The 57016-nt window shown below is 68.8% G+C and carries 52 protein-coding genes and 1 tRNA gene (1 of these 53 running past the window's edge); 31 read left to right on the top strand and 22 right to left on the bottom strand.

Annotated elements, in window-relative coordinates:
• Positions 1-356, bottom strand: partial view of a TetR/AcrR family transcriptional regulator gene (locus tag ACXC9Q_RS31045; RefSeq protein ID WP_405070195.1) — the 5' portion only. The gene continues 196 nt to the left of window position 1, outside the view; 356 of the gene's 552 nt are visible here — the first part of the coding sequence; its start codon is at positions 354-356; its stop codon lies beyond the left edge, outside the window.
• 92 nt (positions 357-448) lie between these two features.
• Between ACXC9Q_RS31045 and ACXC9Q_RS31040 the strand changes: the two genes are divergently transcribed.
• Entirely contained in the window at positions 449-1594 is a 1146-nt protein-coding gene (locus ACXC9Q_RS31040) for an FAD-dependent oxidoreductase (RefSeq protein WP_457060176.1), read from the top strand.
• A gap of 508 nt (positions 1595-2102) precedes the next feature.
• On the opposite strand, the gene ACXC9Q_RS31035 is transcribed toward ACXC9Q_RS31040, so the two are convergent.
• A complete protein-coding gene (locus ACXC9Q_RS31035; RefSeq protein ID WP_457060175.1) occupies positions 2103-3101 on the bottom strand; it encodes a LacI family DNA-binding transcriptional regulator in 999 nt (332 codons plus the stop codon).
• 126 nt (positions 3102-3227) lie between these two features.
• On the opposite strand from ACXC9Q_RS31035, the gene arfA reads away from it, so the two are divergent.
• The 4 genes from arfA to ACXC9Q_RS31015 all read left to right on the top strand — a co-directional run bounded on the left by arfA (position 3228) and on the right by ACXC9Q_RS31015 (position 8772).
• Positions 3228-4715, top strand: a complete 1488-nt coding sequence (gene arfA / locus ACXC9Q_RS31030; protein WP_457060174.1) for an arabinosylfuranosidase ArfA — start codon at positions 3228-3230, stop codon at positions 4713-4715.
• A gap of 18 nt (positions 4716-4733) precedes the next feature.
• The gene (locus tag ACXC9Q_RS31025; RefSeq protein ID WP_457060173.1) at positions 4734-7865 is read left to right on the top strand and encodes a family 43 glycosylhydrolase; all 3132 of its coding nucleotides are present in this window, start codon (positions 4734-4736) and stop codon (positions 7863-7865) included.
• 131 nt (positions 7866-7996) lie between these two features.
• Entirely contained in the window at positions 7997-8401 is a 405-nt protein-coding gene (locus tag ACXC9Q_RS31020; protein ID WP_457060172.1) for a hypothetical protein, read from the top strand.
• Positions 8368-8772: a helix-turn-helix domain-containing protein gene (locus tag ACXC9Q_RS31015; RefSeq protein WP_457060171.1), complete on the top strand. Its 405-nt coding sequence runs from the start codon at positions 8368-8370 to the stop codon at positions 8770-8772. Before ACXC9Q_RS31020 ends, ACXC9Q_RS31015 begins: the two co-directional genes overlap by 34 nt.
• A gap of 147 nt (positions 8773-8919) precedes the next feature.
• On the opposite strand, the gene pdxR is transcribed toward ACXC9Q_RS31015, so the two are convergent.
• On the bottom strand, positions 8920-10305 hold the full coding sequence (gene pdxR, locus ACXC9Q_RS31010) for a MocR-like pyridoxine biosynthesis transcription factor PdxR (RefSeq protein WP_457060170.1): 1386 nt from the start codon (positions 10303-10305) through the stop codon (positions 8920-8922).
• 78 nt (positions 10306-10383) lie between these two features.
• Between pdxR and ACXC9Q_RS31005 the strand changes: the two genes are divergently transcribed.
• The 3 genes from ACXC9Q_RS31005 to ACXC9Q_RS30995 all read left to right on the top strand — a co-directional run bounded on the left by ACXC9Q_RS31005 (position 10384) and on the right by ACXC9Q_RS30995 (position 13269).
• The gene (locus ACXC9Q_RS31005) at positions 10384-11268 is read left to right on the top strand and encodes a sigma-70 family RNA polymerase sigma factor (protein WP_457060209.1); all 885 of its coding nucleotides are present in this window, start codon (positions 10384-10386) and stop codon (positions 11266-11268) included.
• A gap of 93 nt (positions 11269-11361) precedes the next feature.
• A complete protein-coding gene (locus ACXC9Q_RS31000) occupies positions 11362-12534 on the top strand; it encodes an NAD(P)/FAD-dependent oxidoreductase (protein WP_457060169.1) in 1173 nt (390 codons plus the stop codon).
• 54 nt (positions 12535-12588) lie between these two features.
• Positions 12589-13269: a pyridoxamine 5'-phosphate oxidase family protein gene (locus ACXC9Q_RS30995; protein WP_457060168.1), complete on the top strand. Its 681-nt coding sequence runs from the start codon at positions 12589-12591 to the stop codon at positions 13267-13269.
• Here the strand turns inward: ACXC9Q_RS30995 and ACXC9Q_RS30990 are convergent.
• From ACXC9Q_RS30990 to ACXC9Q_RS30970, 5 genes are all read right to left on the bottom strand, one after another.
• A complete protein-coding gene (locus ACXC9Q_RS30990) occupies positions 13266-14057 on the bottom strand; it encodes an ABC transporter permease (RefSeq protein WP_457060167.1) in 792 nt (263 codons plus the stop codon). The genes ACXC9Q_RS30995 and ACXC9Q_RS30990 overlap by 4 nt on opposite strands.
• The gene (locus ACXC9Q_RS30985; protein WP_457060166.1) at positions 14054-15013 is read right to left on the bottom strand and encodes an ATP-binding cassette domain-containing protein; all 960 of its coding nucleotides are present in this window, start codon (positions 15011-15013) and stop codon (positions 14054-14056) included. Before ACXC9Q_RS30985 ends, ACXC9Q_RS30990 begins: the two co-directional genes overlap by 4 nt.
• Before the next feature lie 137 nt (positions 15014-15150).
• Complete coding sequence (locus ACXC9Q_RS30980; RefSeq protein WP_405070207.1) at positions 15151-15675, bottom strand: EXLDI protein; 525 nt, start codon at positions 15673-15675, stop codon at positions 15151-15153.
• A 75-nt stretch (positions 15676-15750) separates the two neighbouring features.
• Positions 15751-16359: a hypothetical protein gene (locus ACXC9Q_RS30975; RefSeq protein ID WP_457060165.1), complete on the bottom strand. Its 609-nt coding sequence runs from the start codon at positions 16357-16359 to the stop codon at positions 15751-15753.
• A 299-nt stretch (positions 16360-16658) separates the two neighbouring features.
• Positions 16659-16919, bottom strand: coding sequence for a cell division protein CrgA (locus ACXC9Q_RS30970; RefSeq protein WP_457060164.1), 261 nt, complete (start codon positions 16917-16919; stop codon positions 16659-16661).
• Between the two features lie 99 nt (positions 16920-17018).
• Here ACXC9Q_RS30970 and ACXC9Q_RS30965 point away from each other — a divergent pair, with 99 nt between their 5' ends.
• A complete protein-coding gene (locus ACXC9Q_RS30965; protein WP_328524917.1) occupies positions 17019-17789 on the top strand; it encodes a DUF881 domain-containing protein in 771 nt (256 codons plus the stop codon).
• Positions 17790-17819: 30 nt separating this feature from the next.
• Positions 17820-18437, top strand: a complete 618-nt coding sequence (locus ACXC9Q_RS30960; protein ID WP_457060163.1) for an aminodeoxychorismate/anthranilate synthase component II — start codon at positions 17820-17822, stop codon at positions 18435-18437.
• Between the two features lie 59 nt (positions 18438-18496).
• Here the strand turns inward: ACXC9Q_RS30960 and pknB are convergent, their stop codons facing one another.
• The 6 genes from pknB to ACXC9Q_RS30930 form a co-directional block, all read right to left on the bottom strand.
• The gene (gene pknB, locus ACXC9Q_RS30955; protein WP_457060162.1) at positions 18497-20344 is read right to left on the bottom strand and encodes a Stk1 family PASTA domain-containing Ser/Thr kinase; all 1848 of its coding nucleotides are present in this window, start codon (positions 20342-20344) and stop codon (positions 18497-18499) included.
• A gap of 114 nt (positions 20345-20458) precedes the next feature.
• The gene (locus tag ACXC9Q_RS30950) at positions 20459-21913 is read right to left on the bottom strand and encodes a peptidoglycan D,D-transpeptidase FtsI family protein (protein ID WP_457060161.1); all 1455 of its coding nucleotides are present in this window, start codon (positions 21911-21913) and stop codon (positions 20459-20461) included.
• Positions 21910-23307 (bottom strand): FtsW/RodA/SpoVE family cell cycle protein, encoded by a 1398-nt coding sequence (locus ACXC9Q_RS30945; RefSeq protein WP_329483202.1) that lies wholly within the window; start codon positions 23305-23307, stop codon positions 21910-21912. The genes ACXC9Q_RS30950 and ACXC9Q_RS30945 overlap by 4 nt, the downstream gene beginning before the upstream one ends.
• The gene (locus ACXC9Q_RS30940; protein WP_457060160.1) at positions 23304-24704 is read right to left on the bottom strand and encodes a PP2C family protein-serine/threonine phosphatase; all 1401 of its coding nucleotides are present in this window, start codon (positions 24702-24704) and stop codon (positions 23304-23306) included. Before ACXC9Q_RS30940 ends, ACXC9Q_RS30945 begins: the two co-directional genes overlap by 4 nt.
• A 10-nt stretch (positions 24705-24714) precedes the next feature.
• A complete protein-coding gene (locus ACXC9Q_RS30935; protein ID WP_328524923.1) occupies positions 24715-25197 on the bottom strand; it encodes an FHA domain-containing protein FhaB/FipA in 483 nt (160 codons plus the stop codon).
• A 10-nt stretch (positions 25198-25207) separates the two neighbouring features.
• A complete protein-coding gene (locus tag ACXC9Q_RS30930) occupies positions 25208-26038 on the bottom strand; it encodes an FhaA domain-containing protein (protein ID WP_457060159.1) in 831 nt (276 codons plus the stop codon).
• A gap of 167 nt (positions 26039-26205) precedes the next feature.
• Here ACXC9Q_RS30930 and ACXC9Q_RS30925 point away from each other — a divergent pair.
• The 4 genes from ACXC9Q_RS30925 (at position 26206) to ACXC9Q_RS30910 (ending at position 30769) form a co-directional block, all read left to right on the top strand.
• Positions 26206-26292: transfer RNA gene (locus ACXC9Q_RS30925), tRNA-Leu, on the top strand.
• Positions 26293-26448: 156 nt separating this feature from the next.
• Complete coding sequence (locus ACXC9Q_RS30920) at positions 26449-27288, top strand: hypothetical protein (protein WP_457060158.1); 840 nt, start codon at positions 26449-26451, stop codon at positions 27286-27288.
• Positions 27289-30027, top strand: a complete 2739-nt coding sequence (locus tag ACXC9Q_RS30915) for a CHAT domain-containing protein (protein ID WP_457060157.1) — start codon at positions 27289-27291, stop codon at positions 30025-30027.
• On the top strand, positions 30020-30769 hold the full coding sequence (locus tag ACXC9Q_RS30910) for a hypothetical protein (protein ID WP_457060156.1): 750 nt from the start codon (positions 30020-30022) through the stop codon (positions 30767-30769). Before ACXC9Q_RS30915 ends, ACXC9Q_RS30910 begins: the two co-directional genes overlap by 8 nt.
• Here ACXC9Q_RS30910 and ACXC9Q_RS30905 read toward each other — a convergent pair.
• Positions 30755-31189, bottom strand: coding sequence for a carbon-nitrogen hydrolase family protein (locus tag ACXC9Q_RS30905; RefSeq protein WP_457060155.1), 435 nt, complete (start codon positions 31187-31189; stop codon positions 30755-30757). The genes ACXC9Q_RS30910 and ACXC9Q_RS30905 overlap by 15 nt on opposite strands.
• 90 nt (positions 31190-31279) lie before the next feature.
• Here ACXC9Q_RS30905 and ACXC9Q_RS30900 point away from each other — a divergent pair, with 90 nt between their 5' ends.
• The 6 genes from ACXC9Q_RS30900 (at position 31280) to ACXC9Q_RS30875 (ending at position 37528) form a co-directional block, all read left to right on the top strand.
• Positions 31280-32035, top strand: a complete 756-nt coding sequence (locus ACXC9Q_RS30900) for an ABC transporter ATP-binding protein (protein WP_405070219.1) — start codon at positions 31280-31282, stop codon at positions 32033-32035.
• Positions 32020-33852: a hypothetical protein gene (locus ACXC9Q_RS30895; RefSeq protein WP_457060154.1), complete on the top strand. Its 1833-nt coding sequence runs from the start codon at positions 32020-32022 to the stop codon at positions 33850-33852. Before ACXC9Q_RS30900 ends, ACXC9Q_RS30895 begins: the two co-directional genes overlap by 16 nt.
• Positions 33853-34091: 239 nt before the next feature.
• The gene (locus ACXC9Q_RS30890) at positions 34092-34898 is read left to right on the top strand and encodes a PrsW family intramembrane metalloprotease (protein ID WP_457060153.1); all 807 of its coding nucleotides are present in this window, start codon (positions 34092-34094) and stop codon (positions 34896-34898) included.
• Positions 34895-35518: a helix-turn-helix transcriptional regulator gene (locus ACXC9Q_RS30885; RefSeq protein ID WP_457060152.1), complete on the top strand. Its 624-nt coding sequence runs from the start codon at positions 34895-34897 to the stop codon at positions 35516-35518. Before ACXC9Q_RS30890 ends, ACXC9Q_RS30885 begins: the two co-directional genes overlap by 4 nt.
• Positions 35502-36632 carry an aminotransferase class I/II-fold pyridoxal phosphate-dependent enzyme gene (locus ACXC9Q_RS30880; RefSeq protein ID WP_457060151.1) on the top strand — a complete coding sequence of 377 codons (1131 nt, stop codon included), beginning with the start codon at positions 35502-35504 and terminating at the stop codon, positions 36630-36632. Before ACXC9Q_RS30885 ends, ACXC9Q_RS30880 begins: the two co-directional genes overlap by 17 nt.
• Positions 36629-37528: an ornithine cyclodeaminase family protein gene (locus tag ACXC9Q_RS30875; protein WP_457060150.1), complete on the top strand. Its 900-nt coding sequence runs from the start codon at positions 36629-36631 to the stop codon at positions 37526-37528. The genes ACXC9Q_RS30880 and ACXC9Q_RS30875 overlap by 4 nt, the downstream gene beginning before the upstream one ends.
• 19 nt (positions 37529-37547) lie before the next feature.
• Here ACXC9Q_RS30875 and cysS read toward each other — a convergent pair whose 3' ends face one another.
• A complete protein-coding gene (gene cysS / locus ACXC9Q_RS30870) occupies positions 37548-39011 on the bottom strand; it encodes a cysteine--tRNA ligase (RefSeq protein ID WP_457060149.1) in 1464 nt (487 codons plus the stop codon).
• 451 nt (positions 39012-39462) lie between these two features.
• Here cysS and ACXC9Q_RS30865 point away from each other — a divergent pair, with 451 nt between their 5' ends.
• Positions 39463-40749, top strand: coding sequence for an endonuclease (locus ACXC9Q_RS30865; protein WP_457060148.1), 1287 nt, complete (start codon positions 39463-39465; stop codon positions 40747-40749).
• A gap of 94 nt (positions 40750-40843) precedes the next feature.
• Positions 40844-41059, top strand: a complete 216-nt coding sequence (locus tag ACXC9Q_RS30860) for a type II toxin-antitoxin system Phd/YefM family antitoxin (RefSeq protein WP_457060147.1) — start codon at positions 40844-40846, stop codon at positions 41057-41059.
• On the opposite strand, the gene ACXC9Q_RS30855 is transcribed toward ACXC9Q_RS30860, so the two are convergent.
• The gene (locus ACXC9Q_RS30855) at positions 41056-43671 is read right to left on the bottom strand and encodes a hypothetical protein (protein ID WP_457060146.1); all 2616 of its coding nucleotides are present in this window, start codon (positions 43669-43671) and stop codon (positions 41056-41058) included. The two genes, ACXC9Q_RS30860 and ACXC9Q_RS30855, sit on opposite strands and share 4 nt — an antisense overlap.
• A 182-nt stretch (positions 43672-43853) precedes the next feature.
• Between ACXC9Q_RS30855 and ACXC9Q_RS30850 the strand changes: the two genes are divergently transcribed.
• Both ACXC9Q_RS30850 and ACXC9Q_RS30845 read left to right on the top strand, forming a co-directional pair.
• Positions 43854-44687 carry a siderophore-interacting protein gene (locus ACXC9Q_RS30850; RefSeq protein ID WP_457060145.1) on the top strand — a complete coding sequence of 278 codons (834 nt, stop codon included), beginning with the start codon at positions 43854-43856 and terminating at the stop codon, positions 44685-44687.
• A 137-nt stretch (positions 44688-44824) separates the two neighbouring features.
• Positions 44825-45520 (top strand): class I SAM-dependent methyltransferase, encoded by a 696-nt coding sequence (locus ACXC9Q_RS30845; RefSeq protein ID WP_457060144.1) that lies wholly within the window; start codon positions 44825-44827, stop codon positions 45518-45520.
• Here ACXC9Q_RS30845 and ACXC9Q_RS30840 read toward each other — a convergent pair.
• Positions 45498-46214, bottom strand: coding sequence for a hypothetical protein (locus tag ACXC9Q_RS30840; protein ID WP_457060143.1), 717 nt, complete (start codon positions 46212-46214; stop codon positions 45498-45500). The genes ACXC9Q_RS30845 and ACXC9Q_RS30840 overlap by 23 nt on opposite strands.
• A gap of 37 nt (positions 46215-46251) precedes the next feature.
• On the opposite strand from ACXC9Q_RS30840, the gene ACXC9Q_RS30835 reads away from it, so the two are divergent.
• From ACXC9Q_RS30835 to ACXC9Q_RS30810, 6 genes are all read left to right on the top strand, one after another.
• The gene (locus tag ACXC9Q_RS30835) at positions 46252-47151 is read left to right on the top strand and encodes an aminoglycoside phosphotransferase family protein (RefSeq protein ID WP_457060142.1); all 900 of its coding nucleotides are present in this window, start codon (positions 46252-46254) and stop codon (positions 47149-47151) included.
• A gap of 12 nt (positions 47152-47163) precedes the next feature.
• Positions 47164-47622 (top strand): group II truncated hemoglobin, encoded by a 459-nt coding sequence (locus tag ACXC9Q_RS30830; protein ID WP_328524946.1) that lies wholly within the window; start codon positions 47164-47166, stop codon positions 47620-47622.
• Between the two features lie 99 nt (positions 47623-47721).
• Positions 47722-48777 (top strand): quaternary amine ABC transporter ATP-binding protein, encoded by a 1056-nt coding sequence (locus ACXC9Q_RS30825; RefSeq protein ID WP_457060140.1) that lies wholly within the window; start codon positions 47722-47724, stop codon positions 48775-48777.
• Entirely contained in the window at positions 48777-50747 is a 1971-nt protein-coding gene (locus ACXC9Q_RS30820; RefSeq protein ID WP_457060139.1) for an ABC transporter permease subunit, read from the top strand. Before ACXC9Q_RS30825 ends, ACXC9Q_RS30820 begins: the two co-directional genes overlap by 1 nt.
• Positions 50744-51700, top strand: coding sequence for an ABC transporter substrate-binding protein (locus ACXC9Q_RS30815; protein WP_457060138.1), 957 nt, complete (start codon positions 50744-50746; stop codon positions 51698-51700). The genes ACXC9Q_RS30820 and ACXC9Q_RS30815 overlap by 4 nt, the downstream gene beginning before the upstream one ends.
• Before the next feature lie 112 nt (positions 51701-51812).
• Complete coding sequence (locus tag ACXC9Q_RS30810; RefSeq protein WP_457060137.1) at positions 51813-52409, top strand: ParA family protein; 597 nt, start codon at positions 51813-51815, stop codon at positions 52407-52409.
• Positions 52410-52469: 60 nt separating this feature from the next.
• On the opposite strand, the gene ACXC9Q_RS30805 is transcribed toward ACXC9Q_RS30810, so the two are convergent.
• The 4 genes from ACXC9Q_RS30805 to ACXC9Q_RS30790 are packed head-to-tail and all read right to left on the bottom strand — an operon-like array spanning position 52470 to position 56477.
• On the bottom strand, positions 52470-53672 hold the full coding sequence (locus tag ACXC9Q_RS30805) for an ROK family transcriptional regulator (protein ID WP_457060136.1): 1203 nt from the start codon (positions 53670-53672) through the stop codon (positions 52470-52472).
• A 27-nt stretch (positions 53673-53699) separates the two neighbouring features.
• Positions 53700-54584, bottom strand: a complete 885-nt coding sequence (locus ACXC9Q_RS30800; RefSeq protein WP_457060135.1) for an oxygenase MpaB family protein — start codon at positions 54582-54584, stop codon at positions 53700-53702.
• Positions 54585-54611: 27 nt separating this feature from the next.
• Positions 54612-55172 (bottom strand): GNAT family N-acetyltransferase, encoded by a 561-nt coding sequence (locus tag ACXC9Q_RS30795; RefSeq protein ID WP_457060134.1) that lies wholly within the window; start codon positions 55170-55172, stop codon positions 54612-54614.
• A 9-nt stretch (positions 55173-55181) separates the two neighbouring features.
• Complete coding sequence (locus ACXC9Q_RS30790) at positions 55182-56477, bottom strand: XRE family transcriptional regulator (RefSeq protein WP_457060133.1); 1296 nt, start codon at positions 56475-56477, stop codon at positions 55182-55184.
• Between the two features lie 229 nt (positions 56478-56706).
• Here ACXC9Q_RS30790 and ACXC9Q_RS30785 point away from each other — a divergent pair, with 229 nt between their 5' ends.
• On the top strand, positions 56707-56880 hold the full coding sequence (locus ACXC9Q_RS30785) for a hypothetical protein (protein WP_328524955.1): 174 nt from the start codon (positions 56707-56709) through the stop codon (positions 56878-56880).
• Positions 56881-57016: the final 136 nt, after the last annotated feature.

Below are 57016 nucleotides of genomic sequence, written 5' to 3'. Positions count from 1 at the left end.
TGGGCGGCGAACAGTTCACGCATCCGGTCGGCCGCCGCCTCGTTGGTGACCGACGACCGCAGTAACGCCCGGAGGGTGTCGTCGCCCTCCCATCGCGTCACGAAGTGCCGCACGACAGCCTCGCCCAGCTGGTCCGGCGGGACGTCGCGGAAGTCGGGCAGCCGGAGGTCGAACTCGGCCGCCGCGGCGAACAGCTTCTCCTTGTTGCCGAAGTACCGCATCACCATCGCCGGGTCGATTGCCGCATCGGCCGCGATCGCCCGGATCGTGGCCCGCTCGTACCCGTCCGCGCCGAAGCGCTCCCGGGCCGCCGTCAGGATCGCCGCCCGGGTCCGGTCCGACTTCTTCTCCGCCATCCCCCCAGCATATGCCAACGGTTGTTGACTTTTCCCGGAAGCGCTCCTACAGTAAAAGTCAACAAGCGTTGATAAATGCGAAGGGGAAGAACATGATTCCGGAGAGTGCTGATGTCGTCGTGGTGGGTGCCGGTCCGGTGGGGCTCGCGGTCGCAGCCGGGCTCCGCCTGCACGGTCACTCGGTGGCCGTGGTCGACCGGCAGGCCGCGGGTGCGAACACGTCGCGGGCCTGCGTGATCCACCCGCGGACCCTGGAGATGCTGGACCAGATCGGCGTCACCAACCGGCTCGTCGACGAAGGCCTGGAGCTGGAGGAGTTCGCGGTCCGCGACGCCGACCGCCGCCTGATCCCGGTCGGCTTCGCCGAGTTGCCGACCAAGTACCCGTTCATCGTGATGATCCCGCAGTCGGACACCGAGCGGATCCTGCTCGAGCGGCTCGAGGAGCTCGGTGGCTCGGTGCTGCGTCCGTACGCCGCTACCGCCGTGACCCAGACCGTGGACGGCGCCGAGGTGACCCTGGACAGCGGAGACGTGATCAAGGCGAAGTACGTCGTCGCCGCCGACGGGATGAACAGCACGGTCCGCGAGCTGGCCGGTCTGCGGATGCCCGGCAACACCCTGCAGCTGTCCTGCAGCCTGATCGACGTCCGCGTCGACGGCGGTCTGCCGTTGGACGAGGTAGCCCTGTACTTCTCCAACGAGGGCCTGCTCGTGGTTGCACCGTTGCCGGACGGGTCGTTCCGGCTGGTCGCGGAGGTGCACGACGCCCCGGAGCACCCGGACGCCGCGTACGCACAGCAGTTGCTGATCGACCGCGGTCCGCGCAAGACCTCGCCGAAGGTCACCGAGGTGGTCTGGGGCTCGCGGTTCCGGATCCACGAGCGGGTCGCCGACGAGTACCGGGCCGGCCGGATCCTGCTGGCCGGTGACGCGGCGCACACCCACAGCCCGGCCGGCGGCCAGGGGATGAACCTGGGACTGCGGGACGCGGTGACGCTGGCCGACGCACTCTCCCTAGCGCTGACCCGCGGCGACGACGCGGACCTCGACGCCTACGCCACCAACAGCCGCGCCGAGGCGGTCCGGGTGATCGGGCTGGCGCACCGGCTGACCCGGCTCGCGAACCTCCCCCGGCCGCTGCGCCAGGTGCGCAACACGATCGTCGGCCTGGCGGGCCGGCAGCAGAAGGTCCAGGTCAAGTTCGCCAAGCAGTTGGCAGGCTTCCCAGAGCGCTGACCGGCCGCTACCCTCCAGTTGCCACAAGCAACCATTCGACGACTGGAGGTCATGGTGTTCCGCCCCACCCGATGGACCCGCATCATTCCGCTCGCGCTCGCGGCCGCCCTCGCCTTCCGCGCCGCGAGCCACGTGCGGGCGACACCGTCACCGGCCCGGAGGCCGAGCAGGCCGACGAACTGATCCACCTGCTCCGGGTCAACACGCCGACGCAGGCTGACCGCAAGCGACTGGCCGGCCTCGATCTCGACCTGGCCCGGACCCGGCGGCCAGGTGCGGGGTTCACCCCTGATCTGGCCCGTCCACCCCACGTGTGCGGTGGGCAGAAGGGTCCAGCTGCGAGGTTCTCCCTTGAAATTGACCCGAGCGGAAGCCAGATTTGGCAACGACCTCAACGCTGCTTGGCGAGGCACTCGCAGCCGAGTCGACCATCAGTCCAGCCCGGCAGTCGATCAAAGCCGATGATCACCGTCGCCCGGGGTGCGAGAGTGACCGCGAACCTCACCTGCTAGCCGGCGGTCGACTCCCGGATCTCCAACGTGTACGGGACAGTGAGGTCGCGGCGCGCGGCCTCACCGTTCCCGGCGATCCGCTCGAGCAGGAGACCGACCGCGTTGTCGGCCAGCCATTCCTTGTCCGGCGAGATCGTGGTCAGCGACGGCGCGTGGAAGCGGCCGTCCTCGATATCGTCGAAGCCCACGACCGCGACATCGCCCGGGACTTTGAGGCCGGCGTCGGCCAGGGTCCGCAGCGCACCAAGTGCCAGCAGGTCGTTGAAGCAGAACACCGCGTCCGGCGGCTCCGGCAGAGCGAGCAACTCGCGCATCGACGCTGCGCCGTCCGGGCGGTGGTAGCCGGTCCCGGCCAGCTCGAGCGCGGGATCGTGCGGCAGGCCGGCCGCCTTGAGTGCTTTCCGGTAGCCCTTCCGCCGGACCGCTCCGGTGCTCGTCCCGCCGACGCCGATGGCCGCGATCCGCCGCCGTCCCAGCGTGATCAGATGCGTCGTGGCGTCGTACGACGCCTTGACCGAGTCGACCGCGACCCGGTCGAACTGGCCGCCGGCCGGTCGCTCGCCGAGCAGGACCAGCGGCTTCCCGGTGTAGGCGACGGTCAGTTTGGCTGGGACGGTGGTGATCGGGGAGAAGATGATGCCGTCGATCAACTGCCCGCGCATGCCGTCGAGGACCACCTTCTCGGCGGGGGCCTCGCCTTCGGTCTGGTCGATCAGCACGGTGATGCCGCGACGCTTCGCGGCCCGGCTGATCGCTGCGCCGAGCTCGGCGAAGTACGGCGAGGCCATCTCGGGGATGGCCAGGGCGATGAAGTCGGACCGGCCCTTGCGCAGCGAGCGGGCGCTGACGTTGGGCCGGTAGTCGAGCGCGGCGATCGCGGCCTCGACCTTGGCCCGGGTCTGCGCGGTGATGTGCGGGTAGTCGTTGATGACGTTGGAGACGGTCTTCACCGACACCCCGGCCTGCGCGGCCACATCGCTCAGCCTGGTCGTCATCGCCAACCTCCTGTCACCGGCTTGAGCCTGAGTGTGCCACGGGCGCCCGGCACGAACCCTTTACACCGGTTGTCAATCGTTGTAGACATCCACGTTAAACGTTGTAAAGACCCTCCGGGAGATCCTGTGGCGCGGCTCGTGGTGGACCCGGCGTTCGTGGTCGGCGCGCTCGACCGGCGGCTGTTCGGCTCGTTCGTCGAGCACATGGGCCGCTGCGTCTACACGGGTATCTACGAACCCGGCCACGCCACCGCGGACTCGGACGGCTTCCGCCAGGACGTGCTCGACCTGGTCCGCAAGCTCGGCGTCACCACGATCCGCTACCCCGGCGGGAACTTCGTCTCCAACTACGACTGGGAGGACGGCGTCGGGCCGAAGGACCGGCGGCCGCGGCGGCTCGACCTGGCCTGGCGGGCGATCGAGCCGAACCAGTTCGGCACCGACGAGTTCGTCGCCTGGTCCCGGAAGGCGGAGATCGAGCCGATCTGGGCGGTCAACCTCGGCACCCGCGGGATCAAGGCAGCCGTCGAACTGCTCGAGTACTGCAACCTTCCGGCCGGCACCGAACTGCCCGACCGCCGGGTCGCGAACGGCAACCCGGAACCGCACGGCATCAAAGTGTGGTGCCTGGGCAACGAAATGGACGGCCCCTGGCAGATCGGTCACAAGACCGCCGAGGAGTACGCGCGGCTGGCCGAGGAGACCGCGAACGCGTTGCGGCGGGTCGAGCCCGGGCTCGAACTCGTCGCGTGCGGCTCGAGCAACGCCGGCATGCCGACGTTCGGCGAATGGGAGCGCGTCGTACTGGAACGCACGTACGACCTCGTCGATCACATCAGCCTGCACGCGTACTACGAACCGCACGACGGTGACCAGGCGAGCTTCCTGGCCGCGTCGGAGGAGATGGACCGGATGATCACCGAGGTGGTCGCGACCGCGGACCACGTGAAGGCGCTGAAGCGCAGCGACAAGGAGATCACCCTGTCGTTCGACGAGTGGAATGTCTGGTACCAGCAGCACTTCCCCGGTGAGCTCGGCCCCGACATCCGCGAGGCCGGTCCGCTGATCGAGGACAGCTACACCGTCGACGCCGCGGTGGTGGTCGGCAGTCTGCTGATCACCCTGCTCCGGCACGCGGACCGGGTGAAGATCGCTTGCCTCGCGCAACTGGTGAACGTGATCGCCCCGATCCGCACCGAGCCCGGCGGTCGCGCGTGGCGGCAGACCATCTTCCACCCGTTCGCGCTGACCGCGCGCTACGCCGGTCCGACCGTGCTGCAGACCGCGGTGACCGGCGGGCCGGAGATCGACACCGCCCGGTTCGGCCGGATCCCGGCGCTGTGGAGCACAGCGACGTACGACGAGAAGACCGGGGAGACCGCGATCTTCGTGGTGAACCGGAGCGAGACCGACAAGATCGACCTGGAGATCCCGCTCGGCCTGCGACTGATCGAACACGTCGCCCTGTACGACGACGACCGCACCGCGCTGAACACCGCCGACGATCCGGACCGCGTGCTGCCGCGTGCGGTCGACGGCACCGAGGTCGTCAACGGCACCTGCACCGCCATGCTGCCGCCGGCGTCGTGGCACCTGATCCGCCTGCACCGTTGATTCGAGAGGGACCCGCCCGTGCCCAAAGAGTTCAACGCAGTCAAGAAACTCCTGGCCGCAGCGCTGGCTGTGGCCGCGGTAGCCGCCGGTACCTCGGCCGCCACAGCCGCACCGATGGTGACGACGACGAACGCCGTCTCGTCGTCCTTCGCCGACACGTTCGCCGACCCGTCGATCATCCAGGGCCGGGACGGCTACTGGTACGCGTACGCCACCTCGGACCCGTTGGTTGCCAACGGCCCGTTCGGGCTGATGCACATGGCCCGGACCAAGGACTTCAGCTCGTGGGAGTACCTCGGCACCGTCTTCACCGACCAGACCAAGCCCGCCTGGGCCGCGCCCGGGTCCTTCTTCTGGGCGCCGGACATCCGGTACTTCGGCGGCCGATACGTCATGTACTTCACCGTCACCGACACGGCGGCCAACCCAGGCGGTGACCCGGCGATCGGTGTCGCGACCGCCCCGACGCCGGCGGGGCCGTGGACCGCGAGCGACGGCCCGGTCGTCGCACCGCGGCCGGACGGCGCCGGTGGCTACTTCGGCACCATCGACCCGGCCCTGCTCACCGCAGCTGACGGCAAGCGGTACCTGTACTACGGCGGTTTCTACGGCGGGATCTCCGTCACCGAACTCTCGCCCGACGGTATGCATGCGGTCGGCTCGCCGACTCAGGTGACGATCGGCGACAGGTATGAGGGTTCGTACGTCGTCTACCGCGACGGCTGGTACTACCTGATGGGCTCGTCGATGAACTGCTGCGCCGGCCCGACCACCGGGTACTCCGTCTTCGCGGGGCGATCGCGGTCTCCCCGCGGACCGTTCGTCGACGCGGACGGTGCCGCTCTCACCGACTCGCGCGTGGGCGGCACGACGGTCATCACGCAGAACGGCAACAAGTGGATCGGCCCGGGCCACCACGCGTTCATCACCGACGCGGCGGGACAGGACCACATCGTCTACCACGCGATTGATCGCGGTACGCCGTGGCTGACCGACCCGTTCGGGATCAACCGGCGGCCGATGCTGATCGATCGGATCGACTGGATCGACGGCTGGCCGCGGACACGGGCCGGGCTCGGCCCGTCCGAAGGCCCGGTGCCCGCGCCGACGACGGGATCCGGGCTGGGGATCGACTCCACCGATCCGGTCGGCGGCCTGCTCGGCGCTCAGCGGAAGCCTGGTGATGCACTTGGTGGCGCAACCGCTGCGATCTCGGGTGCGGCGCAGACCCGCAAGCCCGCTCCTGGTGGATCGGTGCGTGTCGACGCCGATGTTCGTCTCGGCTCTTCGTTCACCACGGTGCTTGGAGATGCCGCGGTCGTCACGATCTCTACTGACAAGGTCAGCATCGCGGCTGGTCGCCGTACCGCATCGGCGCCGCTGCCCGCCGACTTCGATCGGACGCAGTGGAACAAGCTGAGTGTCCAGGTCTCCGGCTCGACCGTGAGTGCGCGGTTGAACGACGCCGGTCTGGGTGATGTGTACGCCGAGGCGCAGCTCGCCGTACCCGGTCTGAAGCTCGGGTCCGCGCCGGTGCGGTGGGTGGGGTCGGCGGAGGTGGACAACCTGACCGTCCGTCCGGTGGCGCCCCCGGTACTGCGGATGGCCGACGTACCGCGGACCGGGAAACTGCTGGCTGGGGACGAGTTCGATGGTGGACTGGGCGCGGACTGGTCGTGGGTGCGCCAGGATTCCGCCGCAGTGGTTGCTGACGGCAAGTTGTCGTGGCCGTTGGAGAACGCGGACCTGGTAGGTGCCGCGAACAACGCCGGGCTGCTGTTCCACACGACGCCTGCCGGCGACAGTTGGATCGCGGAGACCAAGCTGCACCTCGACACCGGTGTCGATGATGTCCGCAACTATCAGCAGGCCGGGATGGTCGCGTATCTGAACGACAGCGACTTCGCGCGACTCGGCAACGTGTCGATCTGGAAGACCCGGCAGACCGAGTACGGGCGCGAGTTGGTGGCGCGACCGTCGGACGGTGCGACGTCGTATGGTGCGGCCGCGATCGGACGGTCGGCGCCGACGCTGTGGATGCGGCTCGCGTACCACAAGAACGCCGCGGGTGAGCATGTGTACCGCGCGGGGACTTCGGTGTGGACGGGAAGAACTGGACGTGGGGCGCGTCGTGGGTGTTGCCCGCTCAGGCGAGGATCGGCTTGTACGCTCACGGTGAATTCACCGGCGCGAACCCACCATCCGTCGCCACCTTCGACTACCTGCGCTTCTACGAGAGCAAGTGAGATGGGTTTCACGAATCCGGTGTACGGCAATAACTTCGCGGACCCGCAGGTTGTTGCCGTAGACAACGTGTACTACGCGTTCGCGACCAACGGGCCGCTCGGCAACGTGCAGACGCTGACGTCGCCGGACCTGGTCTCGTGGGAGCCCGTCGGCGACGCGCTTCCCGTGCTCGCGCCGTGGACCGCGCCGGGCCGGGTGTGGGCGCCCGAGGTCGCAGTCCACGCCGCGGACCGGTACGTCATGTACTACACGTCCGCCGACACCGCCTCCGGCCGGCAGGCGATCGGGGTCGCGGTGGCGTCGAGACCCGAAGGTCCATATGTCGACAAATCTCCTTCGCCCCTGATCAACCGGGTGGACGAGGGTGGCTCGATCGACGGGTCGCCGTTCCAGGACTCGACCGGGAAACGCTGGCTGTACTGGAAGAACGACGGCAACGCGATCGGCGTCGATACCTGGATCTACGCCTCCGAACTCTCCGCCGACGGGCTGACCCTCGTCGGCTCCACCCACCGCCTGATCAAGCAAACCCTCCCCTGGGAAGGCAATCTGGTCGAGGCGCCCTACATGGTCGAACGCAACGGCAAGTTCCACCTCTTCTACTCCGCCAACGCCTTCGACACAGCGGAGTACGCCGTAGGCCACGCGGTCTGCACCACTCCCACCGGCCCCTGCACCAAGTCCGGCGACCCCATCCTGCGCACCTCCCCCGACGCCGCCGGCCCCGGCCACAACATGGTCCTCCACGTCGCCGACCGCGACTGGTTCGTCTACCACGCCTGGAACCCATCCACCCCCGGCACCGACCCCACCGGCCGCACCATGTGGCTCTCCGAACTCACCTGGACCGCCGACACCCCCGCCGTACAACTACCCCTCCACAACAACCCAACCCACCCGTAAACAACCCCGCGACCGGCTACCCAAACCCGGTCTGGCCGAAGAAGGTAACGGTTCCAGCAAAGTAATGGCCTGCGCCGACGGCATCCGATATGATTTGAGAGTCATATGACGTGGATGTCATAGTCTGGCCTGTGCAGATTGACTGGCCGGCTGACTTCGATGTCTGGCTCGATGACCTCGAGGCTCGGGTTGAGAAGGGAGAGGCGCACGCGAAGCAGGTCCTCATCCTGGTCACCGCAGCGCTCAAGCATCTCCAGGAACTCAAGGAACCACCCACCCGTGACACGGAGACGGCGACGCTGCGATGGATACGGCAATCGAAGCGGTACGCCCTCTGGCGGGTCTCGCATCCTTACCGGGCCGGCGTTGCTGTGCGGCTCATCTGCTGGTTTCCACCGGACTCCGACACCGTGGTCGTCGCGCTGTTCGCAGGCGACAAGGCGCGCATCGGCGATGCGTTCTACAACTCCGTCGGCGGTCGTGCTGACGGTCTCATCGACCAATGGAAACGAGAAGCGATGAGAGGACGGTCATGACCAGTCGCAAGTCAGGTCGGAGGACGTTCGTTCGTGGCAATGAGCGGCTCGACAAGTTGCTGGCTCGGCCGGAGATTGCGGGCGGTGTTGCCGAGGTCGAGGTCGAGGCGCGGGAGATGGATCGGGTCTATGCCGAAAACCTTGCCATGATCCGTCGAGCCAGTGATCTGACTCAGGTCGAGGTCGCTGAGAAGCTCGGTGTCGGGCAGGCGGTTGTTTCCCGGCTCGAGCGGCGGAGCGACATGCTCCTGTCCACCTTGGCGGACTACCTGCACGCGACCGGTGCAGAGCATCCTCGCATTGTTGCGGTGCTCAACGGCATGGAGGTCGAGCTGGATCTCGACCAGTTCCGCGAGTCGCGCTCGGCGTAGGGGCGCAACCTTTTCAGCTGGTCTCGCATCTAGGTAGGTGTGATGACTGGCGAGCGGGCGCGGTTGCGTTGGCTGCTCGGGTGGCGGGGCGGCCGTGGAGGGATCGGCCGCGCTGTGGAGCTCGAGTGCCGGCGGCTTCCAGCCAGATCAGCCCGGGCTTCGGTGGCCGGTGAAGTGATCCAGGACCTGGGTCAGGGTGGTTAGGGCATCGTGTAAGTCGGGGGTGGATGGCGTTGCGTAGCCGATGACCAGGCCGGGTGGGCCAGGCGTCGTACGGCGGTATTCGGACAATGGGGCCACGACCACTCCGGCCTGCCGGGCCGCGGCGGCGAGTTGCGAGTCGTCGGTGGTGTCGGGTAGCAGGAGGGTGATGTGGAGGCCGGCGTCCTGGCCGATGATTTGGCCGTACGGGGAGAGGACGGCGCAGGTGTGGGTGCGGCGTTCGGCGTAGAGGCGGCGGCCGCGGCGGACGGCCTGGTCCAGATAGCCGTCGCGGAGCATGGCCAGGAGGGCGGCCTGCATGGGCCAGCCGGGCCAGTCGCCGGACTCGGCGCGGAAGGTGGCCAGGCGGTCGACGGTGTGTTCGGACGCGACCAGCCAGCCGAGGCGGAGCGCCGGGCTGAGGGTTTTCGACAGGGTGCCTAGGTGAATGACGCGATCCAGGTCCAGTTGCGCGAGTGCGGGCAGCGGCGCGACGTCGTACCGGAACTCGCTGTCGTAGTCGTCCTCGATCAGCGTCGCCCCGGTCCGGCGTGCCCACCGGATCAGTTCGTTGCGTCGGGCAACGGGTAGCCGGCCGCCGAGCGGGTACTGGTGCGACGGCGTGACATAGACGGCGGGTACGTCGGTCAGCGCGGACACCTGCAGCCCGTCCTCATCCACTGGGACGTCGACGATCTCGAGGTGGTGGTCGCGGGCGGCGACGACCGCGTTCAGGTAACCGGGGTCCTCGATCGCGATCCGATCGCCTGGTCGGAGGGTGACGGTGAGGAGCAGCCGGAGGCCGTGCATGGTGCCGTTGGTGACGAGGACGTTCTCCGGCCCGCACGCGATCCCGCGGACCCGGCCGACGTGATCGGCCAACGCAGCGCGGAGCGCCGGGAGGCCAGCGGCATCGTCGTACCCGGGCGGCGGCGACTGTGTCGACACCTCCCGCCACGCGCGGCGCCATCCTGGATCGGGCGTCGGGGCGATGTAGGGGATGCCCGGTCGCAGGGTGAGGAGCTTGGTGCCGGGATCCGGCCGGTGTGCCGCTCGCCGGCGTACGGCGGGCTGCAGCGGTACGACGTCCGTCACGAAGGTGCCGGCGCCGGTGCGGCCCTCGATCCAGCCTTCGGCATGGAGTTGGTCGTACGCCGCCTGCGTCACGGACCGGGATACGGACAGGTCCCTGGCGAGGTCGCGGGTGGACGGGAGCCGGTGACCGGCCTGGAGCCGGCCGTCCAGGACCGCGGCCCGGAACTGCTCGGCCAGCTGCAGGTGCAGCGGCAGACCGGCGGCGCGATCGATCGTCAGCGGCAGCGAGCTTTCCACGAAAGCTAGGATCCCAGCATGGCCCTGACCGCGGCGGACATCGACCGGTTCGAGGCGTCTCGGCATCGTCTCTAGGCCATCGCGTATCGCCTCCTCGGCTCGGCCGGCGAGGCCGAGGACGCCGTCCAGGAGGCGTTCCTGCGCTGGCAGGCCGCCGACCTCGACCGCATCGAGGTCCCCGAGGCCTGGCTGACCAAGGTGCTCACCAACCTGTGCCTCAACCAGCTCGCCTCGGCCCGGGCGCGGCGCGAGACCTACGTGGGTCAGTGGCTTCCCGAGCCGTTGCTCGCGGGCGATCCGATGCTCGGCCCGGCCGACACCGCCGAGCAGCGCGAGTCGATCTCGTACGCCGTACTCACGCTGATGGAGCGCCTGTCCCCGAACGAGCGGGCCGTCTACGTCCTGCGCGAGGCCTTCGAGTACCCGCACCGGGAGATCGCCGAGATCCTCGACGTCACCGAGGCCGCCAGCCAGCAGACCTATCACCGGGCCAAGCAGCACATCGCGGATGGCAAGGCCCGCACCGAGGTCGATGCGACCGCCGCCCGGCGGATCGTCGAGGAGTTCCTCGCGGCCGCCACGAGCGGCCGGACCGAGCCGCTCACGCGGTTGCTCACCGCAGACGCGATCTCGATCGGCGACGGCGGCGGGAAGGTTCCGGCTCGTGCGAAGGCGACCGAGGGCGCGCTCGCGGTCGCGCGCTTCCTGCGCGGCGTGTTCAAGCCCGCCGAGGCCAAGCGCGTCTGGCTCGGCGGTACGCCGGAGGTCTACGCCTGGACCGCCAACGGCGACCCCGCGGTCGTGGTGGTCGTGAACGGCGAGGTCGTCGGCGTGATGTGTCTGGCGGTCACCGCCAACGGCATCGCCGCGTTCCTCAGCCAGGCCAACCCGGACAAGCTGGCCCGCGCGACCGAGCGGTTCGCGGCGGTCGACCACGGGGAGCCGTTGTTCGAGGCCTTCTGACCACGCTGTGAGGTGCTTCACAGAGCGTTCCTGTCAGGAAACGGCGGGTTGCCCGGTTCAAGGGGCGAACCCGCAGCAGACAGGAGTACGGATATGCAGCACCGCATCATCGTCCTCGGAGCCGGCTACTCCGGAGCGATCGCCGCCGGGCGGCTCGCCAAGCGGCTGCACCGCGACGAGGTCGCCATCACCCTCGTCAACGCCGAACCCGATTTCGTGGAGCGGGTCCGCATGCACCAGTTGGCCACGGGCCAGGACCTCAAGCCCCGGCCGCTCAGTGAGATGTTCGCGGGCACCGGCGTCGTACTGAAGCTCGCGACGGTCACCGGGGTCGACGTGGATCGCAAGACCGTCACCGTCGACGGGGGCGCCGAGGAGCTTGGGTACGACACCCTCGTCTACGCACTCGGCAGCGCCTGGAACGCCCAAGGCGTCCCCGGCACCGCAGAGCACGCGTACGAACTCGCCAGCCGCCCCGGCGCGCTTCGCCTGCGTGAGCGCCTGACCCAGCTGGACGCCGGGCAGACCGTGACCGTCGTCGGCGGTGGGCTCACCGGGCTGGAAGCCGCGACCGAGATCGCCGACGCCCGCCCGGACCTCGACATCGCCCTCGCCGTCCGTGGCGGCCTTGGCGATTGGCTCTCGCCCAAGGGCCGCCGGCACCTGCGGAAGGTCGTCGGCAAGCTCGGCATCACCGTGCACGAGCGCGCGGCCGTTACCGGCGTCGAGTCCGACCGCGTCACTACCGCCGACGGTACGACGATCCCGGCCGCGGTCACCCTGTGGACCGCCGGCTTCGCAGTCCACCCGATCGTGGCCGCGACCGCCCTCGAGGTCACCGACACCGGCCGGATCGTGGTCGACGAGACGATGCGCTCGGTCTCGCACCCCGACGTGTACGCCATCGGCGACGCGGCCTTCGCGATGGGCGCGAAGAACAAGCCGCTGCGGATGTCGTGCGCCTCGGGCCAGCCGATGGCGTGGCAGGCCGCCGACTCCATCGCGGCGCGGCTGACCGGCGGGAAGCTTCCGCACGCGCCGCTCTTCTACTTCAACCAGTGCATCTCGCTGGGCCGCACGGAAGGCCTGATCCAGTACGTCACCACCGACGACCGCGCCGTCAACGCAGCGCTGACCGGACGGTTCGCCGCTGTCTACAAGGAGTTGATCTGCAAAGGCGCCGCCTGGCATGTCGCCAACCCGATGCTCGGGATGCCGACCCGCCGCCGCCACGTCGCCGTCGGTGTGCACGAATGGACTACCTGATTCGAGCCGGAATGGACCGTGCCACCATGCCACTCGCGGCGTGAGTCTGGTTGCATGACCACAACGCCGCTCCAGCCGACCGCCCGGACTTCCTTGCGCCGCTCGAAGGAACGCGCCGCGACCGATCGCCAGGTCCTGTACGACGTTCTGCTCGACGGCATGTTCTGTCACCTGGGTGTCGTGGTCGACGGCGATCCGTTGGTGCTGCCACCGGCGTACGGCGTGGATCTCGAGTGTGGACCCGACGGGACGCTGTACCTGCACGGCTCGGTCGCGGCGCGCAGTGTGGTCGCGGCGCCGGAGCAGACCGTCTGCGTGACCGTCACGCACGCTGACGGTTTGGTGCTGGCCCGGTCGGCGTTCCACCACTCGGTGAACTACCGCTCGGCGGTCGTCTTCGGCGTACCGCGCCTGATCACCGACCCCGACGAGAAACTGCACGGCCTCAACCGGATCGTCGACCACCTTGTGCCCGGCCGGTCCTCCGCCACCCGCCCGCCGAACCGCAAGGAACTGGCGAAGACCTCAGTCCTCGCCCTGTCGCTGACCGAGGCCTCGGTGAAGACCCGCTCCGGACCGGCGAACGACGAGGAGCAGGACCTCGACCTGCCCTACTGGACAGGCGTGATCCCGCTCCACGTCGTGGCCGGCGTACCGGAGAACAACCCCGACTGCGACCTGCTGGTGCCCGCACACATCCGCACCCGCGCGAACCTGCTCGGCGCACCGTCTTAAGCGACCGTCCCCTTGTTGTAGCTCTTCTGGGCCCAGAAGTAGCCGACCAGGGCGATCGCGACGCACCAGGCGAGAGCGAGCCAGCCGGTGCCGTTCTCGACCGGGGCCCCGAGCAACAGGTGCCGCAAGGTGTCGATGATCGGGGTGAACGGCTGGTACTCCGCGAACCAGCGGATGCCGCTCGGCATCGACTCCAGCGGGATGAAGGTGTTGCTCAGGAACGGCAGCAGCAAGCTGATCGGCAGGACGATGTTGCTCGCCCCCTCCGCGGTCTTGCTCTTCAGGCCCAGCGCGATCGCGAACCAGGTGAGAGCGAAGGTCAGCGCCACCAGAAGTCCGGTCGCCAGCAGCCAGTCGGTGACCGACGCGTTCGGCCGGAACCCGATCAGGACGGCGAAGCCGACCACCAGGGCCAGGCTGACGGTCGTCACGATCACGTTGCCCAGCACGTGCCCGGCCAGCACGGCGGGCCGGAAGATCGCCATCGTCCGGAACCTCGCGACGATGCCCTCGGTCACGTCCATCGCAGCGCCGACCGCGGGCGACATGGTCCCGGACGCGATGGACATCAACAGGATGCCCGGGGTGAGGAAGTCGATGTAGTCGAAGCCACTCGCCCCGCCGAGACCGGCCGAGAAGGTGTCGCCGAAGACGAGGCCGAACAGCAGCAACATGATGACCGGCATCCCGAGGGCGCCGAGGGACAGGCCGGGGTAGCGCTGGGCGTGCCGCAGGTTGCGGCGCAGCATCGTGGCGGTGTCTGCCAACTGGTAGGACGCGGTGCTCATTTGCTCGTCACTTTCTCGTCGATGTTCTCGTGAGCGGTGGGTTGACCGGTCACGGCGAAGAACACGTCGTCCAGGTCGGGGGTGTGGACAGTGAGCTCGTCCACCTCGAGGGAGGCGTCGTCCATCCGGGCCAGCAGGGCGCGCAGCGCGTGCACGCTGCCGTCGTTCGGCACCTGCAGGACCAGGGACTCGTGGTTCGGCACCGCGGTGGGCAGGACCTGACCAGCCAGCGTGAAAGCCTCCGGAGACGTGAACCGCAACCGGATGTGCCCACCGGGCACGAGCCGCTTCAGCTGCTCCGGGGTGCCCTGGGCAACCAATCGGCCATGGTCCAGTACGGCGATCCGATCGGCGAGCTGATCGGCTTCCTCCAGGATCTGCGTAGTCAGGAAGACCGTGACGCCGCCGGCGACCAGTTCCCGGATCAGCTGCCACATGCTGTGCCGGCTGCGCGGGTCGAGGCCGGTGGTCGGCTCGTCCAGGAAGATGATCCGCGGGTCGCCGACCAGCGTCATCGCCAGGTCGAGCCGCCGCTTCATACCGCCGGAGTACGTCATCGCCGTCTTCGGGCCGGCCTCGACCAGGTCGAATCGCTCCAGCAGTTCGTCAGCCCGGCGGCGGGCCTCGCGGCGGCCGAGGTGGTACAGGTCGGCCATCATGATCAGGTTCTCCCGGCCGGTGAGCAGACCGTCGACGGCGGAGAACTGGCCGGTGACGCCGATCGCGGCGCGGACCGCTTCGGGTTCGGCGTGCAGATCGTGGCCGGCCACCCGGATCTCGCCGGCGTCGGCGGTGATCAGGGTGGACAGGATCTGCACCGCGGTGGTCTTGCCGGCGCCGTTCGGGCCGAGCAGGGAAAAGATGGTGCCTTCGGCAACGTTCAGGCCGATGCCGTCGAGCACGAGTTTCTCGCCGTACGACTTGCGCAGTCCACGGACGTCGATCGCTGCTGACATGATTTCTTCCTCGGATGTTTTCGGGCAGGGTGAACCTGACCCAGGTGGCTGAAGGGTCTTCGGGAGGAGGTTCAGGGCGCACTGATCCAGCCGGCCGGCCGGACAGGCCCCGGATCAGGTGGGTTCAGTTGGGGGGACTAGATGTCGAGGTCCTCCACCGCGGGTTGGCCGGCGGCTTCCTCGACCAGTTCGTAGAGGTCCTCGGGGACCAGCTCGCGCAGTTCCTCGATGGTGTCGACGACGTCCAGCGTCGCCTCGCCCTGGGCCATGCTCCAGGACTGGTCACTGCTCCAGTTGCCGACCCAGGAGCGCCATCCGGACAGGTACCGCTCGTCGTCGGCGCCGACGATGTACTGGTTGCGGCGGTCCGCGTGCAGCACGAACTTGCCGGTCCGGCTCCGGTAGACCTTGAAGGCCTCGTAACCCGACTTGCTGGCCCGGCCGCCCTCGGCGAGCAGTACGCCGGAGAACCGTTGCTTGCGGCCGGCGCCCCGACCCACCCGCACGGTGATCTCGTCGTACCCCTCGAGCCGCCCTTCCTCCAGCTCGACGTACTTGCGCAGCGCGATCGAGATCGCCGAGGACAGGTTCCCGGCCAGCTCCTGCGCCCGCTTGTACAGCGGCAGGTCGTCGTCCGACACGTAGATCGTCTTGTTGGGCATCCTTGACTCCTCCTACGTAGAACTATACGCAGAAGGCTACGCAGATGTCTACATATATCTCTACGTAGAGGTGGATCAGCTCGGCGAGTAGAACCAGGGCTGCTTCAGGTCGAAGAACGTCGTCGGCTCGGCGTCGAGCGAGTTCAGCTCGTCCATCATCGGCTTCAGCTTCTCCGGAAGCTCCTTCCGCTCACCTTCCCGGGCATCCGCCTCGGAGGTGAAGTACATCGCCGTCGTGAAGCCGCCGTCGTCGTACATCGCGGACATGCTGCCGACGGAGTCGGGCCGGAACGCAGCCCACTCGTCCGGGTTCTGGGCCATCAACGCCCGGGCTCGCTCGGGGTTCGTCACCCGGCCCTGCATCACCTGGACGAAACCCGCCGAGTCCGGCTCGCCGTGCAGGTCGAGTTCCACGTCGTCGGTGTCGTGGAAGGTGGCTTCGCCGCTGAGCACTGACGAGAACTCGTGCCACCACTTGTCCTGGGCCGCCGACTCGCTATTCAGCCGCGCCGCGTCGGCGGAATCGAACCGCGCCAGCGCGATCAGCCGCCCGTCCTCGGTGACGCCGGCGGTGGTCCCCAGCCAGCCGGTCGCCTCGGGTGCGAGTTCTTCCATCCACCGATCGAACGCGGCGTGCGCCTGCTCGGCGTCCGTGACCTGTCCTTGAATGACCTGAACGAACATAGTGCGACCCTCCCCTGTGTCCCCCAGGTCGCTGCGGTCACTTCGAACCTACGCCTGCGGCCGCACCTCGTCGACGCCCGCTGCCCTGATCGCCGGCTGGTGGCCCGCGCCGGGAATGTGTGGAAACTGACCGGCTCAAACCCTAGTTATCCACAGATTTGGGCGAGTCTTCGGCAGATTCGGTGGAGAACTCGGGGATCAGTTGGGGATAACTTCGCGAAAATGGTGTGCACAGCTGGGGATACGGGTGTGGATAACTCCACCGCTGTGATTCTCAGCCGCGGACCCGCGCGCCGGGATCAGACCCACTGGGTCGAGACGACGAAGCCGACGGCGATCAGACCCATGCCGACGACGAGGTTCAAGTTGCCCAGCTTGTCCATCATCGGGATCTTGTCGCCGGCGATGTAGAAGACGACCAGCCAGACCAAACCGAGCAGCCAGCACGTCAGCATCAGCGGCGCCACCCAGCGGCGACTGGTGGTGCGTGGCTTCCTCGGCGTTTTCTCCGCCTTGACCTTCTCGGTCTTCTTCTTGTTGCGACTGCTCGACTCGGGCACGGCTGAACTCCTTGTAAGGACGCATAAGCTGACCGCTGAGGACCTGTGCGGGTCCGGTCCCGGGTTAGCGTAGTGCAGAGAGGAACACGGAGATCACGGGTGCGTAGGTTGAGGCGTATTTCGCTGTGGCGGGTGGGGGCGCCGCTGGCGTTGCTGTGCGCCGGTCTGCTGTTCGCGACCAGCGCCACCAACGCCCGGGGCACCGACCTGCGGCCCAGTCGCAACACTACGCTCGCCGGGCTCGTGGAGGAACAGAGCCGGCGCAGCGCGACCCTCGTCCGCCAGCACGCGGCGCTGACCCACGACATCGAGACCCTGCAGGCGCAGCAGGGATCGATCGACCCGAAGCTGGCCAAGCAGCTCGACGATCTGTCCGAGCAGGTGGGGACCAGGCCGGTCACCGGGCCCGGACTCACCGTCACTCTCCAGGACGCACCGCCCGAGGTGGTGAAGGAGAACCCCGATGTGGACGAGAACTGGCTGGTCATCCACCAGCAGGACATCCAGGCCGTGGTGAACGCACTCTGGGCCGGCGGCGCCGAGGCCATGTCGATCCAGAACCAGCGGGTCATCTCCACCACCGGGATCAAGTGCGTCGGCAACTCCGTCGTCCTGCACGGTGTCCCGTACCTGCCGCCGTACAAGATCACCGCGATCGGCGACCGGCGGAAGCTGCAGCAGGCGCTGGACGATTCGCAGTACATCGAGAACCTGCAGGACTATGTGGTGAAGTTCCAGCTCGGGTATGAGGTGAAGAACGAGTCCTCGATCCAGATGCCGGCGTACGAAGGCACGCTGGACCTGCAGAGCGCGACCGTCCCCGGCTTCGAGCACACTCCCTCGGCCAGCCCCACGACGACCGGTCGTTGAGGCCACGACCTAGCTGTCACAATGGTCCGCATGCTGCGGATCCTTGTCGTCGACAACTACGACTCCTTCGTCTACAACCTAGTTCAGTACCTGCAGCAGTTGCAGGCCGACACCACCGTGTTGCGCAACGACGAGGTCACCCCTGACCAGATCTCCGAGTACGACGGCGTCCTGTTGTCCCCCGGCCCGGGTACGCCGGAAGAGGCCGGCGCGTGCGTGGACATCGTGAAGGAGAAGGGCGGCGAGGTCCCGATCTTCGGCGTCTGCCTCGGCCTGCAGGCGATCGGCGTCGCGTACGGCGGTGTCGTCGGGCGCGCGGACGAGTTGCTGCACGGGAAGACCAGCCAGGTGTTCCACGAGGGCGCCGGTGTGCTCGCCGGACTCCCGTCGCCGTTCACCGCGACCCGGTACCACTCGCTCGCGATCGCGCAGGACACCGTGCCCGACGAGTTGCAGGTGACCGCCCGGACCGAGGCCGGCGTGATCATGGCGGCCCGGCATCGCGATCGCCCGGTCGAGGGCGTGCAGTTCCACCCCGAGTCGGTGCTGACCGAGGGCGGCCACCGGATGCTGGCCAACTGGCTGGCCATCTGCGGCGACCCCGACGCGGTCGCCCGCTCTGCCGGTCTGGCCCCGATCGTCAGCTGACCGCAACTAAGAGCCCCCCGCGATGCGATCTGCGGGGGGCTCTGTCGTGCGTAGGGCGATCAGCCGCCGATGGTGATCCGTGGCGTGTCCGTGGGCGTGCTCGACGGAGTGTCGGTCGGCTGGCTCGGCGGCGGCGAGTTCTGCGGCAGGTTGTTGATCGTCAGCGTGATCAAGCTGCCCTTCGGCGCCTTGGTGCCGCCCTTCACGCTCTGCTGGAGCACCGTCTGATCGGGAGCGTTCGGGTCGACGCCGGACGTGTAGCCGACCCGGAAGCCGAGTTGCTTCAGGGTGGCGGCCGCGTCGTCCTGCACCTGGGTGACGACGTTGGGGACCTCCACCTGCTCCTTGCCGCTGGACACGGTCAGCGTGAACTCCTGGCCCGACGGGTACTGTCCGTTCGGGTCAGGGCTGACCCCGAGCACGGTCCCCTCCTTCTCCGCACTGTCCTGCTTGACCGTCGCGTCCTTGACCTTGAAGTTCCCGGCCGTGCCCTCCAGCGCCTTGCGGGCCGCGTTCTCCGACTTGCCGATCACATCCGGCACCGGGAACGCACTCCGACCGGACGAGAACACCACGGTGACCGTAGAACCCTGGTCGGCCTCGGTCCCCGCTTCCGGGGTCTGCCGGATCGCGGAGCCGCGGCCGACCGTGTCGCTGGTCTCCGCCGGTCCCACTGCGAGCTTCAGGCCCTTGTCGGTGAGCAACGTCGTCGCGTCAGCCACCGACTTGCCACTCACGTCCGGTACGGCGACCTTCGCCGGCGGCGTGTTGGTCGCCGTGCCGCCACCGTTGTTGTCGTTGCTGAGGCTGGTGAACAGGGCGTAGCCGCCCACCGCGATGGCCACGATGGCCAGGCCGAGCAGGAAGTAGGCGAGGCCGCGGTTGCGCCGGGACCGAGAGTCCTGATCGTCGAGGTCGTCGCCGCCCGGGGGCAGCAGGTCGTCGTCCCCGGACTGCCGGTACGCCTGGGTCGCGGCGGCCGACGCGACGGCGGTCGGGGCCATCGCCCGGGTCTCCGACATCGCGGCCACGGGCGCCATCGGCGCGGTCACCTGCTGGCCGGACAGCACCCGATGGATGTCCTGGCGCATCTCCGACGCGCTCTGGTAGCGCTCCTCGCGGCTCTTCGCCAGCGCCTTCAGGACGACGGCGTCGACCTCCGGCGGGATGTCCGGGTCGAACGACGACGGCGGCAGCGGCTGCTCCCGGACGTGCTGGTAGGCCACCGAGACCGGCGACTCACCGACGAACGGCGGCCGGCCGGTGAGCAGTTCGTACAACAGGCAGCCGGTCGAGTACAGGTCGGAGCGGGCGTCCACGGTCTCGCCGCGGGCCTGCTCGGGCGACAGGTACTGCGCCGTGCCGATGACGGCCGCGGTCTGGGTCATCGTGGACGAGGTGTCGGCGACCGCGCGGGCGATGCCGAAGTCCATCACCTTGACCTGACCCTGCGGGGTCAGCATCACGTTCCCGGGCTTGATGTCGCGGTGCACGATGCCGGCCCGGTGGCTGTAGTCGAGCGCCTCGAGCACACCGGAGGTGATCTCCAGGGCGCGCTCCGGCATGATCTTGCGGCCTTCGCGGATCAAGTCCCGCAGTGTCTTGCCGGTCACCAGTTCCATCACGATGTACGGGATGGTGACGCCGGATCCGTTCGGGTCCGGCTCCTCGCCGGTGTCGTACACCGACACGATGGTCGGGTGGTTCAGCGAGGCGGCCGACTGGGCCTCCCGGCGGAACCTGGCCTGAAAGGTGGCGTCGCTGGCAAGATCGACCCGGAGTCGTTTGATCGCGACCGACCGGCCGAGCCGGTTGTCCACACCCCTGCGGACCTCGGCCATGCCGCCGCGGCCGAGCGGTTCGCCTTCTTCATATCGGCCGCCGACGAGACGTGCCTGCGATGTCATGACCTCAGCCTTCCAACCTGTCCGGAAACATCCTCAATTTGCCCACGGTAGCGGCCGCCACACGTGGAACCCCGTTGGAAAGACGCGCTGTGACGGCATCATTCCGTATCGTGCTCATTGCCCCAGCACCGCCTCCATCACCTTCTTGGCGATCGGTGCCGCCAAGGTGCCACCGGCGATGTCGTTGCGGGGGATGTTCGCGTCCTCGATCAGCACTGCCACCGCGACCTTCGGATCGTTGGCCGGCGCGAACGCGGTGAACCAGGCGAACGGCGGGCGCTCCTTCGACGTCTGCGCCGTACCGGTCTTACCGGCCACCTGGACCCCGTCGATCCGGCCCGGCTTGCCGGTGCCGTTGTTCACCACGTCGACCATCATCGTGGTCAACTGGGCCGCAACGTCCGGACTGATCGCCTGGTGCAGTGACTCCGGCTTGGTCTCCGACACCGTCTTCAGGTCCGCGGTCTTCACGCTCTGGACCAGATATGGCTTCATCACCTCGCCTTTGTTGGCGATCCCCGCCGAGACCATCGCCATCTGCAGCGGAGTGGCCAGGACGTCGAACTGGCCGATCGCGGACTGCGCGGTCTGCGGCTGGTTCGGGTCGCCCGGGAACTGGCTGCTGGCCACACCGGGCACCTCGTCCAGCGGACGGTCGCCGAAGCCGAACTTGGCCGCCTGCTCGCGGAGCGCGTCCGGGCCGAGGGCCAGGCCGACGCTGCCGAAGGCGGTGTTGCAGGAGTACCGCAGCGCGATCGTCAGGGTCGCGTTGTTGCTCCCGCCGCAGTTCTTCAGGTCCTCGTTGACCAGCGGAACAGTGGTCTGCGGCAGTGGCAGCTCGGCCGGCGAGTTCACTTTGGTCTCCGGCGTGTACTTGCCGCTCGAGAGCGCCGCGGCGGCGGTGACCAGCTTGAACGTCGAGCCAGGCGGGTAGAGCTCCTGGACCGCCCGGTTGGACAGTGGCTTGTCCTTGTCGGCGTTCAGCTTCTTCCAGGCGGCGCCGACCTTGTTCAGATCGTGCGAGGCCAGCACATTCGGGTCGTACGACGGCCTGGTCGCCATCGCGAGCACGCGGCCGGTCTTCGGCTCCAGCGCCACCACCGCGCCGGTCTTCCCGGCCAGGCCGTCGTAGGCGGCCTGCTGGGCCGCCGCGTTCAGGGTCAGCGTGACACTGCCGCCCTGCTGTGGCCGGTTGCTGATCACGTCGATGATTCGGCGGAACGCCATCGACGGATCGGAGCCGTTCAGCTCGGAGTTCCTGGTCAGTTCGATCCCGCTGCGGCCGTACAGGTATGAGTAGAACCCGGTCGCCGGAGCGTAGGTCGGCCCGGCCGGGTAGACGCGCTGGTACTTGAACCGGTCGTTCGTCGGTTTGCTCTGGGCGATCGGCGTACTCCCGATCAGGATCGGGCCCCGGTTGACCGAGAACTGCGAGTCGCGCACCCGGCGGTTGTCGTTGCGGCCGTTCAGCTCGTTGGACCGGAAGGCCTGCAGGTACGTCGAGTTCGCCATCAGCGCGAGCATCAGGATGATCGCCGCCACGGCCAGTCGTCGGATCGCTGAGTTCACTGCTTCTGCACCACCATGGCGATCGTTTCGTCGGACACGAAAGCGGCCGGGGTCTGCGGCCGCCGGGCCTGGTCGCTGATCCGCAGCAGCAGTGCGATGATCGCCCAGTTCGCGACCAGCGACGTACCGCCCAGGGCCATGAACGGCGTGGCCAGACCGGTCAGCGGGATCAGCCCGGTGACACCGCCGACGATCACGAACACCTGCAGCGCGAACGACATCGCCAGACCGGTCGCCAGCAGCTTGCCGAAGACGTCCCGGCAGCCGAGCGCGGTCCGCAGGCCGCGCTCGACGATCAGCGTGTAGATCAGGATGATCGCGATCAGCCCGGTCAGGCCCAGCTCCTCGGCGAACGAGGAGATGATCATGTCGCTGTTCGCGTACAGGGTGATCTCCGGCCGGCCCTGGCCGAGTCCGCGGCCAAGGATGCCGCCCCAGGCCTGACCCATCAGTCCGTTGGCCACCTGACCGCCGTCGATCGAGAACGGGTCCAGCCAGTCGGTGATCCGCTTGTGCACGTGGCCGAAGGCCACGTAGGCGAAGTACGCACCGCCGATGAACAGCAGGCCACCGATGATCAGCCAGCCGGCCCGCTCGGTCGCCACGTACAGCAGGAGCAGGAACAGGCCGAAGAACAGCAGGGATGATCCGAGGTCACTCTCGAACACCAGGACGCCCAAGCTGACGAACCAGGCGATCAGGATCGGCCCGAGGTCACGCGCCCGGGGCAGGTCGAGCCCGAGGAACCGGTGCCCGGCCAGAGTGAGTACGTCGCGTTTGACCACCAGATAGCCGGCGAAGAACACGACCAGGCAGATCTTCGCGAACTCACCGGGCTGGAACGACATGCCGGCCAGCCGGATCCAGATCCGGGCGCCGTTCAGGTTGACGCCGAGACCCGGGATCAGCGGCAGTACGAGCAGCACCAGACCGGCCAGTCCGGCGGTGTAGGTGAAGGCCTGCAGGCGGCGGTGATCTCTGATCACGAGGATCACCACGAGGAACAGCACGACGCCGACCGCGGTCCAGGTGATCTGCTGCGGCGCGGCGGCCGGCTTCGGGGTCCGGCCATTCGCCTCGGCGACCGCGGCCAGACCGAGGTCGATGCGGTGGATCATCGCGACACCGAGACCGTTCAGCAGCACGGCACACGGCAGCAGGACGGGATCGGCGTACGGCGCTCGATAGCGCAGCGCGAGGTGGGCGATCACGGCGAGCAGGCTGATCCCGGCCGCGTAGTACCCAGTGCTGGCCGGCACCTTGTCCTGCACGGTGATGCCGATGTTCACGTACGCGGCGACGGAGACACCGATCGCGATGATGAGCAGAACCAACTCCACCCCACGGCGGGTGCGCGGGATGATCTGGATGACCGAGGTCGAGGCGATGCTCATCGAACCCCGTCACAGTCGTCCGGGTCGACCGGCGCACTCGGTGTCGTGGACGGCGTGGTGGACGGATGCGTCGCAGGAATCGTCGCCGGCGGTTTGGGCGGCGTGGACACCGGCGGTTTCGACACGGGTGGTTTCGACACGGGCGGCGTGCTCGGCTTGGGCGTCGGGGTCGGCTTCGGCTTGGCGCACTCGTCGGCGGTCCGCTGCAGCTCGCTGACGATCGTCCGCGCGCCGGCCAGGTTGTCGGCCTGGATGTTGCCCTCCACCTGCTCCCGGCTGTACGTCGGCAGCTTGTCCACCTGCAGGGTCTGCCGCTCGTACACGTTCGACAGCGTCAGTCCCGGGATGTCGGCTTCCACACCCTTGAAGATCGCCACGTAGTCGCCGTCGGTGCCGACGTAGTACTGCTTCTGCGTCCAGCTGTAGGCGAACCAGGCACCGCCACCGATCAGGCCGAGGACGATGACGAGTACGGCGATCCGCCGCAACCACGGGAAGCGCTTCGGGGGCCGCGGCGCGTACCGCAGCTCTTCCGGGTCGAGCCCGGCGGTGTGACCGCCGTCGCCCGAGCCGTCTCCGACGCGTACGCCGATCGTCGGCTCGGGGCGGCCGGTCCCGCCTTGCGCCACCTCCGCGGCGGCGCCGACGAGCTGTGGTGTGATGCCGCTCGACGGCTCCGTCTCGACCACGTCCGCCACGACACACGTGACGTTGTCGTTGGACCCGGCCTCGAGGGCATGGGTGATCAGCTCCACCACGACGGAGTCCGGCGTACCGTCGGCCATCGAGGCCGCGATCATCTCGTCGCTCACGTAGTCGGGCAGGCCGTCGCTGCACAACAGCAGCCGGTCGCCGGCCCGGACGTCGACGATCTCCAGGTCCGGATCGGAGTCCGGCCGGCCGTCCAGCACCCGCAGGATCAGGTTGCGGTGCGGGTGGGTGAAGGCCTCCTCCTGGGAGATCCGGCCCTCGTCGACCAGCGACTGCACGAAGGTGTGGTCGTGGCTCAGCTGAGAGAGCACCCCGTCCCGCATCCGGTACGCGCGGGAGTCGCCGAGATGCGCCAGGCCGAGTCGATGCCCGTCGAACATCAGCGCGGTGACGGTCGAACCCATCCCCTCGCGTTCGGGGTCCTCCTCGACCAGCTCGGACAGCCGCTCGTTCGCCCGGTGCACCGCGCCGGCCAGCGCCTCGATCATGTCGTCGCCGCTGATCTCGGTCGTGTCCAGCCGCCGGATCACCTGGACGGCCGCCGAGCTGGCCACCTCACCGGCTGCCGCACCGCCCATCCCGTCAGCGAGCAGCAGCAGGTGCGGACCGGCGTACGCCGAATCCTCGTTGTTGCGCCGCACTCGTCCGACATCGGACAGTGCGGCGTAGTCGAGCGACAGGGTCATCGAGGCAGGCCTACTTCGCGATGTTCAGCGTCGTCCGGCCGATCCGGATCGAGCCGCCGATCTCGGCCGGCACCGGGCGGGTCACCCGCTGGCCGTCCAGGTACGTGCCGTTGGTGGAGCCGAGGTCCTCGACCCACCACTGCCCCTCGGACTGGAACAGCCGCGCGTGCCGGGTGGAAGAGTAGTCGTCATCCAGCCGGATCTGACAGTCCGAGCCGCGACCGATGATCACCGGCTCGTCGACCAGGGTCGCTCCGACACCGGCCTGGGGGCCGTCCGCGATCGTCACCGAGCCGGGCAGGCCCTTCCGTTTCTTCACCGGCTTGGTGGTCTTCGGCGTCCGGGTGTTCTGCGGTACGACGGCGGCCGCGGCCCGGCTGTCCACCTTCGCACCGAACAGGTCGGACCTGATCACGGACAGCACCGCGAGGACGAACATCCACAACAGGGCCAGGAACCCCAGTTTGATCAGGGTCAGGGTCAGTTCCGACATGGAGCTTCAATCACCACCCGCTGCTCGGCGGCTGGGCGATCGGCTCGTCCGCCAGACGCAGCGTCATCGTCGTGTTGCCGATCCGCACGGTCGAGCCGTCGACCAGCTCGGCCTCGGTACTACGCCGGCCGTTCACCAGGGTCCCGTTGGTGGAGCCCAGGTCGACCAGGACCACCCGGATCCCGCCCGGGCCCTCCGGCATCAGCCGGATCTCCGCGTGCCGCCGGGACACACCGGGGTCGTTGATCTGGATGTCCGCGTCGGTGCCGCGGCCGAGCACGACACCGGGCGGGTTGACCGGACGCCGCCGGCCGTTCACCTCGAGCATCACCTGCGGGTGCCCGCGGCGCTGGGGCTCCTGCTGCGGGGGCGGGGTGCTGTGCATGACCGTCTGGCCGTCGCTCGGCGGCACGTAGGGCTCCTGCTGGTAGGGCTGCTGCTCGTAGGCCGGGGGTTGCCGCCGTTGCGGTGTCCCGACCGTGGCACTGACCACCCGGAACTTACCGGTCGGCAGCTCGTCCTGCTGGGTCAGCTCGATCTCGATCGGCCCGGAGAACGTGTACCGCTGGATGTCGGCGTGGTCGCGCAGCTCGTTCGCAAGCTCCGTGTTCAGGGTCCGGCCGTAGGCGTTCAGGCGTTCGAAGTCGCCCGGGCCGAGCTCGATGGTGAAGTGATTCGGCACCAGCCGCCGGTCCCGGGACAGGATCCGCGCGGTGTTGTCGATCTCACGCTTGAGCGCCGCCGCCAGCTCGATCGGCTCGACGTCGCCCTTGAACGCACGCGCGAAGACACCGCTCACAATGCCCTCCAGGCGTCGCTCGAAGCGCTGCAGCGGTCGCACGCCTCCTCCTCCATGGTCGGTACACCAAAAGTCCACCGGTCGAGGCGGACACACCGGGTACGACGATCGATCGTATCGGGAGGTTCGACCTAACCCGCAATGTGAAGCTCCGGCACAACCCGTGCTACTGTTCCTTCCGGTCGCTGAGAGTTCTCGAAGCGATCAGCGCGCGGGTGGCGGAATAGGCAGACGCGCACGGTTCAGGTCCGTGTGCCCGAAAGGGCGTGGGGGTTCAACTCCCCCCTCGCGCACCAAAAGTCCCGGTCGATGACCGGGACTTTTTGCATTCCCGGGGGGTGCGTTCACTCACACGGTGAGTCCGATGACCGGACCGGGTCCGGCGCCTTGTCTCGCTGATCGATCCGTGCGTTGATCTATGAGAATGGTCCGTCCGCGTGGTGGGAGGGGCGATGGACCGCGAGGGTGGATTCGTCATCCTGGACGACGCGCCGCTGGAGGGAATGGCCGCGGCCGTCGAACGCCTGGCGGACGAGGACGACGAAGCAGCCGCGACCGCGCTCGAGCAGCATCTCGACGAGCAGGAGGTCGGGAAGGCCGGCGACCGGGGGATCCTGCGCAACCTGCTCGAACAGTTCCGCGGCGTGCAGCTGGTCGACGATCTGGGCACGCACTCGACCAAGCTCGAGTGGCTGGCGTTCCACGTCCCGCCAGGGGGAACCGGCCAGCTCCAGCTCGAAGTCGCCGGGACGCAGCATGCAGCGGTCCAGCTGAAGGTGATGGGCCTGGGTGGTGGGTCCGGGCGGAAGTTCACCTTCGGAGCCGAGCGCGACCTCGGCACGCGGGACCAGTGCTTCGCGCTCGGCGCGTGGATCGACGTCCGGCTCCGGACGTTCCGCGGCCGCGGCACCCATGCCCCCGAGGACCTCCGGGTGGACGTCGAGGCGGTCACCAACTCCTACCTCGAGCCCTTGCAGCCCTGCGCCCTCTGCTTCACCGACGCCGCTCGCCGACCGCCCCGAGCGCATCCGGCGGGCATCGGGTGGGATCTGACCTCGGACGACAAGGGTGTGACCGAGCGCGTGACCGTCGAGTTCACCCGGGAAGCGGAGCTGGAGGTCACCCTTCAGATCCCGGGGCTGTCGCTGGGCGGACTGGTCCCCGGTGTCGCGATGAACCGCGAGGTCCGCAGCCGGTGTGAGGCGTCGTACACGTTTCCAGGGCGCGCGAACTTCGTGGGATACGAACTGATCGGCCGACGAAAGGACTTCCCGTTCTGGGGGCGGTCGTAAATGGCTGCGTTCGAGGTGCTCCTGCACCGGTACTGCACGCGCCCGGGGCTCGGCGGCGTACCGCCCGATGACGACGGCCTGCTGCTCGAGCGGGTGTTCCGGCGTTGGGCAGAAGCGGAGCGGGCGATGGGGCAGGGGAATCCGCGCCAGGCGTTGCGATGGCTCGCGGAGGCTCGCGCGCTGGACAGTGCGACGCCCGATCCGGTTGTCGCTGCCGAGCTGCTCGCCGGCGAGACGAGGTGCTGGGTCGCACTCGACGAGCCTCGCGAAGCGATCGGCCCGGCGCGAGCCGCCTGGGAGCGATGGCTCGCACTAGCGAACGGACCGAGCTCGGACGTCATCCTGCCCGCGGCGCGTGCGCTGCTCGCTGTCTTGTCCTCGCCGGATCCACCGCCGAAGCTCAGCGATGCCGAGGTCTTTGCCGCCTGGCTCGAGGACCAGCTCGTGATCGAGTTTCAGCGGAGCGCCGGCCTCGTCCTCGGCCTCCTTGCCGATGTGCATCGCGTCGACCTGGCCGACGAGGTCGCCAACGACTACCTCGGCTGGATCGAGCGGTTCACGCCCAAGGCCGGGCAGGGCCTCCTCCGGGCTCGGTTCGCGCTCAGGCTCGGGGACGTCTACGACCGGTGCGACGACTCGGCCCGCGCCTTGGCTGTGTTGCAGGACGGCTTGCAGCGTCTCGACGGGTACGCCGACCAGGCCGAGATCTCCAACCTGCGAGGCCAGCTGACGTTCAACGCGGGCAACCAGCACGCCAAGCTGGGACAACTCGAGGATGCACTGGAGGCGTTCACGTCGGCAGCGGAGATCGGTGTGGGCGGACGCGTCGAGGCGGCGCTGCGAACTCGCTACGCCGTCGCGTTCACGAAGTACCAGCTGGGGCGGGAAGGCGGCCTGATCGAGGAGTTGGCCGACCTCGCCTGCCGGTACGAGGAGGTGCTGGCCGAGTCGACCGCCGGCGGATCGGATCTCGATGTTCGGCAAGGCCTCGACGTCGTCTACCGGCTCTGGCTGAAGCTGGAGACGGCGCGGTTGGACACGACCGACGCGCGCGCCGTTGTCCGCTTCCTGCATCTCGTGTTCGCACTGAAAGAGGAGGAAGGCAAGTTCTGCAGCGTCCTGCAGGCGATGGACCGGCGGCCGGACGCGGCGTTCCACTCCGAGATCACTGTGCTGCTCGAGCGGTTGACGAGTACCGCGACCGGGGTGCTCGTCATCGAGTCCGTGCCGGAGGCCGTTCTCCTGGTTTCACTCTCCGGCGGCAGCGTGGCGGTCCAGCTTCTCGATCGGGACGCGGCGGCGGTGGTCGGCGACCTCATCGACGAGCAGCGGCTGGCGACCGACCGCCTCTCGAATCGGGCGATCCCTGCCTCGAGCCCGCCGAGTCCCCGCCATGTGCAGGCCTGTCAGGCGATGTGGCAGGCGCTCGATCCCGAGCTCCGCGCGCACATCGACGGCGTCCGGGTGCTCGCGGTGGTGATGGACAGCAGTACGGACCTCGGCGAACTGCCGATCGAGATCCTCCACGACGGCACGACGTACCTCGGCCTTCGCCAGCGAATCGTTCGCTCGCCGGCGCTCCGCGATCTGAACCTCTCGCTGTCTCGCAACCTGGTGAACGCCCGGCCGACCGGCACGGCGATCGTCGTCCGGGCGGAGGACGCGCTCGTCCACGCCGACGCGGAGACGAGTATGGCCGTAGCTGCTGCCACCGACCTGGGCATGACACCGAGTGTCCACAGAGCGCCTGAACCCGCGACGCTCCTGCACGACCTCGGCGCCGGGGCCGACCTGCTGCATTACGTCGGCCACGGACTCGCCGACAGGATCGGCGAGGAGCTTCCGCTCGGTCCTGGCAAGCGGCTCACGGCGCGTGGATTCGAGGCCATCGGACCGGCGCCGGCACCGTTCACCATGCTCAGCGCTTGCCTCGCCGGACGCAGTCGACAGCTGCGGACCGGTCAGGAGCACGGGTTCGTCACGGCGCTGATCCGGACGGGAGCACCGGGCGCGATCGCGGCTGCCTACATGGTCCCGGACCATCTCGCCGCCGAGTTCACCGCATTGCTGTACTACTTCGCCAGGGACGCCCTGCTGACGGATGCGATGCTGCTGGCGCGCCAAACCCTCGCCGATGACGGCTACCACCCGGCCGCGTGGGGATGCTTCGTCCAGCACGGCGCTGCCGACCTGCGCCTCGGTCGTCCGCACCTGAGCGAGCCGAGCACGTGGTCGGAGTGGGCGTTGCGGTACCTCGCGAGCGGGACCGAGGAACACCTGCGAGCCGCGCGCGACCGACTCGCGGACGATGCGCGGCTGCCGGCCAACCTCGCGCATGCGATCGACGACGACCTCCGGGCGCTCGCCGAACACGATGCGGCCCACTTCGCCGCAAGCGACGAGGCGATCGTCGACCAACTGTCGTCCACCTCGCAGGCGGCGATCGTCGCAGCGATGGTGCGCTCGTACGGCGAGTTGCGCCACGCCACCGCCGACGCGACGGATCGCGAGCACAAGGCCGAGGTGATCGTCGCCCAGTCGCGCACCATCGAACGCATCCTCGGCGACTCGTATCTCTTGATCGCCGCCGCGGTGGAGTTGCGCAAGCACCTGTTGCCGTTCGGCGACAACAAGACCGTTCTGGATGCGGCTCGAGGTCGGCTCCGCTGGTTGAGCGCCGACGAAGAGCCGCTCGATGGGGCGCGACGCGCCCTGATTGGGGAGGAAACACATGTCTGACGACGAGCCCATCTACATCGACGTCGGCGAACTGGCCGGGGTCGACGCCGACACCTACGCGGCCGCCGACAGCGGCGATCGCCAGGCGCAGAAGCTGATGCTCCGCAACCTGCTCACCTCGGAGGCGTCGGCGGCAGCCCTCACCACCGGCCACTGGACCGCGTGGATGCTGCGCATGATCGCGACCGGAGACCGGCAGGCGATCGCCGACATGCTCGGCTCGATCGCGGAGGCGGCCCGCGCGCACTGGCTCTCGACGGCGCAGAAGGCGGCGCTCGACGAACTTGTCGAGCAGTACTTCGGTCCGGGCGCGGTCGGTGCGGCGACGGTCAACAGAGTGCGGGCGGCGTTCCTCGGGCACGAGCGGGAGTCGGCTGTCGTCGACCTCTACCTGGTCAGCGACCGGTTGGCCAGCGGTGAACCGGTGGGCCTCGACGAGTTGGCCGACGCCATGGCGACGTCCCAGGCGCTCGGAGCGCCGGCCGCGGAGGCGTTCTTCATGTCGGTCATCGCCCAGCAGAGTTATTCGGCTGACCCGGTCGCGGCGTTCCGGTTGGCGGTCGGTGCACTGGAGAAGTTCGTCGAACTGCGCCAGCAGGACGAGGTGTACGCGGGAAAGGTCGGGATGACCGCGCTGCTCGGGTCGCAGCTCGCCGACATCGCGGGCGAGCCGCAGGCGTCGATGATGCTGCGCGCCGCGTACTTCGACGAGATCCAGGCCTTCCAGTCAGCCGGCGACTGACGGGGTCAGAACGACCTCCGGTTGGTGGAGCGGGGGTCGCTGACGGCTCGGGTGCGGTAGATGTCGCCTTTCAGGGCGGTGGCGCGCCACGGGCGGGCGTGCGCGGGCCTTCAGCTCGAAGATCGAGTCCACCGGGTACGCCGACAACAGCAGGCACTCGACGCCGAGACGCTCGTACTGGCTGAACAGGTGCGGGAAGTTGACCTCGACACAGATCATGCAGCCGAAGCGGTACCCGTCGACGTCGAACACGACCGGGTCGGAGCCCGGTGAATAGAAGTGGTTGATCTCGGTGTGCGAGCAGAAGCGCTTGCCGTACCGATCCACGAGTTCACCGGCGTCGGAGATCACGTACAGGCCGTTGTGCGGCCGGTGCCCTACCGTGCCACCCGGAACCGACAGATCCGTGGACCGGCGCACGGGTGACCGCGGGTCCGACCGGCAGGTGAGCGGCCGGATCCGCCGGGAGAGTGACGCCTGGGGTCGGTGGTGGATGAGAGGGTGCTGCCTATGGAGCACGCGTTCGAGCTGATCGGGCTGACCAAGACCTTCGGCGACCAGCGGGCGGTCGACAATCTCAGTCTGACGGTCCCCAAGGGATCGTTCTTCGGGATGCTGGGGCCGAACGGAGCCGGCAAGACGACGTCGTTGTCGATGGCGGTCGGCCTGCTGCGCCCCGATGCCGGTACGGCGAAGATCTTCGGAGCCGACGTCTGGCAGGAGCCGACGAAGGCCAAGGCGCTGGTCGGCGTACTGCCGGACGGGCTCGGGATGCCGGAGCGGCTGACCGGTCAGGAAGTGCTGACGTATCTCGGCCTGTTGCGTGGCCTGCCCGAGGACGAGGTCAAGGCGCGTACGGCGGAACTCCTCGAGGTGCTCGAGCTCGACCACGAGGACGACAAGCAGGTGATCGGCTACTCGACCGGGATGCGGAAGAAGCTCGGGCTCGCGATCGCGTTGCTGCATGCGCCGCGGCTGCTCGTCCTCGACGAGCCGTTCGAGGCGGTGGACCCGATCTCGGCGGCGACGATCCGGACCATCCTGAACAGGTTCATCGCCGGCGGCGGCTCGGTGGTGATGTCGAGTCACGTGATGGCGCTCGTGGAGCAGCTGTGCGACCGCGTGGCCGTCGTCGCCAACGGGAAGGTAGTTGCTGCAGGCACCGTTTCCGAGGTGCAGGCCGGCGGCAGCCTGGAGGACGCGTTCGTGGCGCTGGTCGGAGCGTCCACCCGGGGCGCGGAGGGGTTGTCGTGGCTGTCGGCCTGACCTCTGCGACGGCGCACGCGCTGGTCCGGATGCGGCTGGCCGCGTTCCGGCACGCGCTCAAGGACCAGAACCGGCTGACCTGGATCGTCGGCGGTGGATTCGTCGGCCTCGTGCTCGCCGGCGGCACCGTCTGGGTGGCCGCCCGCGACAACGACATCCTGGCCGTCGCGCTCGCGGTGTGGATGCTGGGCTGGATCATCGGGCCGATGTTCGCGGGCGGTGGTGACGAGACGCTCAAGCCGGAGTACTTCAGCATGCTGCCGCTCCCGCCGCGCACGCTGGCCACCGGCCTCCTGACCGCGGCGCTGGCCGGCGTCGCGCCGGTCATCAGCCTGCTCGCCCTACTCAGCCTGCTGGTCGTCGGTGCGCAGTTGAGTGTCGCGGCAGCGGTCATCGCCGTACCCGCCCTGCTACTCCAACTGTTCTGCTTCGTCCTGGCGTCCCGGCTCGCCGTCGCCGTGTACGGCGTACTCCTGCAAGTCCGGTCGGGTGCGGTCATCGCGGCGCTGGTCAACGCGTTCATCCTGGCCTTCACCGCGCAGGGGTGGGCGTTGATCGTCGCCTTCGTGTCCACCGACCTGCAAGGCTTTATGGCGAGTGCCGCTCGCATTGCCCCGTCCGGCTGGGGTCTGGTGGCCGTCGAGGCGGCAGGGCGCAACGATTGGCTCCAAGTGCTGCTGGCCCTCGCCGGCCTGCTGGTACTCGGTGCCGTGATGCTGGTGGCTTGGTCCGCTCTGTTGGTCCGACGTACGACGAGCAGCCGTGCGGGCAGCAAACCTCGGCGGCTGCTGAGCGCGACCAACGCACGTGACGCGGCTGCGGCCAAAGAGATGCGGTCCTGGACGCGGGACCTGCTCTACGGTCACCGGGCTGTCTTCGCGATCAGCTACGGACTTTTCTTCTGCCTGATGCCACTCGCGATCGGCTGGAAGGCGATGCTGCCGTGGGCCGGTCCGGCTGCCGTCGTGATGGCAGGTTCGATGTCCTCCAATTTGTACGGCTCGGACGGTACGGCGCTGTGGACGACGCTGATGATTCCGGGCTCGGCCAGGCCCGACGTGCGTGCACGGCAGCGCGCGTTCCTTCTCGTCTTCGGTCCGCCCACCCTGCTGATCACTCTGCTGCTGACCTGGTGGTCGGGCTACGCCAGCGCCTGGCCGCTCGTGCTCAGCGTGCTGCCGGCCATCCTCGGTGGCGCGGCCGGTCTGGTCGTCGCCTGCTCGGTGTACGCCGCCGTACCGACGACCGACGCGCACAAACGGTCCGGCAATCCTCTCAACGCCGGCGAGAACGAGGGCGAGACGATGGGCATCGTCTACCTGATGCTCGTGCTGGTGTCGCTGACCGCTGGTCCGGCGCTCGTCGCCGCACTGGCCTGGTCGTGGTGGGGCGTGCCGATCGGTGTCCTGTCCGGCGTACTGGCGTGGTGGTACTTCGGCCGGCTGGCGGCACGACGGCTCGATCGCCGGGGTCCGGAGTTGCTCACGCTGCTCAGGCACGGCCGATCCGTGATCGGCGAGATCAAGCGGTCCAACCTCGAGAAGCTCCCGCGCTGGCGTCGTACCACGGCCGGCTTCTGCTTGGGCTTCGCCGCGATCCCGTTGTTCCCGCAGGCCGTCGTACCGGCGATCTTCCTGCTGACCGGGAACCACGACACCAAGTCGTGGTTCCTCGCCCTCTACGTGCCGGCGCCGTGGCCGTGGGTCGTGATCGTGGCGATGGCCGCGCTCGGCGTGTCGATGTACACGTACGGCGGCCTCACCTATCTGCGCGCCAAGCCCGCCCGGGGTGGCTCGGCCGCGGTAGCCGCAGAGTAGGGCTGCCCCGGTGCCGGCCCGCGGCGCTGGGGGTACGGCCGTTCCGCAGCATCCCTCGTGCGACCGGCCGTCCCTGCGACATGGCGCAAGCGCGCCATCAACCGGCACCATCGGGTAATGACAATGCTTTTGGCCGGGCCTTCGGCGCCGGCGGGGTCATGGGGCCTTGGCTCCCGGCCTTCCCTCGTCGCTCCAGTCGCTGCGCTCCCTGCGCTCCTCAGTCCAGGCCGGGAGGCCCCATGACACCAAGAGTCGTACGCAGGTGGGCTTGGCTAGGCACGCTTCTGGTCGGCGGGGGACTGTACCTAGGCGTGCTCGCCGTCCTCACCGATACCGGAAACCCGAACCTGTTCCCGACCCTGATCCTGCTCGGCGCGATGGTCGTACCGCTGACGTTCGTCACGTTCGCGGACGGCCGGTCCGGGCGCTGGCTGATCGACGGCCCGACTCTCGGTGGCTGCCTGCTGTTCGGTGGCGTGGTCGGCGTGGCCGTCGCAGGTCTGCTCGAGTACAAGGCGATGCGGCGACTGGGCACCCTGCCGATGGTCGGGGTCGGACTGATCGAGGAGGCCGCGAAGCTGATCGTGCCGGTGATCCTGGTGGTGTTCTTCGGGACCCGGTACCGGACGTCGATCGGCCGCGGCATCGTCATCGGGGTCGCGGTCGGCACCGGGTTCGCCGTACTGGAGACGATGGGCTACGCGTTCGTCGCCCTGCTGGAGTCGAACGGGAACGTCGGGGCCGCCGAGCAGACGCTGTTCATCCGCGGCCTGCTGTCACCGGCCGGACACGCCGCCTGGACCGGGCTGACCTGCTGGGGGCTGTGGCGGTTCGTGACCGCGCCGTCCGGTCGGCACCTCGCCTTCTTCCTCGGCATGTACGCGGTGGCCGTCGCCCTGCACACCACCTGGGACGGTATCGGCGGCTGGATCACGTACGTCATTGTCGGGGCGATCTCGATCGGCCTGCTGCTCTACGGCCTCAAGCGCGCGCAGCGCAGCGACTCTGGACAAACTGTCCAAGCCGGACCTATTGTCCAAGCGTGACACCGGAGCAACTGACCCCGATCGGCGAGGCGCTCGCGCGACTGCTGTCCCCGCACGCCGAGGTCGTGCTGCACGACCCGGCCACCGATGAGGTCGCCGCGATCTGGAACCCGCTGTCCGGGCGAGAGCCGGGCGATCCCTCGCTGCTCGGCGAACTGGACGAGCTGAACACGACGGGCTCCGACGTCTACGGCCCCTACCCGAAGACGCTGCCCGACGGCCGCCGGCTGTCCAGCGTCAGCGCCGTGATCCGGGCCGACGACGGCAAGCCGGCGTACGTGCTGTGCGTGAACGTCGACCGGACCGCCTTCGAGGAGGCGAGCCGGCTGCTGGCCGCGTTCGCCGCGCCGGTCGCGGGGCAGCCGCGGGTGCTGTTCGAGCACGACTGGTCCGAGACGCTCAACGAGATCGTGGCCGGTTACGTCCGGGAGCACGGCGTGACGGTCGAGCGGTTGAGCCGGACCGACCGCCTGGATTTGCTCGGACGGCTGGACGCGGCCGGCGTACTCAGCCAGCGCCGGTCCGTGCCGGCCGTTGCCCGCGCCCTGCGGATCTCCCGGTCCGCGCTCTATCAACTGCTCGCCCAGACCCGGAAGGAGACGAATGCCGACCCTGCCTGACTTCCGGTTGGAGACGTACTTCGCGCGCTGGGAGTTCAGCGCCCGCTATCACCTGACCGCCTCGGACGCGCAGACGCTGCCGATGTCGGAGTTGCTCGCGCTGGCCGACGACGACGGCCGCGAGCGGTGGGAGTCGCTGGCTCTCGGCTACACCGAGACGCGGGGTCTCCCCGCGTTGCGGGCCGAGATCGCGGCGACCTACTCGGACGCCGGGCCCGAGGACATCCTGTGTTTCGCCGGTGCCGAGGAAGCGATCTACCTTGCGATGCGAACGTTGCTCGAGCCGTCGGACCATGTCGTCGTGCTGACGCCGAACTATCAGGCGGCCGAGACGATCCCGCTGTCCGTGTGCGAGGTGACCGGCGTCGCGTTGCGGCCCGAGGACGACTGGGCGCTGGACGTCGACGCGATCGAGCGCGTCCTCCGGCCGAACACCCGGATCGTGTCGGTCAACTTCCCGAACAACCCGACCGGCGCCGTCCCGTCCCTCGACAGCTGGCAACGGTTGGTGCAGCTCTGCGACGAACGCGGGATCACGCTCTTCAGCGACGAGGTGTACCGCGGCCTCGAGCTCGAACTCCCGTCGTTGCCTCAAGCAACCGATCTCTCGGGTACGGCGCTCTCCCTCAACGTGATGTCGAAGGCGTACGGACTGCCCGGCCTGCGGATCGGGTGGATTGCCTGCCGGGACCGCGCCGTCCTCGACAGGCTCGAGCGGGCCAAGCACTACACGACGATCTGCAACTCCGCGCCGAGCGAGGTGCTGGCGTTGATCGCCCTCCGCGCACGCGAGAATCTGCTCGACCGCAACCGCCGGATCGTCGCGGAGAACGTTCCCGTCTTCGGCCGCTTCTTCGCGAGGTATCCCGAGCTCTTCGAGTTCACCCCGCCTGACGGGGGCTGCGTCTGCTTTCCGCGCTACCTCGGTACCGACGGCGTCGAGGCGATGTGCGCCGAGCTCGTCGAACAGGCCGGCGTACTGCTGCTGCCGTCGAGCATCTACAGTTCCGCGCTAACGGAGACCCCGACCGACCGCTTCCGGGTCGGCCTCGGGCGCCGTGATCCTGCGGAGGCTCTCGACGTCTGGGCGACCTGGTTGGAGAAGCGCGGATGACGCTGCCGGTGATCGGTCTCGACGCGATCGCTCGGGTCGCGACGCCTGACGTGGTCTTCGCCGCGGTCCGGGACGCGTTGATCGCCCACGCCGAGGGGCGTACGTCGGTGCCGGCGCCGATGGTGCTGGAGTTCCCGGACCACGCCGGCGACTGTCATGTGAAGGCCGGGTACGTGGACGGGTCGCCGTACTTCGTGGTGAAGATCGCGAGCACGTTCGCCTCGGTGAACAACGGGTTGATGCTCGTCGTCGACGCGACCACGGGTGCGCCGGCCGCGGTGCTGGCTGACGAGGGCATGCTGACGGCTTGGCGTACGGCGGCGGCCGGTGCGCTGATCACCGACGCGATGACCCCGGCCGACGTGGACGAGGTCGCCGTACTCGGGACCGGCGAGCAAGCGCGGCTGCAAGTGCAGTGGTTGCGGGAGTTGCGACCACTGCGCAAGGTTCAGGTGTGGGGTCGCCGACCCGAGGCTGTGGAGAGCTTGTGTGCGGCGTTCGTTGCGGATGGTTTGGACGCTCAGCCTGATGCGCTCGGTGGTGCGGCGTGCGTGATTGCGACGACCGCAGCCCGTGAGCCGTTGCCGGCGGAACTGTTCCGGTCGGCGATCCACGTGACCGGGGTCGGCACCGACATGCCGGGCAAGGGCGAGTTGCCGGTCGAGGTGTTCGCGGGTGCTTTGGTTGCCACCGACGACCACGCCCAGTGCCTCGACCACGGCGACTTCGGGAACGCGGTCCGGGCCGGAGTCGTGACTGACGACGTCGACCTCGCGGTTGGCGCCGTACTCCGCGACGGGGTGGACCGGACGCGCCGGTCGGTCGCCGATCTGACCGGCATCGGCGCAGCCGACGCAGCGGTCGCGGCTGCGGTCCTGGAGCAACTGGTCAGATAGCGCGCTGCGTTCACCGCGGTCAAGGGGTGATTCTGCTCCAGACCGGGCCGGTCGGTGTGTCGGTGAGCTGAACACCGAGCTCGCTCAGCTCAGCGCGTAAGGCGTCCGCACGAACCCAGTCCCGGGCCGTGCGGGCCGCCTCGCGTTCAGCGATCAACTCGTCGACAACTGCTTGATCGGACTGCGAGAACTGCTCGGCCGCCGGCTCGACGTCGGCCGGTTCGAGGCGATCGAACGGCAGTCCGAGTACGGCGCCACTGGCGGCCGTGACCACCCGCTGACCGTGCTCGGACAGAACCGCATCGCGCAACGATTCCTGCAGCACGGCAAGCACCCGAGGCGTGTTGAGGTCCGCGCTGACCGCTTGATCGAGCTGGTCGATCACCGCGACTGCGGCCGAGTCGTCGCTCGTGAGGGCGCGCGCTTCCTCGAGGGTGCCGATGGACGGCAGTCGCCCGAGCGCCGCCGTACGGCGGATCAGCCGGCGGAGCGTTGCCTGCGCGCCGGCCAGTCCATCCGTGGTGAACTCCAACTGGGCGCGGTAGTGGCCACCGAGCAGGAACATCCGGTACGCGAGCGGGTGGAAGCCGTGCTTCTGCAACTCCTGAACGGTCAGCACAGGGCCGGCCGATTTCGCCATCTTCGCCGCGCCGAGCTGCAGAAACTCGTTGTGCAGCCAGAACCGCACCCACGGCCGGCTGTCGCCCAGATAGGCCTCGCTCTGGGCAATCTCGTTCACGTGATGCAGCTGCCGGTGGTCGACTCCGCCGGTGTGGATGTCGAAATGCTCGCCGAGCAGCTTCATGCTCATCACCGAGCACTCGAGGTGCCATCCCGGCGCGCCCCAGCCCCATGGTGAATCCCATCGCATGGCGCGGACCTGACCCGGCGCCTCCGCACGCCAGAGCGCGAAGTCGGTCTTGGCTCGCCGGCCGGGAACCTGCTCGACCCGAGCCCCCTCGAGTTGTCCACTGACGTCGACCAGTCCGAGCCGGCCGTACCCGGGATCCTTCGAGGTGTCGAAATAGAGGCCCGACGGGATCTCGTACGCGAAACCGCGGTCCACCAGGCGCTCCGCGAAGGCGATCATCGCATCGACGTACTGCGTCGCCCGGGGATAGTGGTGAGCGGGCAGGATGTTCAGCGCGTCCAGATCGGTGAAGAACGCCTGGGTGTACATCTCGGCGATCTCTTCGACCGACCTGCGCTCGCGAGCCGCCGCGAGTTCGATCTTGTCGTCACCGAGTTCTGCTTCGGCCACGGCGTGGCCGACATCGGTGATGTTGATGACGTGCTCGACCTGCCAGCCCTTCCACAGCAGGGCCCGGCGCAGGGTGTCGGCAAACGTGTACGCGCGCAGGTTGCCGATGTGCGCGAAGCTGTAGACCGTCGGACCACAGCTGTAGAGCTTCACAACGTTGTCCGTGGCCGGCTCGAAGTCTTCGATTCGGCGCCCGAGTGAGTTGTAGAGCCGCAAGGTCACCGCCTGATGCTAGCCCGCGACCGTCGGACCTCACTGATGATCCGCTTCCTGCTCAGTGACCGGTCAGTAGTGTGAGACGGCCCTGCTGAGCTGTGGACAATGCGTGCTGGACTGAGTACGGTCCGTAAACGGCGTCCGCACCACGCCACCGCGGAGGATGGTGAGTCCTCCCCCTGTCGGTGAGGTGCTGCCCGCCAGTAGCGCCTCGCTGGTGGCTGGGCAGAGCAGCCCGCGGCAGTTCGTCGCGGCCTGATGGGGGCCCAGACACCCAGGTGGGGCGGCGAGCGGCACTCACTCGCTCACCGCCCCACCGGCTCAACTCTTCACCGCCTGATCCCACGCCGTGGAGGTTCCGTCTCTTCATCTCGTGTTCGCGATCGGGATGTTCGGTAGCCGGACGACCTGGGCAGACTGTCAGGCGTCCGGTCCCCACCCGCCCCTGGGAGTTGCCGTGCTTAGGTCGTATCTGATGATCCCCCGCCTACTGCGCGGCGCCCGGCACGGCGCCTCGCCGCACTGGCGCAAAGGCCACGATGCTCCGCATCGAGACCTTCGCTCCAGCACGCCGATGCACCGCACCGAGCACCTGCTCGCTACGGCGCGGGATCATCAGATACGACCAGGATCCCGCTTGTTCCGCCCAGCCCTGGTCGTCACCGCCGTACTCGCTCTGCTCGGCTTCGGCATCACGCCGTCGAACGCCGCCACGCCCATCACCGTCAGTACGGCGATCGGCCGGCAGGACGGATCGAGTGCCTCGGTCACGGGCTACGTGGTCGGTCAGCCGACCGCGACGAACACCGTTGTGCGCAGCAACTTCCCGAACGACTTCGCGCTGGCGCTGGCCGACTCGGCGACCCAGACCGGTACGTCGTCGATGCTGTATGTCCAGATCCCGACGGCCTTCCGCGCGTCGTACGGACTGCAGAGCAACCCGGGCCTGATCGGTCAGCAGATCACTGTCACCGGGACCCTGACCGCGTACTTCACCCATGCTGGGTTGAAGGACGCGACCGCGTTCAGCGGCGGCGGCTCGTCGGACCCCGGCGATCCGGGTGACTACTACGCCGGCGCCGAGGGCAAGACCGGCGCCGCGCTGAAGGCGGCGCTGCACACGATCATCTCCAGCCAGACCAAGCTGACCTACGACCAGGTCTGGACCGCGCTCAAGGACACCGACCAGGACCCCGCGAACAGCAACAACGTGATCGAGATCTACTCCGGCCGCTCGATCAGCAAGAGCGCGAACGGCAGCGCCGCCGACGACTGGAACCGCGAGCACGTCTGGGCCAAGTCCCACGGCGACTTCGGTACGGCGACCGGCCCGGGCACCGACGTCCACCACCTGCGTCCCGAGGATGTGTCGGTGAACGCGGCCCGCGGCAACCTCGACTTCGACAACGGCGGTACGGCGGTCGCCCAGTGCACGGGCTGCACCGCGGACTCCGACTCCTTCGCCCCGCGCGCCGCGGTCCGCGGCGACATCGCCCGGATGATCTTCTACATGGCCGTCCGCTACGAAGGTGACGACGGCTTCGCGAACCTCGAAGTCAACAACTCGGTCGACAACGGCACCGCCCCCTACATCGGCAAGCTCTCGGTCCTGAAGGCCTGGGCCGCCGCCGACCCGCCGGACGCCTTCGAGAAGCGCCGCAACGAGGTCATCTACACCACCTACCAACACAACCGGAACCCCTTCATCGACCACCCCGAATGGATCCCCTCCATCTGGCCGTAGCCCCATCTGCCCCGCCCTGCCCCACAATCTGCCCTTCGCACCGGGCGCCCGATGGCTCCACAGTGGTGGAGTCATACGGCCACAGGAGGGTTTGATGGACATCGGGATCCGGGAATTGCGCGACGGTCTCAGCCGCCATCTCGCGCAGGTGCGGAAAGGGCACACCATCACCGTCACCGACCACGGCAAGCCGATCGCCCGGATCGTGCCGGTGGACGGGCCGACCAAACTGCAGCAGTTGGTGGCGGAGGGGAAGGTGCGACCGCCACGCCAACCTAAGCGTACGGCGCCACCAGTAGACGAGGGTTAGCGGTTGACGGTTCGGCTTTGCTCTCGGGTTGGCCCGAGGGCGTGGCGGTCGTCCGTCGTACGCTCCCCGGCTGCTGTGAGTCGTGGCTGGGGAGAGGCGGTGGGGAGGGCTATGCCGGCGTGGGCGGCGGAGTGGCCGAGGCGGGTTTGGACCCAGTCTTGGAGGCCGGGGTCGGCGACGGTGATGCGGCCGGCGGACTTGCGGAGGAGGCCGCGGGAGATGAGGCCCTGACCGGCGCTGTCGAGGTCCCAGCGGCCGGGGCCGGGCGGTGCGGACTCGGCCGGCATCGACAACCCGTGCGGACCGCGTACGGCGGCCTTCGCCAGCAGCTCCTTCTCCGCGTCGGAGCAGTTGTGCCAGGCGGCTTCGTAGAGCGTCCGTGAGCGGTCGTTCAGCTGGGCCATCGCTGCCTTCGCCACCCCGGAGGTGATCCCGGTCTGCGGGTCGGCCAGCTCGAGCGCGGAGCTTGCCAGGGTGCGAAGGCGGCTGGGGTTGCCGTTGGCCGCCTTGACCAGGTTGTCGACAGCCTGCGGTTCGTGCGGGATGCCGGCCTGACGGAGTGGTTCGGTGAGCGCCTGCCGCAGCTGCGTGTCGGTCAGCGGCGGCACCTCCCGGATATCGAACCGGTGGGCGACCTTGGTCTCGACGCCGGCCTGCCCGCCGGACGCGCCCAGGAGCCGGGTGGTGGCCAGCTCGCCACCGGCCCCGACCAGGAACACCGGCCGACCCTGCTGCTCCAGGTGCGCGGAGAGTTCGGTCAAGGCGACCAGATCCCGGTCCGATGCGACGTCGAGGTTGTCGACCATCAGCAGGATCGGCTCGCCCTTCTCCGCGGCCAGTTGGCCGAGGTGATCGGCGAGCTCGTTCAGCGTGCTGCCGACGGTGTCCCGGGGTGCGTCGTCCCACTGCCGCTTGCCGACGACCTGGAACACACCGGGCGCACCGATCCGCACCTCCGCGCCGTTCTGGGCGTTCCGGGTCCGCACCGCCAGCTCGCCGAGCGCCTTCTTGAGCTCGCGGGCCGCGCCGATTCCGAAGCGCTGACGGAACTTGTCCATGTCCTGGTTGACCGCGCGGATCACCCGGTTCTCCAGGGGCTCGCGCGGTGAGGCGTCCAGCCGGATCGCCGTCCACCCGTTCCGGTCGGCCAGCGCCTGGGTCCGGTCCAGCTCGTGGCTCGTGCCCATGCCGGGCGGGCCGGTGAACAGGACGGAGGTCCCCCGCGGGAGCCGCTGGTCGAGCGAGATCGGCCGGCCCAGCTGGTCCGTCCGCATCACCGGGTGGACCGGGTTGCGCGCCGTACCGAACACCTGGCTGACTAGCGCCGCCCGGTCGCCGGTCGGGTGCACCGGCGCGATCCCGGCGCCCTGCTGGGCGGTGCGGGCGAGCTCGTGACCGGCCGGGGTCGGGGCCGCCGGGTTCTGGTCGAGGTAGTCGTTGACCCAGTCCTGGAGGCCGGACTCGGCGATCGTGACGCGTTCGCCGCCGTGTTCGCGAAGCAGGCCGCGGGCGACCAGATCCTGGCGCGCCTCGTCGATCGCCTGCCAGCGGCCGGGCCCGGCCACCTGGGTCTCGGCCGGCATCGACAGCCCGTTCGGGCCTTGGGCCGCGACCTTGGCGAGCAGGTCCTTCTGCGCGTCGGTGCACCGGTTCCACCGGCCCTGGTACAGCACCGCGGACTCGTCGTTGACGCGAGCTGTCGCGGCGGCGGCCGTCGCGATGGTGATCCCGTCGCTGGGATCAGCGAAGGCGACCGCGGTGTCGGCGAGGGTGCGGAGTCGGCTCGGGTCGCCATTCGCGGCGCGCAGCAGGCTGTCGATCGCCTCGGGCTGGTAGCGGATGCCGGCCTGCTGCAGCGGCACCGTCAGCGCCGGCCGCAGATCATGATCGGCCATCGGCCCCAGTTCGCGGATGTCGAACTGATTGGTGACCGTGGTCGCGATGCCCGACATCCGGTCGGAAGCGGCCATCAGCCGGCTCGTGGCCATCGCACCACCGGCCGCCACCAGCCACACCGGGCGGCCCTGCTGCTCCAGGTGTACGGCGAGCTCGTTCAGCCCGGCCAGGTCCCGCGGTGACGCGGCGTCGATGTTGTCGACCAGCAGCAGCACCCGCTGACCCTTGCTCGCGGCAAGTTCTCCGAGCTGGTCGGCGAAGTCGTTCAGAGTGGTGCCGAGGTTGTCCTGCGGGGTGACGTCCCACTGCCGCTTGCCGATGAACTGCACAGCCCCGGCGCCGACCCGGACCTCGGCGCCGTGCTGGGTGTTGCGGGCGCGCTGGGTCAGGTCACGGACCGTCTTCCGCAGCTTGCGCACCCGCAGCCGTCCGAACCGCGCGCGCAGGTTCTCGAGGTCCGCGGAGATCGCGCGGGTGAAGCGGTTCTCCAAGGGATCCCGCGCCGAGGCCTCCACCCGGATCGCCGTCCAGCCGTGCTGGGCCGCAAGCACGCGGGCCTCATCCAGCTCCCGGGTCTTGCCCATACCGGGTGGCCCGGTGAACAGGATCGCCTTGCTCTCCGGGAGCGGGTCACCGAGCGAGATCGGCCGTCCGAGCCGGTCCGTCCGCGTGACGGTGTACGCCGGGCGCCGCGGCGTACCGAAGACCTGGCTCATTGGACCAGCGTGCGGACCGTAGCGGTCCCCGACACAGGCTGTACATGGCTTGTCGGTTAACACTCGTCCCCCGGCAGCTGAACCACCGGCCGACCTGGCGACCTTCGCCGGGCGGTTGTTGGCGTTGGTGGGTTAACCTCGGTTAGGTAAACCTAACTTCCGCCCGAGAGGACTGTGGTCGCGTGACCAGCCCCGCACCCCGCCGTAACCGCGTCTGCAAGCGCGCCGTCGTCCAACGGACCGAGCGGATCACCCCGCACATGATCCGGGTCGTGCTGACCTCCGAGGACTTCGTGGACAACGGGACCACCGACCACTACATCAAACTGTTGTTCGGCAAGCCCGGCGTCGAGTACCCGGAGCCGCTGGACATGGGCGTGGTCCGCGAGACGTTCCCGGCCGAGCTCTGGCCGACCATGCGGACGTACACAGTGCGGGGTTGGGACGAAGACAGCAAGGAACTGACCATTGACTTCGTGTACCACGGCGACGAGGGTGTGGCTGGTCCGTGGGCTGCGGCTGCGAAGCCCGGCGATGTGCTGTGGTTCAACGGTCCGGGTGGTGCCTACGCGCCGGACGAGGCCGCCGACTGGCACCTGCTGGTGGGTGACGAGAGCGCCCTGCCGGCGATCGGTGCCGCGGTCGAGCAATTGCCTCCGGGCGCACGAGCGACCGTCCTGCTCGAAGTGGAGGACGAGACCGAGGAGCAGAAGTTCGGCGGCTCGGGCGAGGTCGACGTGACCTTCTTCCACCGCGCAGGCAGCGACACCGGCCGTGGTGACAGTCTGGTCGCCGCGGTCGCGGCCCTCGACTTCCCAGTCGGCGACCCGCACATCTTCGTCCACGGCGAAGCCGGCTTCGTCTTCCGCATCCGCCAGAACCTCTTCACCGACCGCGGCCTCCCCCGCGACCGCGTCTCCCTCTCCGGCTACTGGCGCCTCGGCAAGAACGAGGACGGCTGGCAGGCCGAGAAGGCGGAGACCTCCCGCAAGGAGCGAGAAGCCACCGCCTCCTGACCGGTCAGAGACCGCGGATGGAGAAGGTCTTGCAGTAGCACCGGGCAGGGCGCTGGCGCGCCGAGAACGTTGCCGGTGACCGGGTCGATCGCGCCGACCTTTCCAACCATTGCCGCGCGTGCCGCGTCGTACCAGGCATGGTTGAGGATCCTGCTTCGTTCGATCGGTTCGCGGCGGCGTACGACCGGTTCGTGAGTTTGCAGCCTGGACAGCACGTGGAGTGGGTGGCTGGGCTCGGGTTGCGTGGGGAGCGGGCGCTGGATGTGGGCTGTGGTTCCGGGCATGCGGCCGAGCGGCTGGCTGCGCAGTACGAGGAGGTCCTTGGCGTCGACCTCAGCGAGCCGATGATCGAGCTCGCCCGGACCAAGCGAGCCAAGCCGAACGTCGAGTACCGGGTGGACGACGTGTTCGCCGTGGACGACGACGGCTTCGATCTCGTTTACAGCCACACGATGATGCATCACCTGCCCGACTATCGAGCCGGCCTCCAACACCTCAAGGCTCTCGTTCGCCCGGGTGGGACGGTCGCGGTGGTGGACAACGTGTGCGATCGCTACCCGACTCCGCCGGGGTGGACGTACCTGCTCGGCGCCTGGCTGGGATTCCCGCGGCAGATCGCGCGGTTGGGGTTGCGGGATGCGTGGTTCGAGTTCCGCTTCTGGCACAGCAAGCCGTGGCTCGACCACCTACGGAGCGACCGGTACCTGTCGCGGTCGCAGTTCCGCGAGGTCTACGACAGCGTCTTCCCGGGTGCGCAGTACACCGACCTCGGGTTCGCGCTCGCGATGCGCTGGACCGACGGTCGCGGCGTCAGTGGGGCTTTCGGCGCGTGAGTACGTCGATCAGCGTGTCCGGCTGATTCGTCGGCAGGACCCAGTCCTCGCCCGAAGCCTGCAGGATGACGGCCGGTCCAGGAGTGGCAACCGCATGGTTCACCGCGATCGGGAACTTGAGCCGCTCGGCCCCCGACAGCGAGAACTCGAAGGTCCCCGTCACCTCGGCCAGGGGATAAGTCCGGAACTGCTGCTCCGACCGCGGGACCGGATGCGACTGAATCGTCACCGAGTCCGCCCCGACCAGCACCGCGGCCAACGGCAGTCCACGCAGCCGGAAGACCAGCTCGTACGGCGTATCCGCCAGCTCAGGTACGACGGGCACCAGCAACACGCGATCGGCGTACCGGGCCAGAGCCAGACCGCCGACCACGCCAACGATGAGCGCAGGTAGCGCGAGGATCGCCGGCCACCAGACGCCCGTCACCAGCGGGAACAGCGTCACGACCAGCCCGGCGATGCCGCCGTACAGCCCGCCGACGCCCATCCACCAGCGTGGCTGATAGCGGTGCCGCCGCCGCAGAATCCAGCCGAGCACGAGCATCCCGACCGGTACGACGCACCCGATCCAGGCCGCGGCCGGCCCGGTCGAGCTGATCCATGCGACGAACCCGAGCAGCACCAACGGGATCCCGAGATAAATGACCGCGACCACGCGCTGCACCCGCCGATGCCTGCGCTCCACTTCGCTCACAGGAAAACCCAAGCACATAGCCGCCCAACCACCTACTGTGCCGAGAGTGATCGAGATTCCCACGAAGCTGATCAAGAACCACGGCGAGCAGTCGGCCGAGTGGCTGGCGGGGTTGCCTGGGGATGCTGCGAAGTACCTCGACCGGTGGCAGTTGACGGTCACGGGTGAGCCGCTGAGTGGTGAGGCCTCGCTGATCCTGCCCGTCGTGCGGCGGGATGGCGCCGAGGCGATGCTCAAGCTCCAGCCGGTGAACGGCGAAAGCGATGGCGAGGCTCTCGCCCTGCGGACGTGGAACCACGACGATGTCGTCGAAGTGTTCGAGGACGACCCCGAGACGTCGACTCTCCTGCTCGAGCGACTCGAGCCGCGCACGCTGGACGACCTGCCCGACCACGTCGAGGCGACGCGGATCCTGGCCGAGCTTCTCGCCCGGCTCAGCGCCGTACCGGCTCCGGCCGGGATCCGGCAGCTCGCGGACATCGCGGGCGCGATGGTCGAGGACGCGCCCGGTCTGATCCCCCGGCTGGCCGATCCGGCCGAGCAACGGCTGGTACGGCGGTTCGTCGCTCAGGTGACCGAGCTCCTGTCGGAGTCTGGTGACCGGCTCCTGCACTGGGACCTGCACTACCTCAACGTGATGGCCGCGAAGCGGAAGCCGTGGCTGGTCATCGATCCCAAGCCGCTGGCAGGGGACCCGGCCTTCGAGGTCTTCCCGGTGCTGTGGAACCGGTGGGACGACCTGGTCGCGACCGGCGACCTGCCGCGGGCGATCCGGGACCGGTTCGACCTGATGCTCAAGATCACCGGGATCGATCGGGACCGCGCGCTCGGCTGGACGGCGGGCCGGATCCTGCAGAACGTCCTGTGGTTCGTCGGAGACGGCGCGACCCGGCTGGAGTCGGAGCTGGCGGCGATCTCGGCTGCCCTCTTCGTGTGATTACATGATTACGTGAGTACTCCGACGCTGTACGAATGGGCAGGCGGGCATGAGGCGCTGCGGCGGTTGACCGAGGTCTTCTACGACAAGGTGCTCGAGGACCCGGTCCTTGCGCCGGTGTTCGCGCACATGAGTGACCAGCATCGCGAGCATGTGGCGATCTGGCTGGGTGAGGTGTTCCGCGGTCCCAGCCGCTACACCGACGAGCTCGGCGGCTACCCGGCGATGCTGTCGCACCACATCGGTCTCGCGCTGACCGAGGAGCAGCGGTCCCGCTGGGCCGCGCTGATCGCCCAGAGCGCGGACCCGGCCGGGTTGCCGGACGACCCGGAGTTCCGGTCGGCCTTCGTCGCCTACGTCGAGTGGGGCACGCGGATCGCCCTCGCCAACTCCCAGCCTGGCGCAACCCCGCCCCCGAAGGCCCCGGTCCCCCACTGGGGCTGGGGCGAGGCACCGCCGTACCAGCCCTAGCTGACTCAGCAGACACCCGCGAGGGCGCCGCAGAACTGAGCGTTGGATACAGTCGCGGTTCACGACGAAACCGCGTGGCGGGGATGCGAGGGTGAACCTGTGACCGCTCAGCTCGAGTATCCCGGGATCCAGGACGACGATGCGCTGCTGTCCATCCAGGGCCTGTGGAAAGTGTTCGGCCCGAAAGCGCAGCGCGTCCCGCACCGTCCCGACCTCGCGTCCCTCGACCGAGCCACCCTGTACGCCAAGACCGGCTGTACGGCGGCCGTCCGCGACCTCAGCTTCGACGTCGCGCCCGGCGAAGTATTCGTGGTGATGGGCCTCAGTGGCTCCGGCAAGTCGACGCTGGTGCGTTGTCTCACGCGTTTGATCGAGCCGACCGCCGGCAGTCTGTTCTTCGAGGGCGAGGACCTGCGCGCGGCCGACGAGAAGCGGCTGCGGGCGTTGCGCCGGAGCAAGTTCTCGATGGTGTTCCAGCACTTCGGGCTGCTGCCGCACCGCAAGGTGATCGACAACGTCTCGTACGGCCTGGAGATCCGCGGCGAGAGCAAGCCGGACCGGCGCCGGCGCGCCCAGGAGGTCATCGACCTGGTCGGCCTGGCCGGCAACGAGCAGCTCTACCCCGAGCAGCTCTCCGGCGGCATGCAGCAGCGGGTCGGTCTGGCCCGTGCACTCGCCAACGATCCCGACGTCCTGCTCTTCGACGAACCGTTCTCCGCGCTCGACCCGCTGATCCGCCGCGAGATGCAGACCGAGGTCGTCCGGCTGCACCGCGAGGTCGGCAAGACGATGGTGTTCATCACCCACGACCTGTCCGAGGCGCTCAAGCTGGGCGACCGGATCCTGCTGATGCGCGACGGCGCCGCGGTCCAGTTCGGCACCGGCGACGAACTGGTCGGGGCACCGGCCGACGACTACGTCCGCGAGTTCGTGCGGGACGTGCACCGGCCCGATGTCCTCACCCTGCGCTGGATCGTCCGCGAACCGCGTCCGGACGAGCCGCTGGACGGTCCCGAACTCGGCCCGGACGTCCTGGTCCGCGAGGCCACCCGGCTCGTGCTCGAGTCGGACCGCCCGGTCAAGGTCGTCGCGGACGGCACGCTGCTGGGTGTGATCAGCGACGAGGAGATCCTCGCCGTCGTCGCGGACTCCTGATGGCCGCCATCACCAGCGACCTCCACGTCGAGGTACGCCGGCCCCGCCGCAGTGTGGTCGTCGGCGTCCTGCTCGTCGTCTGGGTTGCGGCGTACTTCGTTCTGCGCGGCATCGACAACCTCGTGCTCGGCGGTCAGGAGACGACCGCGTTCCACCGCTGGCTGACCGACCACCGCGACGATGTCGGCCAGGGCAACGCCGTCTTCGACGCGATCCGGGTGGGCGTCGACCACTTGGTCGTCCTGCTGCAGAACCTGATCTCCCAGCCGTCGTACGACCGGCCGGTCCCGGTGATCGGATGGCTCGGGGTCGTCGCGCTGGCGGCGTACCTGGCCTGGGCGTTCGGCACCTGGAAGGTCGCGCTGCTGACCGCGGCCGGGCTGGTGTTCGTCGGGTTGCAGGGGTTGTGGCAGGAGAGCATGGACACGCTCGCGCTGACGATCGCGGCCGTGCTGCTGTCGTTGCTGGTGGCGATCCCGCTCGGGATCTGGGCCGGTCTGTCGGATCGCGCGTTCCGGGTCGCGACGCTGGTCCTCGATCTGATGCAGACGCTGCCGACGTTCGTGTACCTCGCGCCGCTGGTGCTGTTCTTCGCGATCGGCCCGGCCGCGGCCACGATCGCGACGGTGATCTACGCCGCGCCGCCGGCCGTGCGGCTGACCGCGCACGCGATCCGATCCGTCCCGCCGGAGAGCGTCGAGGCGGCCCGGTCGCTCGGATCCACCCGTGGTCAGACGCTGACCAAGGTGCTGCTGCCGATGTCGCGGTCGACCGTTGTCGTGGGCATCAACCAGACGATCATGGCCGCGCTGTCGATGGTGACCGTGGCCGCGCTGATCGACGCGCCCGGTCTCGGCCAGACCGTGCTGAAGGCGCTGCAGACCCTGGACGTCGGCGTCGCGTTCAACGCCGGCCTGGCGATCGTGGTGCTCGCGATCGTGCTCGACCGCGTGACCACCGCGGCCGGCGACCGCCCCTGGCGTACGGCGAGTGTGCGCCGCAAGATCCTGCTCGGCGCGGGAGCGGTCGCGGTGCTGGTCGCGATCTGGTTCTCCCGGACCTACGTGTGGGCGGCGGACTTCCCGTCCGGTGCGAACCTCGGTTCGCGGATCGCGGTGATCGCCACCGACGTGACGAACTGGGTGCAGGATGTCTTCGGCGGGTTCACGTACGGCGTCCGGGACGCCATCACCAACGGTGTGCTCAACCCGCTCGAGGCTCTGCTGACCGGGTCGCCCTGGTGGCTCGTGACCGCGGTCGCCGTCGCGCTGGCCGCCGTACTCGGTGGTTGGCGTGGGGCGGTCCCGGCCGCGGTGTGCTCGGGGTTGCTGGTCGCGACCGGTCTCTGGCACGACAGCATGATCACGCTGGCCTCGACACTGCTCGCGACCGTCGTGGTCGTCGCCGTCGGTGTTGCGCTCGGAGTATGGGCCGGGCGCAACCGGCGGGTCGACACCTGGATCCGGCCGGTGCTGGACGCCGGGCAGACGATGCCGCCGTTCGTGTACCTGGTGCCGTTCCTGGCGTTGTTCGGCACCAGCCGGTTCACGGCGATCGCGGCCGCTGTCGTGTACGCCGTACCCGTCACCACCAAGATCGTTGCCGACGGCATCAGGGCGGTGCCGGTCGCGACCGTCGAGGCGGCCAACTCGGTCGGCTCGAGCAGCTGGCAGGTGATCAGCAAGGTGCAGCTGCCGGTGGCCCGGCGGGCGATCACACTGGCGGTCAACCAGGGCCTGATCTACGTCCTCGCGATGGTCGTCGTCGGCGGTCTGGTCGGGGCCGGCGCGCTCGGGTACGACGTGGCCGCGGGCTTCGCGCAGAGCGAGTTGTACGGCAAGGGCTTGGCGGCCGGGCTGGCGATCGTCCTGCTGGGCGTGCTGCTCGACCGGGTGACGCAGGCGGCGGCCCGCCGTACTCAGAGATTCCAAGGCTCTACTCAATTCAAAAGCATGGGAGACAAGCGGTGAAGAAGCTCCGGTACGCCGGTGTCCTGACGGCGGTGGCGCTGGCCCTGTCCGGGTGCGGTGGTGCGAAGGTCGGTGAAGACAAGCCAGCTGTCGCCGCGGGCAAGGACTGCGGCACCTTCAACCTGACTGTCAGCCCATGGGTCGGGTACGAGGCGAACGCGGCCGTGGTCGCCTACGTGGCGACCCAGGATCTCGGCTGCAAGGTGGTGAAGAAGGACCTGAAGGAAGAGATCGCCTGGCAGGGCTTCAGCACCGGCGAGGTCGACGTGAACCTGGAGAACTGGGGTCACGAGGACCTGAAGAAGAAGTACATCACCGACCAGAAGGTCGCGGTCGAGGCCGGCTCCACCGGCGTCAAAGGCGTGATCGGGTGGTACGTGCCGCCGTGGATGGCGCAGCAGTACCCGGACATCACCGACTGGAACAACCTGAACAAGTACGCCGCGTTGTTCAAGACCTCGGAGTCCGGCGGCAAGGGACAGTTGCTCGACGGCGACCCGTCGTACGTGACGAACGACGAGGCGCTGGTGAAGAACCTGGCGCTGAACTACAAGGTCGTGCAGAGCGGCAGTGAGACCGCGCTGATCCAGGCGTTCCGGGACGCGGAGAAGAACAAGAAGCCGCTGCTCGCGTACTTCTACGAGCCGCAGTGGTTCTTCAACGAGGTCAAGCTGGTCAAGGTCGACCTGCCCGCGTACAAGACCGGCTGCGACACCGACCCGGCCAAGGTCGCCTGCGACTACCCGCCGTACGACCTGGACAAGATCGTCTCGAAGAAGTTCGCCGACTCCGGCAGCCCGGCGTACAACCTGGTCAAGAACTTCCGGTGGACCAACGAGGACCAGAACGCGGTAGCCCGGATGATCGCGGTCGACAAGATGACCCCCGACGCGGCCGCCGAGAAATGGGTCAAGGACAACCAGTCGAAGGTCGACGCCTGGCTCGGGAAGTAGCTCTGAAGCGCCCTTGAGCTTGTTCTCACGGGCCGGGGGCAACTATCACGATGTGGGCGAGCAACGCCGACGACACGCCGGATTTCGGACAAAACCGGGTAAGTTCGGTCTCATGATCATCGTGACAGCTGCACTGAAGGGCGGGGTCGGCAAGACAACCACGTCGGTGTACTTGGCCTCGTTGGCATCTTCCAACCGCCGCACAGCCACACTGGTCGACGCGGATCCACAAGGCAGCGCAGCCGACTGGATCGAAGCCTCCGACGACCAGCACCTGGCCAGGATCGAGATCGCCGAGGCGCCGACCGAGCGCCTCCTGAGCAAGGCACTGGACAAGGTGCCGCCGGAGGGCATCGGCATCGTCGACATGCCCCCGTCCCACGAGCGGCTGCTGAACAAGGCGCTCGAACGGGCCCGGATCGTGATCATCCCGACCCGGGTGGGCGGGGTGGAGACACCGCGGGTGAAGGCCGTGCTGGACCTGGTGCCGGACAACATCCCGGCCGGGCTGGTGATCTGCTCGGCCCGGACCTACACCCGCAGTTACCAGGAAGCGATGCAGCAGTACGCCGAGGAGGGCATCCCGGTCTGGGGCACGATCCCCGAGCGGGTCTCCATCACGGCCGGCCCGACCGGACCGCTGGCCGCGGACGGACTGGAGTCCTACAAGAAGGTCTGGCGCAAGATCCTGGCCGCGGCCCGGACCTGATCGCCCGAGGTGGCCGGGTCGGCGAACTCGCTCGCAGACCCGGCCCGCCCAACTGTCGCGTCAGCGTTTCAGGGGTGGTTCGCCGCGGACGTACGAGCGGATGACAGTGGCGGCGGCGCCGCGCGCCCAGTTGTCGAAGGTGTGCGAGCGCAGCATCAGCCGGCAGTCTCCCGCGGCGCCGAAGGCATGGTCCGCGAACGTCTGCCGCATCCGCTCCTCGTACAGGTCGTACTCCGCCACGCCCTCGCCCGCGATCACCACGAGCTCCGGGCCGACCAGGTTCACCATCGCGGCCAGGGCCGCACCGATCACGTCACCGGCCCGGTCGAACGCCTCCCGCGCATGCTCGTCACCCTCGTGGGCGAGCTTGATCGCACCGGCCAGATCCAGGTCCGCACGCCCGGTCGTCTCGCGGGTCCGCGCCAGGATCGCGTCCGACGAGGCAACGGTCTCCACGCAACCACGCCGGCCGCACGTGCACACCAGGTTGCCGGGTGCGAGGGGGAGATGGCCGAGCTCGCCGGAGACGCCGTACGCGCCGGACACCACTTCGCCGTTGATGTAGAGGCCGCAGCCGATGCCGGAGCCGATCGTCACGACCGCGAACGAGTCCGCGTTCACCCCGACGCCGAACCAGTGCTCCGCCACGGTCAGCGCGCGGACGTCGTTCGTGACCACGATCGGCACCTTGATCCGCTTGGCGAGCAACTCCGCGACCGGGACGCCGCGCCAGCCCATCAGCGGCGAGTCACGTACCACGCCGTGCTGGGCATCCACATCACCGGACACCGCGACGCCGATCCCGATCAGCGGCCCGGCCAACGCCTCGCCCGACTTCAGCGAGCCGATCAACGCCTTCGCCAGCTCAGCAAGCCGCTCGATCACCCGCTCCGGCGCTGTGTCGTCGAGCTTCTCGTGCCGGACGCTCAGGATCCCGGCGGTGAAGTCCGTGGTCACCCCGATCAGGCTGGTCGGGGTCACCTTCACCCCGATCACGGAGACGCTGCTCGGTACGACGGTCAGCGGGCTGACCGGCCGTCCGATGCCGAGCTGGGTGTCCACCTCGGACGGCGCCGCCCCCTGCTCGGTGACGAACCCGGTCTCGATCAGCGGCGCGACCGCCTTCGTGACGGCCGCCTGGGAGAGCCCGGTCCGGCGCGCGATCTCCACCCGCGGGATCGGGCCCTGGGTCAGAATCCTGGTCAGCACCGCGACTCCCGCCGGCGTGGCCAGGGGGAGCGGACGATGAGGACGCAGCGGCACGAGAACAACCTACCGGCGAGTCCGCCGCTAAACCTCGATATTTCCCAGGATGGGTGAGGTCAGGGCCCACCGGATGGTGCGGGTGAGGCCTTCGCCGGCCGCGCGAACGACGGTCCGCTCGGCCAGCGGCAGGTACGGGAGGCGCAGCGGCCAGCGGGTCCACCACGGCAGCAGTCCGACCGCGGCGGCCGTGAGTACGCCGTACGCCGGACGAGCGGCCCACGGCACCGGCGGGTGGACGAGCATGAAGCGCGCAGCCTGGCGTGCCTCGCTCGTGCCGCGGAGCTCCGGCCGATACTCGGCCAGCATCTGACGTAGCTCGACCATGGTGGTCGGAGGGTCGACCACACCGAGCTTGCGGGCCACGAGTGCGGCGTCCTCGACGTACAGGTCCTGCTCCGTGGCGTCGAGCGGCTGCACGCCGTACGTCTGGTGGGCAGCGAGAAAGCTGTCCAGTTCGGCCAGGTGGACCCACCTGAGCAGGTGCGGGTCCGAAGCTCGGTACTTGACCCCGTCCGGACTGGTCCCGCGGACGCGCTCGTGCACCCCCTGCACGCGGGCGATCGCCTCCTCCGCGTCCGGGATCGCGCCGTACGTCGTGATCGCCAGGAAGTAGCTGGTCCGGCGCAACCGCCCCCACGGGTCGCCGCGGTAGCCGGAGTGCGCCGAGACGGCCGCCATCGCCAGCGGATGCAGCGATTGCAGCAGCAGGGCGCGCAGACCGCCGGCGAACATCGACGCGTCGCCATGCACCCGACGGATCGGGCGGTCCGGTGCGAACCAGCGTGGACCGGGGGTGTTGTGCACCCGGTTGCGTTCAGCCCGCGGGTCCGGACCCGCCACCTTCGTCATGATCATCCGCGCGAGTCCGTCTCGCAGCGGGTCGAGCGGTCCAGCGAGGGTGGCGGTCATACGACCAGTGTGCCTCGACCGATCCCGTCAGGGTTCCAGGCGGCCGCCGGACGAACGCTCGGCGTACTCGTCCTCCAGCAGCGAATAGAGGAGGGAGTCGCGCCAGTTGCCGTTGGTGAAGACGTGGTCGCGCAGGTGGCCTTCGTAGGTGAAGCCGATGCGCTTGACGACGGCGATCGAGGCCTCGTTCTCCGGGCCGATCGCCGCGGTGACCCGGTGCCTGCCGAGCGGGCCGAAGGCGAAGTCGAGCATCACGCGGGAGGCGTCGGTCGCGTAGCCGTGCCCCCAGTGGTCGGCGTGGATCGCATAGCCGAGCTTGGCCGCCCAGGGCCCGCTCGGAGCGATCCGTGCGAAGCCGATCACTTGATCGCCGTCCTGGCGGGTGACGGCGAGCATGTGCTCCGGGCGATCCTCCCGCGCCGAGCGCTCGATAATGCCGGCCAGCATCTCCGCCGCCTTGTCGCGGTCGTAGCTGTCGAACGCCATCCATCCGGTCACCCGGTCGTCGCCGGCGATCGCCAGGTAGTCGTCGAGGTCGGAGGGCCGAAAGTCACGGAGTCTGGTCAGGTCACCGGTCAGGGGCTCCATCCGGGCAGGCTACCGGGAGAAGGTCTGCATCGGCGTCCGGGTGAACATCTCGATCTCCTCCTGCAACTCCCGGGCGTCGTCTGCGCGGCCGGACTGCCGCAGCGCCTGGTGGACCCGGCGGGCCGAGTGCACCACGCCGTTGATCCGGCGCTCGGTCGGCAGGCCCAGCACCGGGGCGATCGCGTCGGCCGCGCCGTCCAGCTCACCGTTGGCGATCCGGCTGATCGCCATCGCGGCCTGGCTGCCGGCGGCGTCGCCGAAGGCCCACTCCGGGTGGTTCTGGTCGGCGTAGGCGTCGACGGCCTGGCTGGAGTACCGCTCGGCCTGGTCGACCTCACCGGGCAGCCAGGCGAGCGCGTCGGCGGCGTAGTACAGCTGGCGGTGACGGCCGAAGGTGCACAGGCCGCCCATCTCGTCCAGGTCGTCCTTGCGCACCGAGCTCCAGGCCTCTTCGGCCCGCTCGAGCGCGGCCCGGGTGGCCTCCGGGTTGCCCAGCGCCGCCCAGGCACGGGCCTCGCTGACCGGCAGCCAGACGCTGGTGGTGCTGTTTGCCTGCTCGGCGTACCCGGCGCCGAGCTGTGCGTACCGGACCGAGTCGTGCGGGTTGCCGGCCCAGTAGGAGACCAGGGACTGCAGGCCGCGCACCCAGGCGCGCAGGCCGTGGTGGTCGGCGTTGTCGGCGCACAGGAACGCGGTCCTCGCCTGCGTCAGGGCAGCATGCGGATTACCGAGGTCGTGGGACGCCTTGGCCAGCAGACCGCCGGTCACGCCGCCGAGGAAGTACAGCTGCCGCAGGTGCTCCGGGCGTTGCCGGCTCTCCAGCAGGGCGAAGACCAGGTCCTGGGTCTCGACCAGCTGGCCGAGGATCTCCGGCAGCGGGCGCTGCGGGTAGGCCTTCGCGACGTGGCGCACATCGTCGTACACCTGTTCCATGGCCTCGCTTCCGAGACCGGACTGGGCCGCGAGGGCAAACGCCCTCGCTCGGCTGGCAGCCATGTCGAGAACCTCCATCTCATTACCTGTCGTGATCCGTCCACTCGCGGCAGGTGACGGCACCACCTGGGCAGCCTGCTCGGGGACGTACGGCGCGAGGAGCTCCTCGACCGGTTTGCCGAACATGCGTTGCAGGGTGCGCCGGGTCTGAGGAGTGGTGCCTGCGCGCTCGCCCGATGCGAGGCGCCGCAGGTGCCGCTCGGTGATGGTTCCACCCAGCTCGACGAACTCGGCGACGATCTCGGAGTAGGTCTGGTTCCGGCGCTGGATCAGGTGCGCCAGGACCGTCTTTGGCGTATACCTACCCGCCATCGTTCCTCCTGTTCACGTCAGATCAGACGTTGTCTCGACTCATGCCCCACGACAAGGTGCGGTCCCCCAGATGTCCGCCAGAGGACCGGAAGAGGTCCGGCAAAGGTCCGGTCCAGGTCCTAGAGCGGTCACGGTGGGCTCGTGCACCATTACTGCCATGACAACCAGTAAGTCCAACTGGTTGCAAGGGCTCAGAGTTACGGGGTGAGAGGTAGTGACCATCGCGGAGATGACGTCGAGGCAGCACCGGCGCAGAGTTCGGGTCTGGTTCGGCGAGCATGTGATCGCGCAGTACGTCGCGGACGCGCCACTGGCGGCCCGCTACGAACAGGCGATGCGGCGCCGTTTCGCCGGTCTCCGAGTCACCAACGACCTGCTCGGCCCACTCGACAGCACCGACTGAACACCTGAACCTCCGGGTCCTCCTCAGACCCGGCCGCTGCGCCCTGGAGTCTCCTCACGTCCAGGGGTAGCACTTGGAAGGTCCGTGGCACTCCTCAGTCCCGGACGAAACCCAGGTGCGGTCCGGAGAACTCCTC

The sequence above is a fragment of the Kribbella sp. CWNU-51 genome (assembly GCF_054073265.1).
This window is presented reverse-complemented; position numbering and strand designations above follow the sequence as displayed.

Coding starts and splice junctions, on each gene's coding strand:
- ACXC9Q_RS31040 (WP_457060176.1), top strand. CDS start 449: ATGATTCCGGAGAGTGCTGATGTCGTCGTGGTGGGTGCCGGTCCGGTG.
- ACXC9Q_RS31035 (WP_457060175.1), bottom strand. CDS start 3,101: ATGACGACCAGGCTGAGCGATGTGGCCGCGCAGGCCGGGGTGTCGGTG.
- ACXC9Q_RS31015 (WP_457060171.1), top strand. CDS start 8,368: ATGGAAACGAGAAGCGATGAGAGGACGGTCATGACCAGTCGCAAGTCA.
- ACXC9Q_RS31000 (WP_457060169.1), top strand. CDS start 11,362: ATGCAGCACCGCATCATCGTCCTCGGAGCCGGCTACTCCGGAGCGATC.
- ACXC9Q_RS30995 (WP_457060168.1), top strand. CDS start 12,589: ATGACCACAACGCCGCTCCAGCCGACCGCCCGGACTTCCTTGCGCCGC.
- ACXC9Q_RS30990 (WP_457060167.1), bottom strand. CDS start 14,057: ATGAGCACCGCGTCCTACCAGTTGGCAGACACCGCCACGATGCTGCGC.
- ACXC9Q_RS30985 (WP_457060166.1), bottom strand. CDS start 15,013: ATGTCAGCAGCGATCGACGTCCGTGGACTGCGCAAGTCGTACGGCGAG.
- ACXC9Q_RS30980 (WP_405070207.1), bottom strand. CDS start 15,675: ATGCCCAACAAGACGATCTACGTGTCGGACGACGACCTGCCGCTGTAC.
- ACXC9Q_RS30975 (WP_457060165.1), bottom strand. CDS start 16,359: ATGTTCGTTCAGGTCATTCAAGGACAGGTCACGGACGCCGAGCAGGCG.
- ACXC9Q_RS30960 (WP_457060163.1), top strand. CDS start 17,820: ATGCTGCGGATCCTTGTCGTCGACAACTACGACTCCTTCGTCTACAAC.
- pknB (WP_457060162.1), bottom strand. CDS start 20,344: ATGACATCGCAGGCACGTCTCGTCGGCGGCCGATATGAAGAAGGCGAA.
- ACXC9Q_RS30945 (WP_329483202.1), bottom strand. CDS start 23,307: ATGAGCATCGCCTCGACCTCGGTCATCCAGATCATCCCGCGCACCCGC.
- ACXC9Q_RS30940 (WP_457060160.1), bottom strand. CDS start 24,704: ATGACCCTGTCGCTCGACTACGCCGCACTGTCCGATGTCGGACGAGTG.
- ACXC9Q_RS30935 (WP_328524923.1), bottom strand. CDS start 25,197: ATGTCGGAACTGACCCTGACCCTGATCAAACTGGGGTTCCTGGCCCTG.
- ACXC9Q_RS30920 (WP_457060158.1), top strand. CDS start 26,449: ATGGACCGCGAGGGTGGATTCGTCATCCTGGACGACGCGCCGCTGGAG.
- ACXC9Q_RS30915 (WP_457060157.1), top strand. CDS start 27,289: ATGGCTGCGTTCGAGGTGCTCCTGCACCGGTACTGCACGCGCCCGGGG.
- ACXC9Q_RS30910 (WP_457060156.1), top strand. CDS start 30,020: ATGTCTGACGACGAGCCCATCTACATCGACGTCGGCGAACTGGCCGGG.
- ACXC9Q_RS30900 (WP_405070219.1), top strand. CDS start 31,280: ATGGAGCACGCGTTCGAGCTGATCGGGCTGACCAAGACCTTCGGCGAC.
- ACXC9Q_RS30890 (WP_457060153.1), top strand. CDS start 34,092: ATGACACCAAGAGTCGTACGCAGGTGGGCTTGGCTAGGCACGCTTCTG.
- ACXC9Q_RS30880 (WP_457060151.1), top strand. CDS start 35,502: ATGCCGACCCTGCCTGACTTCCGGTTGGAGACGTACTTCGCGCGCTGG.
- ACXC9Q_RS30875 (WP_457060150.1), top strand. CDS start 36,629: ATGACGCTGCCGGTGATCGGTCTCGACGCGATCGCTCGGGTCGCGACG.
- ACXC9Q_RS30860 (WP_457060147.1), top strand. CDS start 40,844: ATGGACATCGGGATCCGGGAATTGCGCGACGGTCTCAGCCGCCATCTC.
- ACXC9Q_RS30855 (WP_457060146.1), bottom strand. CDS start 43,671: ATGAGCCAGGTCTTCGGTACGCCGCGGCGCCCGGCGTACACCGTCACG.
- ACXC9Q_RS30845 (WP_457060144.1), top strand. CDS start 44,825: ATGGTTGAGGATCCTGCTTCGTTCGATCGGTTCGCGGCGGCGTACGAC.
- ACXC9Q_RS30820 (WP_457060139.1), top strand. CDS start 48,777: ATGGCCGCCATCACCAGCGACCTCCACGTCGAGGTACGCCGGCCCCGC.
- ACXC9Q_RS30810 (WP_457060137.1), top strand. CDS start 51,813: ATGATCATCGTGACAGCTGCACTGAAGGGCGGGGTCGGCAAGACAACC.
- ACXC9Q_RS30800 (WP_457060135.1), bottom strand. CDS start 54,584: ATGACCGCCACCCTCGCTGGACCGCTCGACCCGCTGCGAGACGGACTC.
- ACXC9Q_RS30795 (WP_457060134.1), bottom strand. CDS start 55,172: ATGGAGCCCCTGACCGGTGACCTGACCAGACTCCGTGACTTTCGGCCC.
- ACXC9Q_RS30790 (WP_457060133.1), bottom strand. CDS start 56,477: ATGGCGGGTAGGTATACGCCAAAGACGGTCCTGGCGCACCTGATCCAG.
- ACXC9Q_RS30785 (WP_328524955.1), top strand. CDS start 56,707: ATGACGTCGAGGCAGCACCGGCGCAGAGTTCGGGTCTGGTTCGGCGAG.